We start from the raw sequence: 57,671 nt of genomic DNA, 5'->3' as shown, positions 1-57,671 counted from the left end.
CACTTCCCGGAATTCCACAGGCAAATTCAAACCCAGCCAAATCATGATCCAGCGCAACATATGTCGTATCGATCAGCTTTGCTCCTGCTTCAACAACTAATTCATCCTCAACTACCGAAACTTGCTTCATTTCTTCCAACATAATAACCATTCCACGAATTCCGCCATCACGTACGATCAAGTTACTGGCGTTCCCTAAAACAAGCCAAGGAAAATCATTTTTTTTGCAATAAGCAACTAATAGAGCCACTTCTTCTTTTGACTTTGGAAAAGCCAATACATCGACTGGTCCACCTGTTTTAGTAAAGGTAAAATTCATCAAAGGTTCATCAAATAACAGTTTTATATCTTTTAATTCAGTCATCATTTCATTTTTATTCATCGAAAGTCGTTCCTTTCTTTCAAACATCCTATTTATTCTAGCATGCCTAAGAAAAACTTTCTAGTCTGATTCTATAAAATATGCTGCTGATGTTGACGAATCATTTTAGCGCATAACTCATGACTTGTGAAAATATCCTCTTGTCGTAAAGCTTCTATTTCTTGATTTTCCATTGCGGCAATAAATGTCGTTACCATTTGTTGAAAGCCTCTTTTTTCCAAGGTCGGCGTCCAATCCCCAAAACTTTTTTGCTCTACTCTTTGATCAGACTTGATCGTTAAATCGGTCAAATTCTCTAAAATATAGGTTCCTTCATCACTCATCACTTGATAGGTTTCTGTATTGGCTCCCGCAAAAAGATTCATCGAAGCAATCGCTGTTGTTGTTTCTGTTTCGACTTGAAGAACCGCTCTTTTTAAGAACCCTTTTTCCTCGATTACTTTCGTCTGAACTTGTCGAATCGGATCATCTAATAGGTAAACTAGCGTGTCTGCCACATGTAAAAATAGATCATAGATCACAAAATCAGTTGTTTCTTGAGCAGCGATACGATTTTTTTGGATAAAGAGCATATTTTTGTTTTTAACAGCTTTTAATTCATTTACCAGAGGTGCAAAACGACGATTGAAACCAACCATCAAAAGGACGTTTTTTTCTGCTGCCAACGTTTGGATTTCTTGAACTTCCGTTAAATTTTCACTCAGCGGTTTATCTACAAAGACATGGATTCCTGCTTCTAATAGCTGTTTGACCACTTGGCCGTGTACTTTTGTGGCAACATGAACAAAACAAGCATCGATTTTTCTTTCGATCAATTCTTCTATAGAAACTGTGGTTTCAGTAAATCCATATTTTTCACTAACTTCTTTTCGTGTTTGTTCATTTCTAGTAGATAAAATAAAGGTCGCTTGATCTCTTAATTCAGCATAAACAGGCAAATAGGCTTTTTGTGCGATGTTTCCTAACCCGATCACTCCGATTTTCATCTTATTTCCCCACAATCATTAGTTGATAGAACTATCATACTATATTTTACCTGTTCAACACCACTTATCACTAGAATAAAAGTTTTAAACTCTCATTAATAATCTCCTTTATGTTAAACTAAGACTATAAAATATTCACTCTAGAAAGGTGCTGTAACAATGAAATGTATCTCATGGAACGTCAATGGCTTAAGAGCAGTTGTAAAGAAAAATTTTATGGATGTCTTCAATGAATTAGATGCGGACTTTTTCTGCCTGCAGGAAACGAAGTTACAAGAAGGACAAATCGATCTTGATCTACCTGGTTATTATCAATACTGGAATTATGCTGAAAAGAAAGGCTATTCCGGAACAGCGATTTTTGCGAAGCAAGAAGCCCTGAGCGTCCGTTATGGTATGGGACTTGAAGAACACGATCAGGAAGGTCGTTTGATCACATTAGAGTATCCAGAATTTTTTATGATCACTTGCTATACGCCCAATTCTCAAAATGAATTGAAACGTCTGGATTATCGCATGACCTGGGAAGATGCTTTTCGTGCCTATTTGAATGACTTAGGCAAAGAAAAACCGGTGATATTATGCGGTGATTTAAATGTGGCTCATCAAAATATCGATCTAAAAAATTGGAAAACTAATCAAAAAAATGCTGGTTTTACACCTGAAGAACGTCAAAAATTCACTGAGCTTTTAGATAGTGGCTTTATCGATACTTACCGTTATTTCAACCCGGATCAAGAAGGTGTCTATTCTTGGTGGAGTTATCGTTTCAATGCGCGAAAAAATAATGCTGGCTGGAGAATCGACTACTTTGTTGTTTCTGACGGTTTGAAAGAGCAATTGATCGATGCAAAAATTTACACTGACATTACGGGAAGTGATCATTGTCCAGTAGAAGTCGATTTAGCTTTCTAGTAGACTTTAACGAATTTTATTTCATTTTTATTAATATTTTCCGATTTGCCTTACCATCCGTCAAATCTTTTGATATACTGCATGTATGAATTAATTTTGTTAAGCGAAAGGGATAATGACCATGAACTTTTATTCCATAGACTTTGAAACAGCCAGCTATGCAAAACATAGTGCCTGTTCAGTCGCTTTAGTAAAAGTAGAAAATAGTAAAATCGTTGATGAATATTATTCGTTGATCAAACCAGAAACAGATTTCTTTTGGAAAAATATTCAGATCCACGGCATCAAACCAGAAGATGTAGCCGATGCACCTAAATTTCCAGATGTTTGGCAGCAAATTCAGGCTTGTTTCAAACCAAATAGCTTAGTCGTTGCTCATAATGCCCCATTTGATTGTGGTGTTTTAGCTGGTTGTCTGGATTATTATGGGATCGCTCAGCCGAATTATTTATCTTTGTGTACAGTCAAAACAAGTCGCAAGCTATTTCCGGAAATGCCGAATCACAAGTTGAATACTGTTTGTGAGAATTTAGATATCCAACTAAACAATCATCATGATGCGCTTGAAGATAGTCGTGCCTGTGCTGAAATTTTACTTTATCAAGAAAAACATTTTGGCGTAGAACCTTTGAAAAAACTAGTAACGATCAAATAATCTGGCTTTCGCCGCTTCTTCCACTTGAATTTCAAGTTGTAGGAAGCGGTCTTTTTTTGGTATACTCTAGACTACTACAAAAAAAGGATGTTCTAGATGAAAAAGATTAGTTATGTATTGGCTGGCGCAGCTGTTCCTATTATTATTTTTGTACTCTATTTTTTCTTTGCCGCAACTCCTGCCAAAGAAAAGCTGATGGAAGCTGCTGAATCAAGTACGGTTGAAACAACCTATCCAACAACAAATGACGTCTCAACGAATGTACCAGATAAACTTATATACGCTCCGATGGGTGACAGCTTGAGTGCTGGCTGGATCGTTGAGAAAGAGGAAGAGAAATTTACTTCTGTCTTAGCGGATGAACTTTCGAAAGAGTTTGATATAGCCATTGATCAAAAAGGTATTTTCAAAGCAGGCGAAAAAGCCAGTGGTTTGGGGATATCCAGCATTGAAGAAATAAAAGAACAAAAACCAGATTTGGTAACGATCGAATATGGTACCAATGATATTTTAGCTCATAAAGATGATCAAAGCTTAATTCAATTTGAAGCAAATATTTCTCATATTGTTACAGAGTTGCAGGCTGAACGCATTTTTATCGTTTTAGTGACTACTTGGAATCGCGATCAAAAATTATCCCAGCGCTACGATGATGTTCTTTTTAAAGTTGGAGCAAAATATGAGGTGCCAGTTGCAAATATTCGTGGTCTATGGACTACACGAACAGATACGATTGATCCAAAAAAATACCCGAATATACTTGATAAGAAAGAAATCGAAAAAGATATGCATCCAAACACCAAAGGCCATGAAGAAATCGCTCAACGGATTTTCCAGACGATCGAACAGCCTTTTTCAGAGTACCTAAATGAAAAATATGGAATAAATAAATAAAAGTGAGGCCTGCATGATGCAAGCCTCACTTTTATTTATTTATTTTTCTAAAATCTCAATGATTTCTTCCATATTTTTTGATCCAAAAACAATTTCTTCATCATCAATGATCATTGCTGGTACACTCATGATTTTTTTCTCTGTTTTTAATTCTGGGAAAACACCAATATCGATCATTTCTGCTTCGACATTGTGATTCAGTGACGCAATTCGCTGACACGAGGCAACAACGTCTGGACAATAATGACAAGTTAAAGAGACAAAAATTTGAACTTTCTTCTTAGGCAACTCTTTTATTTTAGCGACAACTGGTGCTTCTACCGGCTGGCCTTCGCTTCCTACATTATAAACAGCTAATACGATCGAATTGACTTCATGGCCACTTGGAATACCGCTAAACTTGATACCAGTATATGTTCCTTGGTCGTCCAAAACAACAACACTTGGTAATTTATCAATACCGTATTGCTCTTCTAAATCAGTTTTCTCGCCTTGTTGGATCGTTTCTAAAAGAATTTTATCACTTAATGAAGCAAACTCAGTCAGGAATGAATTTAGTTCAAGTGATTTTTCTGCACTACTGTCCATGATCTGCAGTAATGTTACATTTTTCGTTAATTTACCGAAGATTCCGCCAAGCTGTTCTCTCATCGCATCAGGGAACCATGTATTGTTTCCACTGGTTTTTGCAGGTTTTTGCTCTTTAGGTTTTACTTCTTTCTTTTCAGCACGTTGTTTTTCCAAACGGGCTTCCAAGCGCGCGTTAACGATCGGCAAACCAGCTTTTGTTTTTTCCTCTGTCACATATTTTTGTGCACTTGTTGCTGCAATTGCACCATCTGCAACAGCTGTAACGATTTGGCGTAATTCTTTGATTCTAAGATCTCCAGCCGCGTAAACACCTGGTACGTTTGTTTCCATATTTTCATTGGTTGGCACATAGCCGCGATCTAACTCAACTTTACCTTCAAAGATTTCTGTACTTGGTTTGTTCCCAGCAAAGACAAACATACCAAACGTGCTGCCTTCTGGTGCTTCATAGGTTGTTTCCTCACCCGTTTCATTATTGAAAAAGACTGCTTTACGGACAAAATCGTCTCCTGTGATCTCTTTTACTTCAGTGTTATAGACGATCTTGATATCAGGATGTTGTTTTGCTGCTTCAGCTGTTAGCTTCGCACAAGTAAAATCAGGCTCACGAATGATCATCGTTACTGATTTCCCATAACGAGTTAGATAAACAGCTTCTTCAGCCGCAGCATAACCACCGCCTAAAACAAAAATGTCCAATCCTTGGAAAAATTCGCCATCACAGGTTGAGCAATAAGCGATTCCACGACCAGTAAATTCTACTTCTCCAGGAAAACCGATTTTACGTGCAGAAGCCCCTGTAGCAATGATCACTGCATAGGCTTGATAGGTTTTAGTTGCAGACTTTACTGTTTTAACTGTCTGACTTAAATCAACGTCAATGATTTCATCTGTTGTAAAGTCCACACCAAAGTCCAACGCTTGTAAACGCATATCTTCCATTAATTCAGGACCTGTTGTTGCTCTGATCGCCGGGTAGTTCACAATTTCAGATGTAGTAGTCACTTGCCCGCCGATTTTATCTTTTTCGATGATCAATGTATCAAGCATCGCCCGCCCAGCATAGATTCCAGCTGATAAAGCAGCCGATCCTCCACCAATAACGATCAAATCATAAATTTCTTGACTCATATATTTTCTCCTGTCTCCTTTTTTAAAAGAAGCCGAACCAGAAGTTTATACGCTTCTGTCTCAGCCTCTATGTTTTGCTATTAAAAAAAATTTAGATTTTACCAACTAAGTCTAAGCTTGGCGCGATCGTTTCTTCACCTGGTTTCCAGTTTGCTGGACAAACCTTATCTCCGTGTTCAGCAACAAATTGAGAAGCTTCCAGCTTACGAACTAATTCGTCTGCGTTACGGCCGATTCCCATGTCGTTGATTTCGTAAGATTTGATTTCGCCTTCTGGGCTGACGATAAATGTGCCACGGTACGCTTGACCTAACTCTTCATTTAAAACACCGAAGAAACGAGCGATTTTACCGTTTGGATCAGCTAGCATCGGGTATTTGATTTTGCCGATCGTATCTGTCGCATCTGCCCATGCTTTATGAACAAAATGGCTATCTTCTGACACAGAATAGACTTCACAGTTCAATTCTTTTAAGTGGTCATAGTGATCTTGCATATCGCCTAATTCTGTTGGACAAACAAATGAAAAGTCAGCTGGATAAAAGAAGAAAATGCTCCATTTGCCTAAAACATCTGCTGTACTAACTTTAATAAAGTCTCCATCTTGGTACGCGTCGCATTCAAAATCCAATAATTTTGTGTTGATTAAGTTCATTTATGTTTCCTCCTAATTTTTATGTACTGAAAGAAAGCTGGACTCTTCTAAAATAAAAAGACAAACTGACTTCAGCAAACTTTTTTTCCTACAATCTTAGCCTATCAGTTTGAAATAATTGTGTCAATAGAATTATTATCATTTAGTTATTTTATTTTTGATATTTCAGGCTTCTCTTTGAGAAAATACTGGCTTCATTCTCAATAAAGTCAAAAAGGAGTGCTAAAAAGGATTTCTATTTATTTTTACATAATGTAATGAAACGATTTTTTCGCATAAAATAAAAAAACAACAAAAGTAAAAATGAACGTTTTTTCATTTCTACTTCTGTTGCACTACTTCTCCCAAAAGAAGGATCGTAACTGTTGGATGACTTCCGTATTTTCGACCAACTCGCTATGCTTAGTTTTTTCTCCCTGAATCAATAATTCTTGATAGTCAGTTATGCTTTCTTGGTAAATCATTCTTCCTGAAAAAACACTTTGGACTGGAACAGTTCCATCCGTTGCATCATTTTCGATTTCTCCAGCAATGTTCAGCATTTTGATCGTCGAAGGAAGCTCATGTCGCTTTTGGACATAACTCGTTAATGACTGACTAACTTGCTTTACTTCACTAAAATTAGTGACTGCATCATTCTCTTTACTAGAAGTACCATTATATGGTGTTCCAAGAGTTATCAGTTTATTCAATTCGGGATCATCTGCTAAACGAAAGTTTTCCAAATAAGAAGTGATCACTAGTCCGCCATTAGAATGTCCCAAATAATTATAGGTCTTAAAGGTATATTTCTTTTGTATAGCTTCCAGTGCTTGTTGATACCATTTTCCCTGAATAGCTAATGTGTCGTCGCTACTATCGTCAAAAGCAACCACAATGATCGGATGCTCAGATGATGGTGAAAGCTTTCCGCTGAAAGAAGCTGTTCCGTCAGTCGCTACGGTTACCTTTAAAACCTCTGACTGCTCATTTACTTTTAACGCTTTGATCAATCCATCAAAGCGATCCACTGTTCCGTTTGTCCCAGGAACCATGATCGTCGGTGTTTGAATGGCCGTTGGCTGATTATTCTCAAGTGATTTATCAGCAAATACTATCAGACTTTTTTGTCCTAAAAAAATGAACAGCAACATGAGCGCTGCCATTGAAAAAAGTTGAATCATCCAGCTTTTAACTGTTCTTTCCTGTTTCATTGCGATACCTCCTGTTCAAAAAGAGCATATGCCTTGAAACTTAAATGAACATTAAAATACTTGAGTATAATTTCTTCTTATGCTAACAGAAATCTTTCATCCATCTTCTTATTTTTAGAGAACTGTTTTCCATGAACATCAATTGCTGCATGCCATTCTTTACATTGCTGATGGGAAATTTGTTCAGTCAAATGATTGAATTCTCTGCGCATTGCTTCATAATTTTTATAAGGACCGTAACCAAAGCGGGTAAACAAGCGCATAGCGTATTGATCTGCAATAAAGACATTTCTTTCAAAGATGTATAAGAGCATCGCATCAGCAGTTTCTCCTCCCACTCCTTTGATTGCTAAAAGTTCTTTTCTGAGAACCTCAGTTGGATAAGAGCGAAATTTTTCAAGATCAGCATCATGTGAAGCAAACCATTCGATCAGTGCTTTAATATAGCCACTTTTTTGTTTATAGAAACCCGCTGGGCGAATCAATTCTTGCAAGGTTTTTAGATCGATCGTCAGTAGAGACTCCACGGTAAGATGAGGTGTCAAATTGTCTAGCGCTTTATTCGCATTTTTTTCGGTTGTTTGCTGGATCAAAATCATCGATACCCAGTCAGCGATCCGATTCTCCTGTTCCCACCAATATTGATACCCATAATGAGCGACTAAATTATTTAATATTTTTATTTTTTGTTCATCATTTGTCATCTTTCTCTCCTCTTATTGTTTGATTGTAGATGTAGAAAAACTCAGACCAAATATGTCTATTTTGATCTGAGTAGGTTTATTATTCAGTTAGTTCTTTGTTTTTAGTGATCATGATTACACCATCACCTAATGGTAATAGAGTTGAAGTCAAATCTGGATAAGTCATCACAGTATCTAAAAATTGATTTAGCTTCCTATGAATTGTCCGTTGGCTACGAGGAATCTCTTCGATCGGATCTAAGATCGTTCCAGCCTGAAACACGTCATCAACCATTAAAACACCACCTACACGTAATAATCGCAGGCATTCAGGTAAAAACTCAATATACTTTGATTTTGCACTATCCATAAAAATAAAATCATATGGACCTGTTAATGTAGGCAAAATCTCAGCAGCTTGTCCTTCAAGTAGGGTCACTTTCTCTTCTAAACCTAAGCGTTTATAAGTAGCTTTTGCTTTTCTGATCATCACATCAAATCGATCGATCGTCGTGACATGCCCTTCTTCCCCGACATATTGTGCCATCAAACTAGAAGAAAAACCGATTGCAGTCCCGATTTCCAAAATATTTTTAGGCTTCATTTGATCTAAGAAAAATTGTAAAAAAACCACTGTTTCATGAGGAATGACTGGGATGCCAGCTTCGTGAGCTTCTTCCTCGATCACACCTAATTCACCTTCGATTTTCTTTTGTTTATCTCGCATAAAATCGACAAGTTCCTTTTTGACAACTGGTCGATGCATCATTTCATTTCGCATATATTCCGCTCCTTTTCGCTTCTTTATTATACGAAGAGATAGCTATGATGTCAAAAAAGAATGTGGAACAAAAACAAAAATCAGTTTTGTTCCACACTCTTTAAATTTGGGTAAACAGCTGACAAAAGTGGCCGATAAACAACGTCTACTTGGCTTATAAAATAGATCCTTTTTATGTTGTCCTATTTAGTATAACAATGAGACTAAATCAGCTTTTTCGATATTGCCGAAATATTTCTTCACGTCGATTTTCTCGACAGCTTCTTCGATCGCTGCTTTTTCGTATTTTGTACCAGTTAAAATTTCTTCGACATCTTTGATTTCACCTAAGCCAAAAAAGTCTCCAAAAATTTTGATTTCTTTGATTTCACCATCTTCTACATTCATTTGAGCATCGATTGCACCAATTGGGAAGCGATGGCGGCGTTCTAAATTGAACGCAGGAGATTTGCCGTAATTCCAATCCCAATTACGATAATATTCATCAGATATTTTATTGATTTTTTCCCAGTCATCATCAGTCAATTCATATGTTTTTACTTGATCGACAGAATCTACACCAAAGATTTTCAATAGAATGTCTTCACGAAATTCTTCTGTCGTCATTCCTTGTTTTTCTTCGGGTAAGAATGGTTTGATATTCGTTACACGTGAACGTACAGACTTGATTCCCTTTGATTCAATTTTATCTTTACGAACTTTTAAAGCATTGACTACTTCGTCGATATCGCTATCAAACATCAAGGTTCCATGGGCAAACATTCTGCCGGCAGTTGCGTACATCGCATTACCTGAGAATTTCATGCCGTCGATCACTAAATCATTACGACCTTTCAACTCAGCACCAGAAACCCCTAATTCATGAAGCGCTTGAATGATCGGTTGTGTGACTTTAGCGAAATCACGGAAGGAATTGCCATCATCCGGCATGATAAAGCTGAAATTCAGATTGCCGTGATCATGATACACCGCACCGCCACCACTTAAACGACGAACAACATGGATCCCTTTTTCATCCACATATTCTTTATTGATTTCTTCGATCGTATTTTGGTTACGACCAATGATGATCGATGGATCATTGATATAAAATAATAATATCGGTTCATCCAATGGCTTTTCTTTTAGAAGATATGTCTCGATTGCTAAGTTTACTCTTGGGTCATTATTTTCATTTGGTACAAAAATCACACTTGCTCACTCCTTAAATAGTAATCACTAAATTTTTCTCTGCTAAACAAACTTCTACTTGATCTCCAGCTGCTTTTTGCGCTTGCTCTTTTAGTTCTTCTAACGAACCATGTTGAGGTAAATGAGTCAAAACAAGCATTTTAACATGCGCAGCTTTAGCGATTTCTCCTGATTCTTTGGACGTAAAATGGGCATGATGATGTTCATTTCCTTCAAATAAGTACGTATCTGCTAAAAAGACATCCGCATCCTCAGCAAAATCAATAAAGCTTTCTAAATAACCTGAGTCTCCCGTATAAACAAAAACCTTACCTGTTTTTTCTTCTACAAATCGCATGGCGTAGCAAGGAACTGGATGGATCGTTTTCATAAAGGTAATCAAAAATGGACCTATTTTTAATTCTTCTGCTTCAAAATAAGGCACCGCTTTTGACACATTCGGCATATTCAATGCTTCAAAATGAATTTGATCATCTGTATGTCCATAAATCGGCAAAACAGGCGTCGGCTCCATCACTGGATATAATTGGCGATAATACTGCAATACACCCAAATCAGCGATATGATCATGATGATAATGAGACAAGATCACAGCATCAAGTGCCAACGGATCGATATGCTCCTCTAAATTTACAAGCGTCGTACTTCCTGCATCCAATAAAAGCTGAAACCCATCCGATTCCAGCAAATACGAACTTGTTCCTTCGCCTTTATATGGATATGCGCCTAAACAGCCTAAAACGGTAATGTTCAACTCCATCAACCTCCTTCATTCTTCTCTTCCTTATGGTAACATAAAAAAAGAAAATAGCGCGAACGAATTAACTGAGAAAACAGAAAAAGAGCATGCCTATTGAAAGACAGCTCTACTTTGTATCAATCGATAACTTCTGGTGCTCCTTTTTCATCACGGGCTGCATCATAAAAACTTGCGATTGCTACATCGTGATAAGGAATCACCCATAACAAACCGATGCCAAGTACCAATGCTCCAATAATAAACCAGCCGATAAATGACAGCTGTAAAAGTAAATATTGGCCAAAACGTCCTTTCATCAAATACAGAGCATACTTAAGTGAATCGCTAACTGATAACTCAGGATCATCGATTTTCACCCAAACAGCAAACTGGAACACACCGCTAACAAACACACTGACTAAAATCATCAGTAAACCAAAAATGATCAATAATAAAGCTAAGGAAATATCTCCTGTCATTTCAGTTTGAAATTGATTGACTGTCACTGTATTGAACATCAAACCAAAATAGATCGTCGCACCATACGAAATGAGAATGGGCAATAACACAAGTAGATTCAACAAAAGTTCGATAATAGTCTGAGTAAAATTGATCAATAACATCGGCAAATAGAATTTCCCTTGGAAAATCGTTGTTAGCATATTTGCCTGCACACGTTTGCCTCTAAGGACTTGCAGTGCGCAAAAATACGTACCATACGTAATCGCAAAAAATAGAAAGTTATTCAGTAAGAAAGACATCACATTATTTCCCCCACTATCTTGTGGGAAATTAGCGATTCCTCCTACGACTGAACCGATAATAAAGCGGATAAAAACTGCTAAAAATGTAATCCAAGCCATCGTTCCCCATTGATTTTTCAAGGAAATCCGTGCTTGCTCTCTGTGCATCGCATTTGTAATTTGACTTTTCATAAACAAAAACCTTTCTTAATTAATACTCACGGATCTTCGCGACTGTTTCTTGATCTAATCGCTTGATCACTTCTGTTACTAGCTTAACTGTATTCAAATAATCATCTTCATGGATCATTGATGTATGTGAATGTAAGTAGCGAACTGGCACTGTAATTGCCAATGAAGGAACACCATTTCGAGTCAAATGCATTCTGCCAGCATCCGTTCCGCCGCCTGTGATAACTGTATATTGAAAAGGAATATCATTTTCCTCCGCTACCTGGATCACAAAATCACGCAGTTTTTTATGTGGGATCATCGATGCGTCAAAAATTAAAATCTGTGGCCCTTTACCTAAGTCAGAATCAGCTTCCTTCGGTGTCATGCCCGGTGTATCTCCTGCTGTTCCTGTATCAAGTGCGAATGCGATATCTGGATCAACTAAATGGGTACTGGTTTGAGCGCCACGCAGACCGACTTCTTCTTGTACATCACTTCCAGCAAAGATAACATTAGGATGTCCTTGCTCAGCTAAATTTTCCAACACTTTCAGCGATACAGCTGTCCCAATACGATTATCCCAAGCTTTAGCCAGCATAAATTTTGTATCATTCATTCGACGATACTCAATGTACGGTGTGATCATATCCCCAGGTTTGATACCCCATTCAGCAACTTGTTCTGAACTTGATGCACCGATATCGATAAACATATCCGCTACTTCATATGGCTGTTTTCGCGCTTCTTGCGTTAATACATGCGGTGGTTTCGATCCGATCACTCCATGAAACACTTTGCCTTCTGCGGTTTTGATCTGTACTTGTTGTGCTAGCATGACTTGTCCCCACCAGCCGCCAAGCGTTTGAAATTTGATAAAGCCTTTATCCGTGATTTGAGTCACCATAAAACCAACTTCATCCAAGTGACCTGAGAAAAAGACTTTGGGTCCTTCTTTATCGCCACTACGTTTAGCAATAATGCTGCCTAATCCATCATATATGATTTTATCTGCAAAAGGCTCCGCATATTTTTTGAATAGGTCTCTGACCTCTCCTTCATTTCCGGGTACACCTTTGGCATTCGTAAGCTCAATCAGCATTTGTTCTTCTTTTTGATCCACAGTATAAAACTCCCTTCCTGAATAGTTCCTCTAATATTATACCATTCATTTTTGAATATAAATAAAAAAAGACTATATGTTTTCACTTTAAAAGATTTATTTTCAGAATAGTTTGATAGGCTACAATGATAAAAATTTATTATTTAGCTCTGTTCAATAAGCAAGAAAAATTCTAGACCGTTTTATTTGGCATCTGCATGAAGATACGGATGAAGTATTTATAGTTTTAGCTGGACAAATGACTATTGAGTTTCGAGATGGAAAAGTTGAATTATCGCAAGGACAAATGTTTGTTATGCCAAAAGGAGTTGAACACCGCCCTTTCTCAGAAAAGGAATGTCAAATTTTGCTGATTGAGCCAAAAAGTGTGGTCAATACTGTTTGGATTTAACTTACTTTTGCTTACATCGAAAAGAACGAAGGATGAAACAGAGCAATAGCTGCTTTATTTCATCCTTCGTTCTTTTAATTTTGAAGTCTATCTTTTATTTCTATAAATCAGCTGGGTCTTGCTCCTGCCATTCCTTTGAATAAAAGGTTGGATTCAGCTGATAATTTGGTGTCGTTACTTTCTTGTCCTCAAGAAACGGTCGAATCCGCTGATCGGCTGCCAACCAGCCGCGCCAGCCTAAATGAATCGTATCCGCCATGAAATATTGTGTATCACATTCCTTTGAAAAATCGGCAATATTCGTAAATCCCTGACTTTCCAGCTGATATTTCACTTTCTTAGAAAAGCCCTGCAGCATTTCCTGAGACAAACCAGTAAAGTCTGTCCAGCGTTTGTTGACTGGCGGAATAATGAATAACACCTCTGCATTGTCTTGCGACAGTTGACTCAAGGCCAATTGTAAATCTGAATATTCTGGTGAGGAAAGATAGTTCCAATTCTTTTGAGAATTTTCTAAATGATTTAATTTTTTCTTCACACGCTTTGTATAAAAAGGATTAGAAATTTCAAACGGGTTATTATTTGTCGCTTTTTGCCCGATCGTAATCGCTAAATCATCAAGTGCCTGTTCATCATAGACATTGGGCAAACGTTTCTCTGCTTTTTCGATAGCTTGTTTTTTGCTGACCATCCCAATTTTACTAAACAATTCATCTTCTCTTGAGAACATATTCAGCATCAATTCAATATATTTTTTATCAGAAGAATCCGGCAGCTTTCCTGTTCGAATGTCATTCAATGCGCTTGTTAATCGCTTATCATCTCTTACTTTTGGGAAATCTAATAAACGCTCCGCAAAATATTTATCATCCTCTGTGACTGTCTTTAAATCACTAACCCACTGATACGTCTGCAGTTCTGAATAATAGGCATTGAAATAGTCATTCGTTACTCCTTGCTCAACGAACCATTGAGGAGAAAGGATGAAGACGACTTTTTTATGCGAAAGATTTTTCCCCATGGACTGCATCATCATAGCTTGTGTCAATGACTGTGTACCTGGCGCTCCCAATAAAAACGGCCGATAATTCCGGTCATATTTTTCTGCTAGTACAGAAGGATGAAACGGACTGATCCGACTCAACTCAGAAGAACCGAAAAATGGAACGTACTCCTTTGAACCAATCGCTTTATTTTTGATTGCATCTCCTTTTAAGACATTCGTCGCCATAGACGTAGACGCATCAGATAAAACATGTTTACTATCTACATCTATTTTGAACGGTGCAAAGAAAAATACAGCCAATAAAACCGCGGAAATCAGGATTGGCCCAATGATTCCCCAAAGCTTTTTTTTCATTGTCATTACTGTAATGCTTTCACTTGTTCAATGACTTTATTAGGTGTGTTCCACAATTCGCGGTCAAATTCTGAAACAGGGACTTGTACACCTAATTGTCCTTCGATTTCGACTAACAATTGAACCGTCGCTAATGAATCCATCAGTCCTTCATCGAATAAATTTACCTCTTTATCTTCTTTTACCTCATCCGTACCTGTGATTTCTTCTAAAATATCTAAAACTGTTTCTTCTACATTCATGATCCATTCTCCTTTAACTCATATTTTATTTGAAAAATAACGTATCTAAGAATCCTGAAAAAATCAGGAAACTGAAACATACTGCATTAAATGTTAAAAATACTGCCAATGCGTGCGTAAACTTATTGGACGGGATACTGTCTTTGTGTTTTTTCTTAAAACGCAGCCAAGCATCCGTCACACAAATCAATGTCGCATGATATATACCATAAGCTAAATAATACCAAGTCAGGCCGTGCCAAACACCCATCAGTAAAAACAAAGCGAAGTATCCGACATTAGAAGCAACGATCCGACTCTTAAACACTTTCTTCTTTATTAAGGTGAACATCAAGCGCATATAAATATAATCACGGAACCAAAAAGACAAGGTCATATGCCAACGATTCCAAAATTCTTTGATATTCCAACTCAAGAAAGGTTTATTAAAATTGACTGGCGTATCGTAGCCCATCAAATAACTTGTCCCAACTGCAAACAGACTATAACCAGCAAAATCAAAAAATAGATACATACTATAGATATACATATACGCAACCAATGCCCAGGAGAAGCCGCCATTTTTTTCAGCTATCTTAGCTGCGACAGGCATCAAAACCTGACCAAAATAATACCCAATAATAAATTTGTATAAAAAGCCTAGAAAAAAATTATGGATTCCTTTTCCTAAAAAATCAATATATTTTTCAGGTGCTGGCGGATTTTCGACATCTTTCTCAAAACGGCGATACCTGTCAATAGGGCCGGAAGATATCGTTGGGAAGAACAAAAGGAATTGGATGTATCGAAACACATTGTACTCCTTGATCGAACCATCCCGCATTTCCATGATGATTTGAACAGATTTAAATGTTAGATAAGAAATACCTAAAAAGCCTAATAACGAAGCATGACCTGATACAAATGGCACCACTTTAACAAGTACTAATGGAAATATAGCTAGAAAAACAGCCAAATAGAAAGCCCATGCGGCGTTTTGTTTTTGTCGATAGTGGAAATAGAACCAAACCAAAATCGTTTGCCAAATCACATAACCGATCAAAGCAACGCCTTGCTTCCAATCTTCTCCGCCAAAGCTCATATACAAGAAAAATAGTGTAACCAGTACTTGATACCAGGACCAACGCTTGCCTTTGATCAATAAGGTCAAAATCATCGGTAACAGGGCAACTAGCAAATAAATAAAATAGAGCGGATTCGCGTAAGGAATCATATGTGGAAAGCCCATCATGTTGCATTCACCTCATTCATCAATCCCTTACGATCGATCTTTCCGTTTGAAGTCAGCGGCAACTGCTCCACATAAACAAATTTTTGCGGAATCATATAGTCCATAACCGTTTGTCCTAATTCTTCTTTGATTGCTTTTGTCAATTTGAATTCTTTTTCAAATTCATTTGGATGAGCAACAACAAACGCAACTAACTGCTGAACTTTATGTTCATGATACTTTGGTACGACTGCGGCTTGTTTGACATAGGAAACGTTGGCCAGATGATGGTCGATATCTTCAAGCTCAATGCGGTAACCATGCATTTTTATCTGAAAATCGATTCGTCCGTCATAGATCAGCATGCCTTCTTGCAGCTTTCCAGCGTCACCTGTGCGATATGCAGGTTGGCCTTTATACTCAAAAAAGGCAGCTTCCGTTTTTTCTTTGTTGTTCATATACCCCTTAGAAACACTGGGACCCGCAATAATGATTTCTCCTACTTCACCTTGTGGCAGTTCAGTATTTTCATTCATAATATATACGTGTGTATCTTCTTTTACATATCCGATTGGTATTCGATCATATTTTTCTAGCAGCTCTGATGTAATTTTAACTCCCGAAATTGCCACAGTTGCTTCCGTTGGGCCATAAGTGTTAAAAATCTGAGCATCTGGAAAACGCTCCAGTAATTTTTGCGCCGTTGCTTTCGGTAACTCTTCTCCGCAGAATAAGAAAATTTTCAGACTCTTTACATTTTTTTGTTCAAAATTTGGTTCCATCAAACAAATATCCATGAATGATGGTGTCGAAACCCAAACCTCTATCTCCAAAGTCGGAAGGACTTTGAACAGCTGTTTAAAATCAGTGATGACTTCTTTCTTCATTGGCGTCAAAGAACCTCCTGAAACTAAGGCAGGATATAGATCCATCACTGACAAATCAAAGGAATATGGCGCTTGCGATAAAAAGCGCATCCCTTCAGTTATGCCAAAATCAGTCAACTCCCAATTCACAAAGCTCAATAAATTCGTGTGACTGATTTGAACGCCTTTAGGAACGCCAGTCGTTCCAGAGGTAAAAATAATATAATAGGTTTGTGAGCCCTCAACTGGTCGGAGCATGTCTGCTGAAGTAGAAATCGTATGCTCTTCCTTCACTTTTTCTAAAGAAATAATTTCAGCTTGCGTTGCAATGTCCGGCCATTCAGCTATGGAAAAAATCAGTGCAGGATCCGCAACATCTAAAATCATCTCTATCCTTTCAGCTGGGGTATGGGCTTCGATCGGGATATAGGCATGACCGGCTTTAGAGGCACCAAGAAAGCAGGCTAACATATCGTATTCTAATTCGCCATAAACAACCACAGGACGAGAGCGTTCTATGTTTTGCTGTAAATATCCAGCAACAGTATCGGAGTCTCTTTTTAATTCTCCGTAAGTATGCGTTTGATCGGCTTCAATATACACAGGTCGATTTGGCTCATTCAGCCCCCAACGATCGACTGCTTCTATAATATCAGTAATCATGTTGAAGTCTCTCCTTTCTAAAACTCATTATAAATAAATGATCCACCGTCAATATTTTTATAATGATACAAATAAATCAGTATCAGTAATATGCCAAAATAGAAAATCGTTTTTCCAATAAATTTGCTCCAGTATTGCACATTGGTCTTAGTTAAAAATTCTTTCAATTTTATAGCCCTCCTAAACAGTCGCCTATCACCTTTTTTGTAAGGTAATTGTAATAAAGTAAAATGAAAAAAGAAATCCAATTCGCTAACAAATAGCTGTTTTTCACTAACAGTTTTGTCACTTCCATAAAAAAAGGGTGGACAAAAGTCATAAGCTTTGCTCCACCCTTGATTAAGTATTTGGAAACGTTAGAAATTTATTTTTTTTAAGAATTATTATTTTTTTAAGAAATCATTAAGGATAGTAAAATTTTCGTTGTTACGTTAGACACATTTACCTATTATATACTTGAACGCTTAGAAAATGAAGCAGAGTTTTATTTTATTATCCTTTTTTAACCTTCTTTTATATTCAATTATTTAATCTTTCTCAAGTACGATTCGAATATAAATCGCTGAAGTTAAAAAATAATACGCTAAATAAATTAAAATCAGCAAACCGCAAGATAAATAAGCCAACCAATAACCTGAACTTGTAATTATCATACTAAAGACATAAATTGCGAAGCTTGCATGTAAAACACCAATGATCATTGGTGGGAAAAAGATAATACTATTTTGTTGATAGACAAGTTTTCGGATCTCTTTTTCAGAAACGCCGATTTTTTTTAATAGCTCGTAACGTTCCTTTTCTCTTTCAGCTTCTGAAAACTGATGCAGCATCAAAATACTGCCTGTGATGATCAACGCTAAAATTCCTAAAAACATAGCTACATAAATAAATAGGCCCATTTCTCTTCTCTTATATCTCAAATCTGAAAAGCGACTTGTATAATTTAATTGCCAATACTCTTGTTCATCTAAATCAGATGGACTTTGTCCTTCTTTTTTTTCTGGATTCCGGCTTGTTTTTGATGTATACCCTTCAACTTTCTGACCTTTCCACTGGTAACGATAATAAACAGGTGAGATCCATTTGGGCTTTATTTCTTCGGCTATTTTATCTGAAAGAGCCTCTTCATCCTTTGAATCGACATTTATCGCGTACAATGAATAGCTGATGCCTGTATTTATTTTGTTAAATTGTTCATCGGAAACGATCACCGTTGGAAAACTATAACGAAGCAAATCTTGACCTAAATAATCCGGTCGAACATCGGCAATCTGAAATCTGGTATTTTCGGAAAAAATAAAGTCAGAATCATACCGAATGACACCAGCCAATGTATTTTGAATACTATCTAAAACTACAAGGTCAGTCGGGTGTTTCAATTCGATATTCTTTAAATAATGATTGTATTTTTGAAATTCTCGATAATTAGAAAGAGCCATTATATTGATTGGCGTTAAATTACTTTGGCTGGCATCTTGACCAATTTTAAGACTATAGCGGCTGCCTGTTAGCTTATAATTTAATTCTACTAGCGATTTTACTGAAGTGTCTGACTGATTTTCAATCGTTGTCATTACTTTATCAAGATCATCCTCCGCCACGATATAATCATTTGGCGCAACAATGTTCACTGAATTCATTCCAATCGTATAAATAGAGGCCGCCCCTCCGATCATACCCAGAGCAATAGCAATAAAAATCGTGACGGCAAAAAGTGTGCTACCCACTCTTGTCATGTGAAGCTTTGTGTTGCCGACTGCAACCATATTTAGATTTCGATAATAAGCAGAGCGATTTTTTGTAAATAAATAGACAACTAGATGCATCGTGTATTTAAAAAATAGAAAAGTACCAATACAGCAAATAGCTAAAATAACTAGAGGTGCAAGAAAAAAGCCGCCAAACCCCAGGGATGTTTTCATCAAAAATGAGATAAACTGCACAATATTATAGGACAAAAAATAACCAAAAAGAATCAACAATGCACCAAAAACTCCCAAACCGGCTTTAAATCTGGATAAGCGATTTGATGCAGCTTCCCGTTTCTTTTCAGGGGTTAGCAAGTTTGTCACCTGATAAAGATAAATCAGCCAAGTGCTTCGGATCGACACTGCTAATAGCATAAAAACAAAGACAACACTTGTTTGTACCATCGAAGGGACTGAGATAAAAAACAAACTTTCCACTTGTAAAAACATAGCTTTCGCAAGAATCATCGAAAACAACTTTGAGAAAATCACACCTAAAAATAAGCCTGTGATCAAGGAAATAGCCCCTAAAAATAATGTTTCAATGAAAAACAGCAAGGATATCTGCGTCTTCTTCATTCCAACCAATTGATACAGTCCGATCTCTTTTCGACGTTTTAATAAAAAGAAGTGATTCGCTGCAAACATAAAGCCCAGAATCATGATTACGATCAAGACACCGCCTAGATTCATTGCACCATCAATATGGATTTCCTGACCCAGCCGATTCGTCAACGATCGATTGTAGGTAAGTGCGCTAAAACAATAATAAACAACTACCGCAAATGTCATACTGACAAAATAAACCAGATAATTCAAAAATTGACCCTTAAAATTTTTCCAGGATAGGTTAAAAATCATTCGCACGACCACCTCCGCCAATCGTAGCCTGCATATCGATCACTCGATTGAAAAATTCCTTTCTTGATCCTTGGCGTACGACTTCTGAAAAAATCACCCCATCTTTGATAAATAAAATACGATTACAGTAACTTGCCGTATAAGGATCATGAGTCACCATCATGATCGTTGCATCATCTTCAACATTCATATTCGTCATATATTGAAGCAACTCTGCAGCCGACTTAGAATCTAGTGCGCCGGTAGGTTCATCCGCAAAAATCAATTTTGGTTCTGTGATCAGTGCTCTGGCTGCAGCAACCCGTTGCTTTTGACCTACCGAAATCGTATTAGGGTATTCATTCAGCAACTGTTCGATTCCCAACACAGTAGCCACATGAATCAAACGCTGCTCCATCTTTTCAAGCGGTATTCGATCGATCGCTAACGGTAATAAAATATTATCCTTAACATTTAAGGTATCAAGCAAATTGAAATCCTGAAAAATAAATCCTAATTCTTTGCGGCGAAAATCGCTGACTTGATTATTTCGCATTTTTAAAATATCCTGACCATCGATCCGAACTGTACCAGTCGTCGGTAAAGCAATAGTCGAAATCGCATTCAACAATGTTGACTTTCCTGCTCCGCTGGGTCCCATGATCCCAACAAATTCGCCTTGTTCCACAGAAAAAGAAATATTGTTTAGGACCTGAACTTTATTATTTCGATAGCCATAAGATTTACTTAGATGATTCACTTCTAAAATTTTTTTCATCTGATTCGCTCCAGTTTATTCATTGTCCTTATTCTACCAATTTTTTGGACTGGTGAACATCGATTCCTCTTACAATTAAGTAATGATAATAAAATGTTTAAGAAGTATTTATTTTTCCAGACAAAAAAGTTGTGACACTTTCCACAAACCTTTTAGGCAATTGTTTTCATGCTTTTTCCATTCTCACCAAACACTATATATAGTTGTTCGTTTGATAAAAAATAAAAAATGGACACTATATATAGTTGAAACTTTCGTCGAATTGTTTTATGATAAGAAAGGAATAAATCTATGAGGAGATGGGTTATAAATGATAGAGATTAAGCAAGCTAAAAATGACGTGGGTGCTACTGATTTGACTTTGCATACGATGAAAATCATCAAAAGAGATGGACGTCTAGTTGATTTTAATGACCAGAAGATTTATGATGCTTTGATCAAAGCTGAACAAAAAATTCGAGGTTCATTGGACCCGCTTGCTCATGAGCGCATTCAAGAGATCGTGGAGCGCATCGATCAGGAAATTGCAGAACGATTTGTAGATAATGTCAAAATCTATGAAATTCAAAATATCGTAGAGCACATTTTACTTGCTAAAAACGAATACGAACTTGCAGAAGAATACATCAATTACCGTACACGACGTGATTTTGAACGTAGCAAATCAACAGATATCAATTTCACGATCGGCAAATTGATCAACAAGGATCAAGCGGTCGTTAATGAAAACGCAAATAAAGACAGCGATGTGTTCAATACACAACGTGATTTAACTGCAGGTATCGTTGGGAAATCGATTGGATTGAAAATGCTCCCTCCACATGTGGCAAATGCCCACCAAAAAGGAGATATCCACTATCATGATTTAGATTATCATCCATATACGCCAATGACAAACTGTTGTTTGATCGACTTTAAAGGCATGTTGAACAATGGATTTAAAATTGGGAATGCAGAGGTTGAATCGCCTAAATCGATCCAAACAGCGACTGCTCAAATTTCTCAAATCATCGCCAATGTAGCCTCAAGTCAATATGGCGGCTGTTCTGCTGACCGAGTAGATGAGCTGCTTGCACCTTTTGCAGAATTAAACTACGAAAAACATTTGGCAGATGCAAAAGAATGGATCGACGGCGCAGATCGTCAAGAAGAATTTGCTAAAGCTAAAACTAAAAAAGATATCTATGATGCGATGCAAAGTTTAGAATACGAAATCAATACATTGTTCACTTCAAACGGACAAACCCCTTTTACTTCTTTAGGTTTTGGTCTAGGTGTCAACTGGTTTGAACGTGAAATTCAAAAAGCGATTTTACAAATCAGAATCAATGGCTTAGGTAGTGAAAAACGAACAGCGATTTTTCCTAAACTGATCTTCACATTGAAACGCGGTGTTAATTTGAATGAAACAGATCCAAACTATGACGTAAAACAGTTAGCACTTGAGTGCGCAACAAAACGGATGTACCCAGATGTTTTAAGCTATGATAAAATCGTAGATTTAACTGGCAGCTTCAAAGTTCCAATGGGCTGTCGCTCATTCCTACAAGGTTGGAAAGACGAGCATGGCGAAGAAATCAATGTCGGCCGGATGAATCTTGGTGTCGTGACATTGAATCTACCAAGAATCGCCATGGAAGCGAATGGAAATCTAGATAAATTCTGGTCACTTTTAGAAGAACGCTTGGGCACGATGAAAGATGCATTGGTTTATCGAGTTGAACGCTGTAAAGAAGCAATTCCTGCAAACGCACCGATCTTGTATATGTATGGTGCTTTCGGTAAACGTTTATCCAGAAAAGAATCAGTAAATGAATTATTTAAAAATAAGCGTGCCACAATCTCATTAGGCTATATTGGCTTATACGAAGTTGCTGCTGCCTTTTATGGCGGAGATTGGGAAAAGAATCCTGAAGCAAAAGACTTTACCCTTGCGATCTTAAAAGATTTAAAAGCCCATGCCGATCAATGGGGCAATGATTATGGTTATCACTTCAGTGTTTACTCAACACCTAGCGAAAGCTTAACAGACCGCTTCTGCCGTTTAGATACTGAAAAATTTGGTGTTGTAGAAAATATCACTGACAAAGAATATTATACAAACAGCTTCCATTACGATGTTCGTAAAAATCCAACACCGTTTGAAAAATTAGATTTTGAAAAAGATTATCCACAATATTGTTCTGGTGGGTTCATTCATTATTGTGAGTATCCAGTTTTACAGCAAAACCCTAAGGCTCTAGAATCAGTTTGGGATTATGCTTATGACCGCGTTGGTTACCTTGGCACAAACACACCGATCGATCATTGCTACGAATGTGGATTTGAAGGTGATTTCAACCCAACTGAACGTGGCTTTGAATGTCCTCAATGCGGCAATCATGATCCAAAATCTTGTGATGTTGTAAAACGGACTTGCGGTTATTTAGGAAACCCCCAAGCAAGACCGATGGTGCATGGTCGCCATAAAGAAATCTCTTCACGAGTGAAGCATATGAAATAAACCGTTCAGCTAAACAACTGGAAGAATAGTTTCATTTTTTCAGTTGTTTAGTTGTTTATTGTATTTTTTATTCATACTAGTCGTTTAGATGAACGACTATAGAAATGTTTTTCATTTTTATTTGAAAGAAGGAACTATAATGAGAAATCCTAAACCTCAAGAGTGGCTGGCAGATGAGCTTAGCCAAAACTATATTGCTGATTACAAGGCATTCAACTTTGTTGATGGTGAAGGTGTTCGAAATAGCTTATACGTCAGTGGCTGTTTATTCGCTTGTGAAGGATGCTTTAATCAAGCGGTGCAAAATTTCCGGTACGGGAAGCCTTTTACAAAAGAGTTAGAGGATAAAATTATTGAAGATCTCTCCCATGATTACGTGCAGGGGTTGACTTTGTTGGGTGGGGAGCCTTTTTTAAATACACAGGTTTGTTTGAGTGTCGTTGACCGTGTTCATCAAGAATTTGGTTCAACAAAAGATATTTGGTCCTGGTCTGGTTATACTTTTGAAGAATTGCTGTTGGAGTCTTCTGATAAGCTAGAATTGTTGAATAAAATCGATATTTTAGTGGATGGACGCTTTGAACTGGCTAAAAAGAATTTGAACCTACAATTCAGAGGAAGCAGCAATCAGCGGATCATCGATGTGAAAAAATCATTCGCTTGCGGTCAAGCTGTCATATGGGATAAATGCCATGATGGAGAACAAGCATATGAGCAAATCAAAAAGTCTGAATTGATCTGATTCATCCTTGCTCTAAACAAAATAGACTGAAATAAAAGCAATTATTTTCGAGGTAGTTGCTTTTGTCCCGCTATTTATTCTGAATTAGAGCCCGAAACAAAACCGATTTTTCGTTTTGTTCTGGGCTCTTTTGTTTATTCTTTAAAAAACGTTAGAATCTCTGCTCTCATTTTGCTATGATCGACAATCGGTTTTGGGTAGTCTTTCCCAATAAAAATATTGAGTGATTCTTGTACTTCTTTTGGCATTTTACTTGGTTCATGAATAAACTTATTCGGAACTTTACTTAATTCAGGAAGATACTGACGAATGAAATCACCTTTAGCATCAAATTTTTCACTCTGAGTCGTTGGATTGAAAATTCTGAAATATGGAACAGCATCCGTCCCTGTCGAAGCAGCCCATTGCCAACCTCCGATGTTGCTTGCTGCATCATAATCGATCAATTGTTTTTGGAAATATTGTTCGCCTAAACGCCAATCGATCAATAAATCTTTCGTTAAAAATGACGCTACGATCATCCTCAAACGATTGTGCATCCAGCCAGTTTGATTCAATTGACGCATAGCTGCATCTACGATGGGGTAACCTGTTTCACCTTTTCGCCAACTCTCAAATAGCTGCTTATTGTATTGCCATTGGAGCTGGCGATACTGTTCTTTGATTTCTTGGTTCTTTTGATCGGGATGTTCAAAATAAACCATATTATAAAAATCTCTCCAGCAAAGTTCCGAAATAAAGGCTTGGCGCCCATCTGATTCCGGCTCAGCAATAACAGCCTGCCAAACTTTTCGGATAGATATTTCACCAGTTCTTAAAAATCGTGAAAGCTTACTCGTCTGATCTTTAAATGGATAATCTCTATTTTTGTGATACGCGTGCAATTCATCTTTTATAAATGTTTTTAAGACCTTTTCAGCTTCTATTTCACCACAATCATAAGTAAATGGTAAATCTATTTTTTCTACTATTTCATTAAATCTACTTTCACCTTCAAAAAATAAGGAATGGGCTGCTTTTGAAAACGCCCGATCGATCGTCGATAACCTTTCATAGGCTTTTTTAGGTTGATTTTGCCAGTTTCGATAATAAGGTGTAAAGACTTTATAGTTTTCACCGTTGGGCTTCTTGATTTCATCAACACCATGTAAATGGCTGTCTTGGTAAGCATGAACATTGATCTTTTTCTTTTTAAAAAAAGCAGTTATTTTTTGATCTCTTTTCCTACCATAACCTCGTTCATCTTTATTAAAATAAATGCTATCCCATTCTTGAAAGCTATTCTTCAATTCTGAAAAATTTTCTTCTGGATCACCATATGAAAAATGGAGCGGAATCCCCCTTGCTTTAAGCTGTTCATAGAATATTTTTACACTATAGAAGAATGTATCATGATTATAACTATTTTGGATAAACTGAGTTGGATTCAATTGGAATATACAAATAAGTTCATCATCCACAGCCGCTTGCTCCAGCATCTCACTAAAAGCTGTATTGTCATCTAATCGAAGATCTTTTCTAAACCACATGATCATTTTACTCATCTATTTCCCCTACCTTTATTCTCGAGTGTAGCATAAAAAGAAGAGTAAAACGAAAGCTTCGCTCTATTCTTCTTTCTTTTCCCATAAAGGCAGCACAATATTTTCATACGCCATGGGATCAAGATTAGTCAGCGTTATTCCTAATAATCGGATTCCTTGCTCCAGTCCGAGGATTTCTTCCCAAATTAAATTGGCTTGGTAAAACAGCTCTTCTTTCGTTGAGATATACTCCGGCAAAGTTTGGCGTCTTGTGACTGTCGTATAATCAGAATATCGAACTTTTAAAACGACTGTTTTTCCATGCTTTTGAACATGCTCCAATGAAGCCTCTACTCGTTCCGCCAATTGTCTTAGCTGAGCTGTAACCTGGGCTTGGGTGGTCAGCGGAGTACCGTAAGTATGCTCTTTCCCGACCGACTTACGATCTCTAGTGACATTGACAGGTGAATCATGGATGCCGCGAACCTTTCGATAAAGAGAATAACCCATTTTCCCAAACTTACTGATCAGTTCCATCTCATCTTTTTCATATAGATCAGCCCCGGTAAAAATACCTAGTTCATGCATTTTCGGTACAGTTTTTTTCCCGACACCGTGAAATTTTTCAATCGGTAACGCCTTTAGAAATGTTTCCGCATCGTCCGGCAGAACAACAGTGAGACCTTTGGGCTTTTGAAAATCAGAAGCTAATTTTGCTAGAAATTTATTGTAGCTGACTCCGGCAGAACAAGTTAAATGCAGCTCGTTCCAAATATCAAATTGAATCATCTTAGCAATTTTAATAGCTGATTTGCTGTTGATTTTATTCACCGTTACATCCAGATAGGCCTCATCGATCGAAACTGGTTCGATCACATCAGTATATCTACGAAAAATTGCTCGAATCTGCTGAGAAATTTCTGAATATTTTTGATGATTCCCCGCTTTAAAAATCGCCTGCGGACATAGTTCAAAGGCCTTTTGGGCACTCATTGCTGAATGAATCCCAAATTTTCGCGCTTCATAATTAGCAGTTGTCACTACACCTTTGCCACCAGTGTCACTAGGATGACGGGCAATCACCAACGGATGACCGACTAGCTCAGGATGATCGCGTTCTTCAACAGAAGCAAAAAAAGCGTCCATATCGATGTGAATAATTTTACGTGACGTATCCTTACGTAAAGGAAAGCGTAATTCACTGATCATCGTCTTTGTCCTCCTTAGATCAAACTCATTTCAACAGTCGTCAAATAAACTTAAGATAGATTCCACGTTCGCTGTCAGAACGCAGCTTAGCCACTTTTACTTTCGCTTCATCCGATACGGTCGAGACTGGAAGCAACTGCCCGTCTATTATCAGAACCGGGTCTACGATACGTGTTTTCTTTTTTTGATAAATGTCGTAGTTCTCTTCACTTGTACAAACAACACACGAAACTGGAGCTTCAAGCCGGGACAGCAATATCTGTATACTTTCGGAATTTATCAACTTGATTTTTTCGATGAACGCTGTATCTGTCACCATCAAATCTGCCATTGTCAACGCCTGATCGGCTAAACCTTGACGAATGATTTGAGCCATCCATTCATAGCTGCAGATATTTCGAGGGTCATAGAAAAAGTCAATAACAACCTTACGATACTGGTCGATAAACCAAACCGCCCAGTCAACGGATTTCAGTGCGATCTTTCCTTCGATAATTTGAATGTCTTCGATAAACGATTGTATTTCATAAAGAGGAACCTCAAAATAACGATGGACCTCTCTCAACGTATAATCAAGCCGATCACAACATAATAATGGTGCTTCTTGTTCTAATAAAGTCCATTTCTGATCATCAAATAACAGCTGTTCATAGTCATATCCATAGGTAGAAAGCAGCTTGGGGATGGCAGAATGTTCAATCAGATCAGCTTTGATTTTTTCATGGTAATCATCTGCTTCATTTTCCAATGCTAGGTCGATCACGTGAGAAAATGCCGTATGGGAAATATCGTGAAGCAAGCCGGCTATTTGTTCTTCCAACGTACCTCCCAGCTTTCTGATCAATAGCATCACGCCAAGAGAATGTTCGTAACGTGTTTCATCCCATGCTGGATTTTGTAAATAGGCTGGACCAGCCATATGTACATCTTTTAATCGCTGAACCTCATCGGATAAAATCAGCTGTTCCAGTACTTCTTCTATTTCAAAATGTCCATATAAAGCATCTCCGATTATCATGAATTAACCCCTGTCTCCATTTTCATTTATGTCTTCATTATATACGAACGTCTGTTCATTTACAACCAAAATTGATTTCATAAATAGTTGGTTAAAAAGACAGAGCATCCTTTTCAGAATGCCCTGTCTTTTTAATCTATATTGCTTCTTTTCCTCGTTCACCTGTTCTGATTCGAATCGCTTCTTCTATTGGAGAGACAAAAATTTTTCCATCTCCAACTTCTCCAGTTTGACAAATACTCAAAATCAACTGGATGATGTCCTCTACTTTTTCATCAAAGACAACAAAACTAACAACTACTTTAGGTAAAAGTGTTGTGATGATCTCTTGTCCTCGGACATACTCTTTTAATCCTTTTTGATTACCACATCCCAATACTTGTGTGACAGTCATTCCTGTTGTATCCAATTTTTGATCTAAAGCGAGTTTCAATTCTTCTAACTTTTCTTGCTGAATGATAGCTTCTACTTTTTTCATTGTTTTCCTCCTACGAATCTAGTCCCATAAAGGTCGGATAGGCAGTTTCATCATGCTCGATCCGGTCTAATCCTAATGCTTCTTCACTTGCTGAAACACGGATCGGCATGAACAGCTGGATTCCCTTGATGATCAAGAAGCTGGCTGCTCCTGCAAAAATCAATGTAAAAACAATACTGGCAACTTGCGCGAGAAATAATTCTGTTCCGCCATACAATAAGCCTGTTTTTCCACCAATTGCTGGATCAGCAAAAATACCTGTCATGATCCCGCCAAATACACCGCCAACACCATGACAGCCAAACGCATCTAAGGCATCATCGTACCCAATTTTATGTTTGACAAATGAAATGAAGAAATAACAAAATGGACTGACTAACGCTCCCAGGATAAAAGAACTCCAAAGAGATACAAAACCGGCTCCAGGCGTGATCGCAACTAATCCTACAACAGCTCCCGTACAAGCACCTACAACTGTGGGTTTACCAATTTTCCATTTCTCTAAAAGCATCCATGATAACATGCCGCTCGCAGCCGCCGTATTGGTCGTCAACATCGCATGGATCGCTAAGCTGTCAGCAGCTAACGCCGAGCCTGCATTAAAACCAAACCAGCCAAACCAGAGCAGACCTGCTCCCAAGACGACAAACGGAATATTATGCGGCCGGTATTCTGTTTGATGATATTCACGGCGTTGCCCTAAAACCATAGCTAAAACTAAACCGGAAATGCCAGAACTGATATGCACAACATTTCCGCCAGCAAAATCGATCGAACCAATTTTATCTAAAAAACCGCCGCCCCACACCATATGAGCCATCGGATAATAAACAACCAGCGACCAAATCCCGATAAATAAAAAGATCGCGGAAAAGCGCATTCGGCCAACCACAGCTCCTGTAATGATCGCCGTTGTAATCAATGCAAACATCATCTGAAAGCCAGCGAACAACGCTTCTGGAATTTTTTCCCCTTCAGTCAACGATACATGATTAAAAAATAGCTTGTCTAAATTCCCGATAAACTCATTTGAGCCGCTAAAAGATAAAGAATAGCCGATCATCACCCATAATACTGAGGCTAAACCCATTACACAGATGACCATCATCATGGTATTTAAAATATTTTTCCGCCGTTCCAAACCTCCGTAAAAAAAAGCCAATGCAGGTGTCATCAAAAATACCATACCCGAACAAATCAAAATAAACGCAATATTTCCTGCTTCCATCAAAAACCCCTCCATTATAAAAAGTAAGCCAACCTTCATTTAGCTTTGTCGGTTATTTTAGCATCCTTCCTTTCATTTTCCTAATGAAAATAACTTGAAAACGAAAAATAATTTGATTTTTCTGACAATTCACGTGATGAAAAATGACATCTATACCAATAGAGCGATTTCATTATAAAAAAGGACTGAAACAGTTATCGTTTCAATCCTTTTTTATGTGCCGAGACAATCTATTTCTCTGATTAATTAATGATACCGATATCTTGTTTTAAACTAGCGTTTCCTGAAGTTCCTTCTATATAGTATTCACCAATGATATTCTTATCTGCTAATGCTGCTGGTTTATCTACAGTCATTGCTGTCGAACTAGTTAGGTTTTCAGGGATTCCTAGATAAAGAGCTTGGTCATAAGGTAAGTTGATCAATTTGTATTCACCGATGCTAGCTGGTGTTTTTACAGTACTCAAAACATTTCCTTTAGCATCATAAATAGTTAGATCGATCGATTGTAGTCTTTCTAATAGATCTTTTTTTCCATTTTTATTCTTATCATTAAATGCATATCCTGATAAGGTTGCATATTTTTTTATGCCAAAGAAAAACTGATTTGTACGTTTGAATTTCATACCTGTTAAATCATAACTATTCCCGAAATGATCTACTTTGACAAAGCGCATCGCAGGAATCTTTTTAAGTAACGTTTCAATTGCTCGTAACTGATTGGTCGTTTTCGTGATCACAGCAGCATTATCTTCTCCAATGATTTCATTGTAGTTGATTTTATCTACTTCATCTGCTATTTTCGGTAAGATCGATGCTAACAGATGGATATACTCATTATCTGAATTTGTATCGATATCACCCGCCGCAATCAATTCCGGATCATTCAAAATGGCCTCAAGATCGCCGCCCTGTATAATAGCCAGCAATGCATTGATCTTCGTGAGATTGTTAACCATTGATGATAAAGTCAGATCAAATGGTGAACGGATAATAATATATAGATCGGAAGTGACGTCCGGCATATTTATGATCTGACCATTTTTTGTTGTTCTAAAATAAATCGCATCTGAGAGGTCAAGATTGCCTCCTAGAGCACCCGAAAGCAATTTGGATACATCCAAACCATCAAGTTCTTTATTCTTGATAACTTCAGAAAAACGACGAACATTCAAAATGATCATTGTCTTGCCATCCATAATCGCTTCTTCCGGGTCCATTAATCCATTCCAGTTTTTATCTTCAAAAGGTAAAATTTCCAAATTCGTCACGCGCTTTTGCGGAAGATCGATTGTATATAACAACTTCAAGCGATTTGTTACATCAATTTTTGCAATTCCGCTGATTGGAAGACCAGCATCATCCAACGCACTTTGCGTAAAATCAACTGTACGATACGCTTTATCAAAATCATAACGAATATAATACTCTCCTCGTTTTAATTTCGTAAAGCTAAACACACCGACTGCATTCGTGCTAGTCGTACTAATAACCTGTTGGTCTTGTTGTGCATCAGCTAATGAACGATACAAACGAACTTCTTGTTTTGGAACTGTGATCTCAAAATTTTTCAGCTCCATCACTCCGTTTTCATTGATGTCTTGATAAACGGAACCTGTAATTGTATTGACTGGTAAATCGAGTTGAGCCGCTTCTGTTGTTTCCCCAAAAACAACAATACTCAAAACCATTAGAACTAACGCAACTATTCTTTTCTTATCCATGATTTTTCTCCTTTTTTACACTCGGCACATTTATCAAATTTTTTTATTCCTTAAAGAAAGAATACAAAACTTAATACTTACATTTTACAACAAAAGAACTAGATATTTATATCATATTTTTTTGAAAAACGATAAATATAAGAGAAAAAAACAGCCCAAAATTAAATAGTAAGTTTTGGGCTTTTTTTAAATTTAAAAAAGAAAAGAAAAATAATAACGGTACATTATTCTAAAAAAAATCAATTGATATGATATTCTTTATAAACTTCTTGTTTTTTTAAGTTTCTTTGTTTAGCGACTTCTTTGATTGCTTCTTTTGAGGATAGTCCTTCATCCATCAAAAAAGCTATGTGTTCTTTGATAGATAGGTTCAACTCTTCTTGAATATCTGTTTCTCCAGTAAAACCCTCCACTAAGAGACAGCACTCACCTTTTAATGTGTGCTCAGCTAAGTAATCTCTTAGTTCAGCCAACGTTCCTCTTAGATATTCTTCATGGAGCTTCGTCAGTTCCCGGCAGATCACAGCCTTCCGTTCTTCTCCAAAAACTTCTGCAACATGCTTCACTGTGGTTGCGATTCGGTGAGGAGATTCATAAAAAATCTGCGTTGGTCGATTTTGCTTCAACTGCTCCAGGCTCTCGATCTGTTCTTTTTTCTTTCGTGGTAAAAAACCATAAAAAGTGAATGGCTGTGGGGATAACCCAGAGGCGATCAAAGCTGTAATTCCAGCAGTTGGACCAGGAAGTGCAATGACTTTGATATCATTTTCAATACAAGCAGTCACTAATTCATGACCCGGATCACTGATGGACGGCATCCCTGCATCACTGACTTGTGCGATCGTTTCCCCTGACACTAACCGTTCGATAAACTGCGGAATCCGTTCTTTATAATTGTGTTCATGAAAACTGACCTGAGGGGTAGAAATCTCAAAATGATTCAACAATTTCTGTGTATTTCTGGTATCCTCACTTGCAATGATCGTCGCTTCTTTCAAAATCTTGATACAGCGAACACTCATATCTTCCAGATTTCCAATTGGAGTCGGCACTAAGTATAGCTGTCCTAGATTAGCTGAATCAAAACTTTTTTGCTTTTGCATACGTTCTCCTTTTACACAAAAAAGGTGGGATAAATACTTTATTCCCAGCCTCTTTGAGGACTAAAAGTGCAAAACAAATGTAGATTAGCTACTGTTTTACACTTTCCATGTCTAATTTTTATTTGTATCGTTCACCATAAATCACATCTAAACAAAAAGCACACTCTTCATCATTTTCGCGACGAGAACCATATAAAATATTACATACATGAAACCCTTCTTCATAAAGCTTTTCTAAATTCATACGAGATTTAGATAGCTCTTGTTTTGCTGGGTCTGTAAGATCATCAGGATTTTCTGAAAGCTTCGTGACTTCTTGTAAATGCTCACGCAATCGCTGGTTCTCTATCTCAAGCGTTGTATTTTTTTCGACTAACTCATGAAGTGCTTCTTTGATTTCGGATAATTGTCCTAAAGTTCCCTGCAAATCCGTTTCAAGAGAACTCAGTCCATCGTATAAAGAACGCTTATCCATTCTGATCACCTTTTTCAGCTTGTGCTTTTTCTGTTGCTTCTTTGATTTCTTCATAGTCGTATTCGACGGCCGTTTCACGTCCGACTAAACGAACTTTGATGATTCGACTTAAAAGATTCAAGCCGACTACTCGGCCTTTGCCATCTGGTGTCATGACATCTTTTCCATAGTCAGGTAATTCTTTTTTCGCTGCTTCATATTCATCATTTTCGTATTTCAAGCAGCACATCAAGCGCCCGCATAAACCAGAAATTTTTACAGGATTCAACGATAGTCCTTGATCTTTGGCCATCTTGATCGATACTGGCATAAAGTCACCTAAAAAAGTTGAACAGCATAATTGTCTGCCGCAGGGACCGATTCCACCTAAAATTTTTGCTTCATCTCTGACACCGATTTGGCGTAATTCGATCCTTGTACGAAAAATCGCAGCTAGATCTTTGACCAATTCACGAAAATCGATTCGTCCATCTGCGGTAAAATAGAAAATCATTTTGCTGCGGTCAAAAGTATATTCGACACGAATCAATTTCATCTCCAAATCATGCGCACGAATCTTCTCTTTTGCCACACTTAATGCAGCTTGTGCATCATCCACATTTTTTTGTTCTTTTTCTAGATCTGTTTCTGATGCTTTATTTAAAATGGGCTTCAATTCTTCCGGCAAATCTTCCGGATCGACTGTTTTTTTAGGTATCGCAACTGTGGCCAGCTGTTTAGACTGCTGTGACTCCACAAGAACTTTATCATTGTAAAAATACTCTGATTTTCCAGGAGCAAAATAATAGATGTGACCAGCTTCACGGAAACGAACTCCTACTACTTCTACCATTTTCTTCCTCCTATTTATGTTTTAGGGTGAATCATTCGGATCACTAATTGCTCGCAAACACTTTGCCAGCTGACATTTGCTTCCCATTTTTGGCGTGCTTTTAAAATCAGCTCGATTCGTTGCGCCTGTTGTTCGATCACACGTTTGAGCTGTTCTTGAGAGACACTGTCAGTGAGCTGTTTACGGTAAAAAGCAAGTAGTACATCAAAACTCAATGCTTGCTGTTCTTTTTCTTTAAAGACTTTGATCATCTTTTTTTGAACATATACAAAGGCCTGCAGATCATCTTTGATCAAATAATCAAACCATTGCTGCATAACTTCCCTAGCTTCATTAAACCATTCATCCTTGGATAATTCAACTGCTTTGTCAAAACTATTTGTTAGTTCTGCTAAAATAGCTGCACTATTTTTACTGATGCCAGTTTCTGTCAGAGCATGAATCAATTTTTCTTTTACAAGTGGCTGAAAATGCAGTACCTGACAACGCGACTGAATGGTTGGTAAAATTTTTGCTAATGAATTTGTTTCCAAAATCGCCAAGATTTTTCCTTCCGGCTCTTCCAAAAATTTCAACAAACTATTCGCTGCTCCAATGCTCATTTTATCTGCCTGCTCGATCAAGAAAACCTTTTGCGCTGTTTCCACACCACTTTTACTGAACTCTGCTTTTAATGCTCTGATCTGATCGACCTTGATCGTTTGACCATCTGGGGCTACGCGCAACACATCAGGATGTTCATTGTCATTGATCCTCAAACAGTTGTTGCACTGGTTACAAGGAGTATTATCTATCAAATTGGTACAAAAAACATGCTTCGCCATCCACAACCCGAAATCTTTTTTACCAGTTCCTGTATCCCCTTCAAAAAGATAAGCATGGGCAAGACGACCATGCTCAAAGCTTTTTTGAAGTTGTTGGTAAAGCAACGGCTGCTGCTCACTTAAGTATTGTGCTTCATTCATCTTAATATTGGTGGAATCCTTCTACTGGGAGTACAAAGACTGTTGCTCCTCCAACCTCGACCTCTACAGGATAAGGTACTTGACCATCCATCGTAATATCCAATGTCACTGGTGTTGACACATATTGTTTACGAGACTGGCAGGTTTGTTTGATCAACTCTAATGCTTCTTCTACACGTTCATCATCGATACCAACGATAAACGTGCTATTTCCAGCTTTCAAAAAGCCTCCGGTCGACGACAACTTCGTTGCACGAATATTTGCATCGATAAACTCATTGGCTAAACGGTTACTGTCTTTGTCTTGGACAATCGCTAAAATAATTTTCATAGTCAAACACCTTCCTAAATTCTAAAATATTCTGGGTAACGAGTTACAATTGCCTGGAATGTTGCTTCAACAACATTTTCTAAGCTCATTCTAGCATCGATCTTGGTGATTCTCTGCGGATTTTCTTCAACTAACTTCAAGTATTCGTGACGCACCCGTTGATGAAATTCCAATCCCTCAGAATCCAATCGATCGATCTGCTGTTGACGGTTATTCCTGATTCGGTTCAAGCCCGTATCAGAATCGACATCCAAATAAATCGTAAAATCAGGCACTGTTCCTTCGATCGCAAACTCATTGATCGAGGCAATGGCTTCAACGCCAATACGGCGGCCAGCTCCTTGATAAGCTAATGAACTGTCTACAAACCTGTCGCATAAAACGATCTTGCCAGCTTCAAGGGCAGGCAACACTTTTTCCATCAGATGTTGACGTCTAGCAGCAGCGTAAAGCAACGCTTCTGTTCGTTCATCCATCTCTTGATTCTTTGGATCTAAAATGATTTTGCGGATCTTCTCAGAAATAGGAATGCCGCCTGGTTCTCTTGTTTTGATGATACTTTTTTCTGCTGCCAAATCCAATCTTGGATATAGTTCATTCAAGACACTTGTTTTTCCAGCGCCATCTGGTCCTTCGATCGTTATAAAAATACCTTGCACTTTACTAATCCCCTAACTTACTTTGATTCCTTCTACCTATTATACTTTATCTATCACAATCAGTCTAATTGAATTGTCCGAGATGAATAGACTTTCATTTATTTACTTTCATGATACACTGATGCTATAAAGAAAAAGGAGTGAATCCATTGGAACATTTATTTTCTGAAGTAGATGCTTATTTTAGTGAAAAACTAGTAGGAAATGACCCACTTTTTGACAAACTTCTACAAAATAATGAAAAGTACGGATTACCGCCGCACGATGTTTCTCCCAGTCAAGGAAAATTTCTTTATCTTCTTGCAAAAATCAAAGGTGCTAAACGGATTTTAGAAATCGGTACACTTGGAGGATATAGTAGCTTATGGTTTGCTAAAGCTCTTGACTCCGATGGTCAACTCATCTCTCTTGAATTTGACAGTAAACACGCGGCTGTTGCCAAAGAAAATTTAACAGCGGCAAATGTTTCTGACCAAGTAACGATTCTAGTTGGCGCAGCTGCAGAAAGCCTAAAGCACATGGTACTGTCTGAAACAGCTCCGTTCGATTTGATCTTCATCGATGCGGATAAAGAAAATAACTCTGTCTACTTAGAATATGCACTGAAATTAGCTAAACCAGGAACAATTATTATCGGTGATAATGTCGTACGCGATGGTGCTGTTCTAGTCGCAAATAGCACAGACGGACGGGTACAGGGTGTACGGTCATTCGTCGATGATCTTGCTGCTCATCCTAAATTGAGCTCAATAGCTATAGAAACTGTAGGGGTTAAAGGATATGATGGTTTTACGATCAGTATTGTTGAATTTTGATAGTCTAATTTCAAGAAAAATGAGCACACATAATTTACACATTAAAATTAGGTCAAAATCAAACTTTTAATAAAAAACCTCCAGACTCAAATCACGCGGATTAGTATCTGGAGGTTCAGTTTTGATTTCTGTTATATTTTTCCTAAACTATTTTTATTAATCACAGTTTACTTTCTGTCTCTGGATTTTTTACTAAATTAGCGCCCCACATACCCGCAAAAGAAGTAATAACCATTCCAAGGACCATAGCTATAAAACTCCAAACAGAAGCTTTTGCCACCGTATTTGAAGCATCTTCTGCTTTTTCTCTCGCTTCTTTGATCGTTTCATCCAAATCATCTTTAGCTTTTTCAAGATTAGTTTGGGCTGTTTCAATTTGTTTTTGCGCTTCGTCAGAGGCTTTTTGCAATTCATTATAAATGTTCTCTGTTGCTTGATCAGCTTCTTCTTTTGAAAGTTCCGTATTTGCTGACACAGCATTCGCAATCGCTTCACGATCAACAGAATCACCTATATTTTTTGCTCTTTCTTTTAGAGAGTTCCCAGTATCTTTAAAGATTTTATCAGCATTTTCTGGATCTTTTACTAATTCTTTGCCCGCATCTGTAATTTCATTAGTTGCTTCTTTCATTTGATCTTGTAAATAGTTTGGTTGTAGTTCAGGAACATCAGTGTCGGACAATACTTTTTTTACTTGAGATTGAAGTTCATCTGTATTCACTGACTGAACATTCTCTGTAACTTTATCGAAAGATTTACTAATTGTATCTGCAGTTCCAGACGCTACTGTCTGTATACCACTTCCTGTTGCTGAGACGATATCTCCAAATAAAGATCCTACTGCCGAAAAAGCTCCAATTGCTGTATACGAAAGAATAGCTACTAAAACTAAAACACTCGTTGCCCAAGTTAGAAAACCATGGAGTAATCCTATTCTTCGCGCTGCTACTCCGGCAATAAAGCCACTACAAAATAAAGCTAAAATAAACGTTACAACTGTCCAAATTGTCAATCCAGTACCTACACCATCCAATGGATTATCAGAGGTTGGCTTAACTATACCAAAACCAATTGCTGAACCAATCAAACTTAATGTAATAAAGATTGCAAAGAATGAAACTAAACCAGCTAAGATTGCTCCCCAAGAAATATTTACGCCCGCGCCTTCATCAGGTGCCAAATAAGATACAAGTCCTCTTTTTCTTGTGTTCTTTTCCATAATTTCCATCCTTTCATAAAATATTCAAATCATTTGTACAATTATTACTATAAAGGCTAAAATTATTTGGTACAAATGATACGATTATCTATAAGAGAATACTCATAAAAAATAGAAAAGAGCTATATATATTTTTTTCGCTTGCATTCACCTTCCCACGATAAAATGTGTCATTTAAAAAAATTATGTATCAGATTTCAATCGCTTTACTGAATCGAAAAATTGAAATTCAACCTGAAATGGTGCGCAACAATCACAAATTCTTTCATCTAAACTTTACTAATGATCTTTATCTATTATCCAAATCCCATTTATTATTTTACTCTCAGTAAAAAAAGCCACAATAACTTGTGACACCTAACTAATTATGCTTTATGGATGTTAATAGCTTGTGTCCACGTTGATTCTCTTCAGTATCAAAAGTTACCGCTTGCCTTTCGTCTAGTGATTTAAATCCACTTGCTTGAATAGCTGAAAAGTAAGCAGACACATCTTGACTATCTTCTCCTGTGATAAAACCAAAATCTTTGTCTGCATATTTTCGAACTGCTAGTTTCACACCAAAAACAATTGTTTTTAGTGCTCACATATTTAAGAAAAACTGACACGCTTTTTTGTGTCAGCTTTATTGTTGTTCAAATTATGATAATAACTTGGACTAGCCTAATATCTTGTTTGTTGTTGCTTGATTTTATTCAAACAATATTTTTGAAAAGTAGAGATTTAGCCAGGTTCCCTAATAATTAAAAGAAGAGGTTGGGTATAGAAGTCACTTATGTTCAAGCAATTGGAGTAATAACCGAATCATATGCTTTTTGTATTGCTCAGTTATTGCAAAATTGCCAAAGAACCTGCCTTTTGGTCACCGTTTATCACATGTTAAAGAGAGCGGAACAAAACTAACAATCAATTTTGTTTCGCTCTCTAAATCAGAATAAATGGCAAGAAAATAGTAGTTCCTTCTTATTTCTCGGCGCTAAATACGTTGGTCTCAGCCTCTCTTCTTTTTTACAATTCTCGTCTTCCTTCGACTGCTTTTAATAGGGTCACTTCATCTGCATACTCAATATCACTGCCCACAGATAATCCATGTGCCAAACGAGTGACAGTAATTCCAGCAGGCTTGATCAAACGGGAAAGATACATGGCTGTAGCTTCTCCCTCTGTCGTCGCATTCGTTGCAATAATGACTTCTTTGACTTCATCATCATGTAAACGCTGGATCAATGGCGCAATGTTGATATCTTCTGGTCCAGTTCCTTCCATCGGTGATAAAACCCCATGTAAAACATGATACAATCCGTGATACTCACGCATTTTTTCCATCGCCATGACATCTTTGGGCTCTTCAACTACCAAAATAATACTGCGGTCACGCGTTTTATCCTGACAAATCTCACAAGGATCTTCTTCTGTGATATTTCCGCAAATACTACAAAAATGCAAATCACGCTTCACACTGATCAACGCCTTGGCAAACGCATTGACATCTTCTTCTTTCATATCGAGTGTATAAAAAGCTAAACGGACAGCCGTTTTTTGACCGATTCCGGGTAATTTCATGTAACTTTCAACTAGTTTGGCAATGGGTTCGGGATAATGCATATTACTTTATACTTCCTTTCATGTCAGGTGTTTATAGCATCTACAAAGTTAGGTGGTAACAAAAACGGTAATAACGTTTATTTTAAAATTAATAAGAATCAAGAATATCACTTTCATATTTAGGAAGCTATCTAAATAATCACTTATTGATTTATATTCTTTTATGTAGCTTTTTTCTACATTATTTTTCAGAACGTTTATTGTACCATCTTTTTACCACAATTTCTCAATTACTTTTTACTAATGACTTCCCTTTATTTTTTCATAATTTCCATTTTAACATATTCTGCTAAGTATGATTAGTCAATACTATTGTAATGAGAAATTTGATCTATATTTTCTGTTTATCTTAAATAATGATGAATTCAAATATAGTATCACACTTTACTAATGATAAAAGTATACCTAAATATAAATTTTACTTATCTCTATTCTATCGCGTCCACAATTTCATCTCTTGAACCACCTTCATCTATCCACGGATAAACAGCGCTCAAAGTCAATTTTTCTGGACGTTTATTCAAAGCTAAAACTTTTTCAGCCTTTATTTTTACCTTTTCTATCTCTTTATTTAAATCTTCTTTTGTAAAAAATACTGGAATTGCTAATTCGACTTCATCCAATTGACAAGTTAGTTTCACCACTTCCAATACAGGCTCAGATAGTTTTTTCTCTTCAAGTACTCCTTTTGTGTAATAATTAAAGAAATATCTGGTAGCATCATCAAAAGTAATCAGATCGTTCAATAACGCATCACAAATTCCTATAATATTAATTAGCACAAACCTCTCTATTTCATTTGTATATTTCACTTGAACATTTAATGTATCTTTGCTGACTTCCATATCTATTTACCTCCTTTATTTTCCTCTATAACTCCACTGTGGTTTAGTTTTCACATTAAATACTTTTCCTGACTTACTTTCAAAATAATGAACAGAGATTTTTTTTCCTGACTTGTCATATCCATTTTTATATATTTTTTTCCATTCCCCAGGTTCTATCTTACGTAACTGATCTAATAAAGGACCATTATTCATTTAAATGCCAACAATTTTTGTAGCTGTTCTTCTAGTTTTTGTTTTGTTGCACTATACATGCCGATCAACGCTGCATTCCCAATAACTGAAATGCTTTGGTTGCATCTGGTGTTTTGGACAAATGTAATTCTCTACGAATATTTTCCGCCTGACTCAATAATTGATCTGCTTTACGAATATTTTCTTCCAATTCTGATTGTTTCAAATCGCCACTATCCACTTGAGAAATATATTCTTCTGGAAATTTCTTAACGGCTTACTCAACAGCTTCTGATAATAATATGCCACCTTGTGTTAACGGATATAACACCATATTAAAATAAGCTTTAGCCGAATCATACGCTTTCCCCGTCAAGAAAGAACTTGTGACCACAAAGTCAGTGATCGCTTTTTGCAATTCTTGATAACCTTCTGTTTGTGCCTTACACATTGAATACACACTAGAAGCTTGACTTTGAGACGATGATACATACATATCAACACTCATTCGTGTCCTCCTCTGCTAATAATTTTCTCTTTTCATATTCGATATCCTCTAGTAGGCCTATTACTCTCTTCTTTTGATCATGGAGTTCTGTTTCATCTATTTCTAAATGTTCTAGTATTTGTTTTGTTTTTTTAGAATATTCATCCATCAACGATTGATAAAATGTACCTTGCTCGTTTTTATGAAATAGATAGCATAGATTATCTAAAAAATGACGTGCTTCATGAAAGTGTTGTTCATAGCTTTCTTTTATTTGCCTTACTTGCTTTTCCTCATTCGTAATCGTTCCTTCTATTTAAAATAACAACTATGTAGTATGTTCATTTCTGCAATTTTTCCATCCTTTACTTTAAATAATACATTTTATCCTGTTGGATCGATCAAAGTAATTAAACTCTAATTAAAAAGAGAAATCTTATTATCACTACGATGTGAATTAACAAAATTTCTCTTTTTGCATTTATTTTTATAATTAGCAGAAGTAATATCCCTAAAGTAAATACGCTATTGGCTATGAAAAAAATATCTCTTTGTTTTTCATTTAAATCAGCTAGCGTATTTCCTTTTCAAATTGAGGCAACTGTTTTTTGAAAAACGATAAATCTCTTTCTCTAAAATTATTTGAAGGTAGTTGATCAATGACAAGATTGAAGGTGAATTGTCATACTGGAAGAATTCAGTTATATTTCATGATCTATTTTAGATTATCCAAGACAGAAGTTCTTTCGGTTCATCGATCAATACATTTGGCTGTTCTTTCGCCAATTCTTCCTTCGCGTGACTGCCCCATGTCACCCCACAAGTTTCTACTTTTGCCGCTCTCCCCATTTGAAGATCAAATATTGCGTCTCCTACCATCAAAACTTTAGCTGGATCTAACTGATGCTTTTTCAGTAGATAATGAATGCCTTCTGGATCGGGTTTGTAATTAGAAACTTTGTCGGAACCCACCACTTCTTCAAAATAGGCATCAATCTCTAAGGATTCTAAATTTCTTTGCAGTACATCTGTTTTTTTGCTTGATAATACAAACATTACTATTTTACGAGCCTTCAATCCTACTAATAACTCTTTGATCCCTGGAAAAATAACGAGATATTGCTCTTCATATTCTTTATAATACGTTCGAAATAAACCGAGCAATTCGTCAAATTCAACCGATGAAAGTGCTCTGTTCGACATTTCTTTAAATGATTTTTCAATTGGGATGCCCATGTAATATTCAATCGTTTCTTTTTTAGGAATAGCTAGCGACATTTTTTTAAATGCTTCTTCTGTTGCTTTAAATCCGCATTCTTTTGAGTCTCCTAAGGTTCCATCAAAATCAAAAATCACATATTCAATCTTCATTTCCAAACACTCCTTTTATACATAAAATAAACATTATCTAGACAAAAAAACGCAGAACCATGCAGCTATGCGGTTGGCTCTACGCTTTTATTTCGTTTAAAATCCTGGTAACCCTTTAGTGTATTTACCCATTGTTGCTTCTGATTCCTTGTCAACTTTAGCTAAAGCATCATTGACTGCCATGATCACAAGATCTTGAAGCATATCGATATCTTCTGGATCTACAACGTCTTCTTTAATAGAAATGTCTTTCATTTTGCGGTCACCAGTGAACGTTGCTGTGACTAATTCATTGGTTGATGCACCAGTAAATTCTTTTTCGTTTAGTTCAGACTGTGCTTTTTCCATGTCCTTTTGCATTTTTTGGACTTGTTTCATCATTCCTTGCATATTGCCCATGCCTCGCATCATATTTATCGTCTCCTCTTAATCATTTATTACTTCAACGAGCTCTGAGCCGAAAATGGCAATCGCTTCGTCTACTACTTGATTGTTCACTTCTTGTGGTAATTCTTCTTCATCTGTTAGTAAATGAGTGCTTTCACTTGCCGCATCTTGTTCATTTGTTGCCTGTTCATTACCTAGATCTTTGTTTTGACTAATGAATGATTGTCGTAGTTTTGGCCAGCTTTCTTTCGTGATGCAAACCATCTCCGGTGCATAATTCGCTAAGCGGCTAAGATTATTATGAAGAGCTAATTGCAATTCTTCATCTTCCATCGCACGTCCGCAGACGATTTCATACTCAAAAGCAACTACTAGGCCTTTAGGTCCTGCGGCAACTGGTTCACTAGCTTTCAGCATTGCGCGTTGTGTCACCGACATCATCTGTAATAGATCGTCCCAGACATTTTTAACATTCATCAAATGATCTTTTGTTGCCTCATTCAAGACTTTATAAACCATTTCTGTTGGAATTCTCAAGGTACTCTTACTGCTTGTCGCGCGAGTTGTTTTAACAGGCTCAGCTTCTTTAGCCGCAACGCCATTTTTTTTCAAATCAATCAGTTCTTTTTGCAGCTGCTCGATTTGTTGTTGCAATGCGCTGATATCTTCTGTTGCTGCCTGTGGAGCAGTTTCGTTTGTCATCATGGCAGGCTTAACTGATTTTGCCAGTTTGACCGTTGCGACTTCTAAATAGATATTTGCATTATTTGTAAAGCGAATATCGTTTTGAGTTTCACTTAGAATTTGGATCATTTGGTAAATTTTTTCAGCATTCGTTTGTCCCGCCAGCTCTTTAAACTGATCCGTCAGATTTCCGACTTTTTCCGCCAAGAGCTTTGGTGCTTGCTGGAACATCAATAAATCACGGCAATATAATAGTAGATCTTCTAAAAAGCGTCTGGCTTCTTTTCCTGAACCCAGAATACTTTCTAACGTTTCCAACGCCTTTTCGACATCACCCGCCGTACAGCTTGAAATGTACTGATCCATCATTTCATACGTCAAACTACCTGTGACCTGCATCGCATCTGTCAGCGTGACCTTTTCGTCACTAAAAGAAATCGTCTGATCTAAAATACTCAATGCATCCCGCATCCCGCCTTCGGCTGCGCGACCGATCACGTACAAGGCTTGTTCTTCAAAAGCAACATTGATCTGTTTTAAAATGTACGCCATGTGATCGACAATATCTTGTGTTCCAATACGTTTAAAATCAAAACGTTGCGTTCTAGAGATGATCGTTAACGGAATCTTATGTGGTTCTGTCGTCGCTAAAATGAAAATAACATTTTGCGGTGGTTCTTCCAAGGTCTTTAAAAGTGCATTAAAGGCTCCAGTTGACAGCATATGGACTTCATCGATGATATAGACTTTATATTCTGCTTGTGTCGGCGCATATTTGGCCTTGTCACGAATATCACGAATTTCTTCAACCCCATTATTACTGGCTGCATCGATTTCAATAACATCATTCAAACGGCCTTCAGTGATTGCGATACATGTTTCACATTCATTACATGGTTCACCATCTACACTATGCTTACAGTTGATAGCTTTTGCAAAAATTTTCGCCGCACTAGTTTTTCCTGTTCCTCTGGGGCCGGTAAATAAATAGGCATGTGAGGTTTTCTTTTGCACAATGGCATTTTTTAATGTTTGAGTAATTGCTTTTTGTCCTACCACATCATCAAAGCGCTGTGAACGCCAGACACGATACAAAGCTTGATAAGCCATGATTTACCCCTCCCTCGAAATTTCACTAGTTACTATTATACGTGATTTTGACAGATAAGGCATTAAAAAAATGTTAAAGGTGAGATAGTTTTCCTCCGTCTTGCTCTAGAGCCTTTTGTTTCTACTCTTAAACCAATCTATCTGCCAAGACCATTTCCAAATAAGTAATTAACAAACACACGTTATTTTAAAGTCAAAAAAATAATCGTTCTCATGAATTCAAATACTGTACATCTTTAGGTAGTACTAATCTTTTCCTATCAATGAAACTTCTCAGATCCATAATATTTTTAAAGGACGGAATATCCTCTACGATCATATTGACTCCCTCATTTATATGAGACAGCGCATAATTCGAAATATACAAATCAAACGTATTGTCTTGTGTTTGGGGCGGCTGATCATAGTAGTGATATTCTTGAATCGTCATTGCGATTTTATCGCGAAAATTATCGTGTAAAATCGAGCCTAACAGCTTTGCATGATCTTTCCCCAGGTCACTAAGAACCAAAACAGAAACTTGATGACGTTTTGCATCAGACTGCTCTGTCAGCTGATCCCAGCGAATCGATATTTCATGCAGCATTTCGTTAAAATACATTGACTCCCAAGGAAATTTGGTCTTTTTCTCCAGGTCACTCAGTGCTTTTGTTACTACAGCGCCTAAAACCACATAAGTCTGTCTAATTATTTTGCTGGAATATAAAAAACGATCATACACCATATATTTTTTATAGGGAAACATTTTATGTTTTGCATAAATATGTTCAACTAAATTGACGATACTTGCTCTACTCACGGCTGAAATTTCAATCTTCAATGCCTCTTTGATCGTATCGACCAAATCATTCCCTTGATTGAGTATTTTTTCTTTTTCCTGTAAATTATCCCAACCAAAATCCCACCAAAAAATCGAATAACAAAAATCTTCATACCAATTCTCTGGTAAAACGATCTCTAAGGGCGTTAAGATTGCTTCGACATCCTTCTGATACTTTTTGATATCGATCATTTTTTTGACAAAACTATTGATGGGATCTCTTCTATTCTTAATCAAAAACCCCTGAGATTCACGGATGATCGTTACTGCAATCGAGTTGACCAAATGAACAAGCTGCCCATCATTCAATTCTAAATCAAATTTAGCAACTATTTTATCTGCGAGAGTAAATATTTTTGCTCGATCAAACGGGAAAGGCCAGTCTCTGGTTCCATAAACTTCTATGAAATAAGAGGTAAAAAAGTAACGAACTTTTCGTTCATCTTTCCCATAAACATAATATGGCGAACGACTCATGTTGATTTTTCGATCTTTCAATGCATATAATATCGAATTCGACAGACGGTACAAACTGGAATTACTTAAATAAAATTTTTCCTCCCAATAAGCTGCAGATTGGTTTGGTTGAAAGAAAATCGCTTCTAGTAATGTAAACGCATTAGATTCTTTGATGATTTCTATATAGATGTCATGTATGGAGTGATATGGAGATGTAATCAAACGAATACCATATTTTCTTGAAACTTCTAATGTAAAATAATCCGACCAACGATCCTCTATGTACTGACAATCCAGCATAACTGTTTTTTTGGAGCAATCAATTTTTTCAGCCAACTCTTCTGAGGTGACCCATCCATTTGGTTCATCTAATAAATTCAATAACAGAACTCTACGATGCATTGCTGGTGACAATAATCTTTCCATTTTCCCCCCTCTTTTCAATTTAATGTACATTTCTTCAAATTTTTCCAATGATAAGGAATATTTTGAAGAAATCCTTATATAGCAATAAGTATAGCATTATTTTGCTCTTTTTTGAATGGTTTGAAAGCGCAACTCAATTGGATTATTCAAAAGCAGCTTTTATTATATAAATGTAAAAACGAGGATTTAAAATTTATCGATAAATGGAAAATCTCACCACTTTTTTTGGAGGGATTAGACATGAAAAAAAACACAATAAAACAAACGATCATCGCTGGTTTCATCACTATTTTAGGTGTAGCCTTATTTATCGGCGGCTACATTTGGACAGATACTATCAGTAGAGCAAGCACTCCGGAACCTTCATCTAAGACAAAAAAAATCCACCTTATAAAAAATGTACCAACAGTCCAGGATATGAAGAAATTAGTCCCAACCCCTAAGAAAAAACAAATAAAAGAAAAAATAGTGGCAGTCAATGTTAAAAAAGATACGATTGCCCCCTTGATCGATGTCCCTGAAGCAACAGTCGAACAAGACGCGCAAATCAATATTTATGATGGTGTTAGCGCAACCGACAATCATGATGGTGATCTTACAACCAAAGTGTCAGCAGAAAATACGTTAGATACTTCAATTATCGGTGATCAAACCGTTCACTTTTCTGTTACAGATCAACATGGAAACACCGACCATGCTGATCGACTCTATCATATCGTTGCTAAAAACGAACCAATCGCTGTAACACCAGCTCCTGTTGAGGACACTGCGATCACCCCAACTCCTGAAGCACAAGCAACGTCAGCTGTTTCCACAGCAACATCCGAACCAGTGGCAGCTCCAGCTTATGCACCTATGACTTTGACCATGAATGGACAAACGATTCCTTATCAAAACGGCGGACAGGGCAGTGGTCAAAGTATCATTGACTCAAATCCCGGCGGTGTTGCATCAACTTGGGGCGGATCAGCTGTTCAATCAGGAGATGACGGGCAAAACACCCACTTCATCGGACACAATCCTGGAATCTTTTCTAATGTATTTTCTTTAGGAGTAGGCAGCCAAATCGTTGTTACCGATGCGAATGGCACACCAACAACTTATACGGTACAAACCTTATTGCAGCTTGATGATTATGGCAACGAAGTTGGTACTGGAACAAGCTACTGGGATTTCACCGTTGGAACTGGTGGTGGCGAACGAATCACGCTACAAAGCTGTATCAATGATGATGTGAATTTGTTTGTCATTGCTTATAAATAAGAAAGAGCATCTATGGGTATTACCTCGTAGATGCTCTTTCGATTAATTCAGTGGCAACTGTGATCTTTCTTGCCACCGGTGCTGCTTCTTCTATGATGGAAAAAATAGTTTCTACTGCCAGTTCACCCATCCATTCAGTATAGATTTTCACTGTAGTCAATGCTGGACTCACATATTTTGCTACACTGATGTCATTGAAACCAATCAGTGAAATATCTTCCGGTACTCGATAGCCCAATTCCTGAATCGCTTTTAAAGCACCTACTGCTAGCGCATCACTTGAAGCGAAAAATGCAGAAGGATACTCTTTTGGATGCTGTTTTAGGTACTCTTTCATCACTTGATAACCACTGTTGACGGTAAATTGTGCTTTCAAGATATACGCTTCATTCAACAATTGTTTAGGTGCTAACATTTCTTTAAAGATCGTCAGTCGTTTATCCTCTAAAGGAGTCAAACAACCTTTTGTTCGTTCTTCGCCAGATAAAATACCGATTTCTTGATGTCCCTGCTGAATCAAATAATTCAAAACGGTTGATACACTTTGCTGAAAATCGACGACAAGTGAGTTATAGCCCCAATCCAACGCATCAAAATCAACAAATAGCAAGTTGTTGTTTAGTTCAAATAAGGCATCTGCCTGTTCTTGATCAAACTTACCCAACGCTAAAATACCATCAACCGCTTCATCATTCAGCTCTTCCATTGAACACTTGATCAACTCTATCCCCAGTTCCTCTGCTTTTTTTTCGATGCCTAAACGAATCGAAAGGTAATAGATATCTTCCAACTCTTCAGCCTCGTCGTACCACTGAACAAATAGAAGCTTAGCCTTCGCTTTTTTACCCGCTTTTTTATGCTTGGTGTAATTTAATTTTTCTGCCGCTTCAAAGATTTTCTGTTTGGTTTCAAGGCCTACTGAAAGCATCGGATCATAATTTAACACTCTAGACACTGTCGCTGGTGAAACGTTCGCTAACTGTGCGATATCTTTGATCGTTGCCATGTTCTCACCTGCTTTCCTACAACGTCTCAATGAATTGTTTAAAAGCAGCCTGCCCCTCTGGTGTACGCTTATACACACCCGCATCTGCTAAAACACGAGCAAAAATTTGTCCGACTTCTTTTTGAATGATTTCTTTCGTATTCTGATCATCGAACGTATATTTTGTTTTCATTTGGTCTGCCCATTCTGTATGATACTCAGCGATTTTGTTGTCTTTTCCAAGAACATATCGCTCTACTTCATGTAGTTCTTCATTCAAACGCGGAGGTAAAACTGCCAGTCCCATTACTTCGATCAAACCGATATTTTCTTTTTTGATATGCTGCACATCTTTATGAGGGTGAAAAATACCATCTGGATGCTTAGCTGATACATTGTTATCACGTAAAACCAAGTCCAATTCAAACAAGGGACCTTTACGTCTAGCAATTGGTGTGATCGTATGGTGAGGGGTGCCATCCTCTGAAAAAGCTTGAATCGATACACGTTCATCAGAATAATGACGCCATTTTTCTAAAATATAGGCTGCTGCTTCGATCAACTCTTCCACGTTTGGACTTTGTAAACGAATCACAGACATTGGCCATTTCACGATACCAGCATTCATCAATGGAAATTCTTTTAGTTCAAAATAGTATTCGATATCTGCTTTTTCCATCGGGAACACGTGACGACCGGCTTGATAATGATCATGACTTAAAATCGAACCACCAACGATCGGCAAATCGGCATTCGAGCCAACAAAATAGTGTGGCAACACTTCTGTGATTTTTAGCAAACGACGAAAAGTGTCTTTTGAAATCACCATTGGTCGATGTTCTTCGGATAATATGATCGAATGCTCATTATAATATGCGTATGGAGAATATTGAAATCCCCAGCTCTCTCCGTCAAGGTTCATCCGAATAATGCGATGATTCGTTCTTGCCGGATGATCGATACGTCCTTTATAGCCTTCATTTTCCATACACAATAAGCATTTAGGATAATCAACTTTTGCTGCTTGGCGTTCTGCGGCAATTTGTTTTGGATCTTTTTCTGGTCGAGACAAATTGATCGTGATTTCAAGATCGCCATATTCTGTTTTGGCTGGAAAAAGAATATTCTTAGCGATCGCGCGTGTTTTGATGTAGTCATTTTCCTTACTCAATTTATAAAAATAATCAGTTGCTGCTGCAGGATCTTTTTCGTAATGCTGAGCAAAAAGGGCATTGACGACAGATGGCGGCGGTGTCAGAAAATCCATTAGTTGTGCTTCAAAGATCTCCCGTGCAGAAGCTTCGTCTTCTACGGCTCCATTTTTTACTGCTTCGCTTACTAATTCATCCAGTAATTCTAATGAGCTTTTACTAACCACTTGAGGAGCAACAGTCTCTATAGACTCTGCTCCGATCATTCCGAGAATTCGATTTTGTAAATATAATCGATCAAGTTCCATCCAACCGCCTGCCTGGATCGCAAGTGTTACAAAGTCGGTAATCGTTTGACTCATCGACATCATTGTTCCTCCTAGTCTTCGTATCCCTTTGGATGACTGACATGCCAGTCCCAAGCTGTTTTGATGATTTCTTTGATCTCTGTTACTTGCGGCTGCCAGCCTAAAATTTCTTTTGCTTTTTCACTTGAAGCAACCAATTTACTAGGATCTCCAGCTCGGCGCGGTAAAATTTTTGCCGGAATTTCTTTTCCAGTCACTTCACGGGCTGCTTCCAGCATTTCCTTCACTGAATAGCCATTATTGCTGCCAAGATTGAAGATATTGCTTTCATTACCGTTTCGTAGATATTCTAACGCAGCGATATGAGCAGCAATCAAGTCTTCGATATACACATAGTCACGGATACACGTCCCATCCGCCGTATCATAATCATCACCATAAATTCCTAAGTATTCTCTTTGGCCTAATGCCGCTTGTAAAATGATCGGCACTAAATGGGTCTCGGGATCATGATCTTCTCCGATCGATGCATCAGCTTTTGCCCCAGCTACATTAAAATAGCGTAACGCAACATAGCGCATTCCGTATGCTTGATCGCACCATTTCATCATTTTTTCCATCATTAGTTTGCTTTCACCATACGGATTTTCAGGATTCGTAGGCATTGTTTCTACGATTGGCATTGTTTTAGGTTCACCGTAAGTTGCAGCGGTTGAAGAAAAGACGATTTGTTTTACGCCAAACTCCGCCATCACTTCTAAGACCACCTGCGTTCCATAGACATTATTGTTGAAATACATCAACGGTTTTTCAACCGATTCACCAACAAGGGAGCTTGCTGCAAAATGAATGACGCCGTCAATCGACTCTTTTCTAAAAATATCCTGCATAAATGCTTTATCTCGAATATCTCCTTGGTAGAAAACAGCCTGTTCGTGAACCGCCTGTTTGTGACCTGTTTGAAGATTATCAACGACTATAACTTCGTAATTTTTATTAATCAACTGATCCACCGCATGGGAACCAATATAACCGGCACCGCCTAATACTAAAATTGACATGGTATTGCCTCCTTGGATTTTCTTATCCTCTTCATTTTAACATAGCTCCTATTTTACTGCTTTTTTGCGCCATCAGCAATGTTTGCTACGTAAAAATCTGCCGAATAGCCCACTTTGTCTAAATAGATTTGCCCCACTTTTTGAGTAAAAGCTTCTACCATTTCTTTCTGTACCAAAGCGATACTGCATCCGCCAAAACCTGCTCCAGTCATTCTTGCACCGAGTACACCGGGTTGCTTTTGAGCAGCAAAAACTAGTGTATCCAGTTCTACTCCAGTTACTTCATAATCCTCTCTTAAAGAAGCATGGGAAGCGTTCAGCAATTGACCAAAAGCAGTTAAATCATTTTGGACCAACGCATTCTTTGCTTTGATCGTTCGCTGATTCTCTGTAACTGCATGTTTCGCCCGCCGAATCAGACGTTCATCCGAAATCAGCTGTTTGTTTGCTTCAAAAGTCTCTTCTGATAGCTCACCTAATGAGTCTATGGGTAACTTTGTCTGTAAAAGCTGCAATGCCTTCTCACATTCTGCACGTCGTTCATTATATTTTGAATCAGCTAGCTCTCTGCGCTTGTTGGTGTTCATGATCACAATGACATAATCACCAAAAGCCGCTGGAACCATTTCATATTCAAGTGTGTTGGTATCTAATAAAATAGCTTGATCTTTTTGTCCCATACCGATCGCAAATTGATCCATGATCCCAGAATTAACGCCGATAAATTGGTTTTCCACTTTTTGGCCCGTTTTGACTAAATCCAGCATCGGTACCTTCAACTGAAATAAATCGTTTATAATCACACCTGTCAAAAGCTCTATGGAAGCAGAAGAAGAAAGTCCGGCTCCATTTGGGATCGTTCCATAAAATAAAAGATCCATTCCCTGATCGATTTGCCAGCCTGTATCGATCAAATACTTGATCATTCCTTTCGGATAATTCGCCCAATCATGTGCTTTATCATAGCTCAGGTCATCCAGTGACACTTCAATGATCCCCAATTCAGAAAAATTTTCCGAATAAAAACGGATCAGCCGATCTTCACGTTTTCCAGCCAAACCATATGTCCCGATCGTGATCGCGGCAGGAAAAACGTGGCCTCCATTATAATCCGTATGTTCACCGATCAAATTGATTCGTCCAGGAGCAAAATAATTCCCTTGGGCTGCTTTTCCAAACGTGGATCGAAATAATTGCTCAAATTCTTTTTTCATGCCTATTCTCCTTTTAATTTATTTAGTAAATTTATTATAAAATATTTACTAAATTTTATCAATAGTTTTATTTAGCTTGAATTTTTCAAGGTATTGGATTTTTTTTATCTTTTAGTTCATAATAGAAGTGTCTAAATGAATAGAAAGGAGAACTACTATTATGAAAAAATTTATTTCCGGTATGCTTGTAGGAACAGCTGCAACTTGTGCTGCAGTTATCGGCTTAGCTGCAACGATCAAAAAAACGGTAATCGATCCAATTGAAGAAAAAGAAGATATGATCGAGGAAAACCGTAAGAAAGCAATGCGCAAACGTATTTCACGTTAGTAATGAAGAATAAGAAACTCAGTACGACGTCTTTCGTCAGCTACTGAGTTTCTTTTTTATGGACAGACAATCCTAATTAATCAATATAGTAAAGAATCACTACCATCCTTTACTTAAATTGACAGACCGATCAATCCGCTTTAAGATAGATATTATACTAAAAGAGAGACAGGAGATTTTAGAATGAACAGCTATTTTAGTTGGGGCTATACTCAGAAAATAATTACTTTACTAACAGAAAGGAGAGGATAAAAAAACAACTAACGGAGGATTTACGATGTTAAAAAAACGAACAGCAACTAAAAGTGATTATGTTTTAATTTTAGAAATTTGGGAACGATCTGTAAAAGCGACTCACCATTTTTTATCAGAGGAAGATGTTGATTTTTATAAAAAAATCATTCCAGAGAGCTTGGCTAGTGTCGATTTGTCTTTATGGACCGATGAAGAACGTGTAGTTGGTTTTAGCGGAATCGATGAGGACGAGTTAGTGATGTTATTTCTAGATCCAGCTTTTATTGGAAAGGGATATGGTAGCAAAATACTCACTTATTTGATCAACAATGATGGGATAAAAAGAATAGACGTCAACACTCAAAATAAACAGGCAAAAGCGTTCTACTTACATCATGGATTCACTATTGAATCTGAAGATGAACGAGATGGCTTTGGTAAACCCTATCCTATTACCCATCTAATCAAAAAATAGAAGTTGATACTCTAATGAGAGTCTTTAGGATCACAAAAGTGACTGAGACAAAACTCTGCGAGTCAAATCCCAGTCACCTGTAATCCGGATAAACGGTGAGAGCAGAAGCAATCCCTTCGGAAATAAGAAAGAATTCACAAAAATTTGCAAAACAATTTTCGTGAATTCTTTCTTATTTCTCGGGATTAAACACTTCTGTCTCAACCTCTTTTAGTATTGCTCTTTTTTAGGATAAACTTCTTGAGAAATGCGCCATTGCTCCTTTGACCTCATCCAGCTTCTCAGGTTTGACCAAAGGCAGTACTTTTTCCTGTAATGCATGGAAATCCTCTAAAGTCATTTTTTTCGTTTGTTGATCAGCAAAGCTTTGTACAAGAATCGCTTTGGCTTCTTCTTGTTTTTCTGATAATGTATTTTCTAAGAAAAATGCTAAAAATTTCTGTTGTCCGTTATGCATAAAAAACGCTCTCCTTTTTTATTGAACAAATAAATTGTCTGATTACTGTATCATTTAAAAATCGTTTCGGCAATTCTATCCGCTTCCCTCAAATTCCAAGGATCCGTGCCTGGTCTTGACGTCGCCGCAGTCAGCCAATGAAACCCTTCTGTTGGAACCCCATAGCAGAACAAGCCATCAACGACCTTTTTATCCGCTCCGATCATCTGACTGTTTCTTTTCTCTACTAAAAGAGCGCCAGTAGGATAACTATCCCCAGAAGCTAAGGTCAAATGATGAATCGTTCCTAACCCATCTTTTAGAAGTTGCTGTACTAAAGGATTTAAACTCAGCTGATTTTCAGTATGTGGTAAACGAGCTTCGATCAGAAAATGAGCCGCATATTCATTTTCAGGATCGTCTTTAGAATACGTGATAAATTTTCCGTTTCGCATTTCTATTTGCATTTCTCCTGGTAAAATAATCACGATCCCTGCTTCAATCAACGCTTCCAACTCTGCAATGCGCTCAAGTGGCGGACCGATAGACAAAAACGCATTCAACGGTGTAAACCAATCCCAAAGCCATTCTTTAGTTTCATCTGCTGTAAAAAGGTCATGATCCAGCATAAAGCGCACTTCATCCCGCAAATCCTTCAGACTATCTAAAGCTGCTGCAAATGGCCCGAAGACATTTCCTTTTTTAGCTGCTTCAACATCCCATAATAAATAATCGCGTAAAAATTTTTTGAAAGACTCCATCTTTTTGATTGCTTGTTTTGGTTGTTCAAGAAAAGACCAATCCCACCACTCTTCTTCCTTGATCCCGAATTTCTGAAGAACAGTTTCATCTCCTTTGGTTCGAACAAAGTCATCTGTAAACTTACTTATATCGATGGTTGGGTATTGTTCTTTGAGCAGTGTCGAATAATAGGCAAATTCAACTTCTTTTTTCAACAAAAAGAAAAATTGCTCTGCAGATAAGTTCTGTTTGCGCTTAAATCGATTCAAGCTTTTCTCTTTTAGGAAACGAGGCCGATACTCCTCTCCATAGCCTTTTTGATTCAATCCTCTAGCATGATATGGAATGCCTCGTCTTGCTCCTGCAATGATTTTCGGTTCTCTTCCAGAAGGATGGTAAATTAATTTTCCCGATTTTTCGCTGTAAGTTCCACCTCGGTCACCTGTCAATAAGGTAAGGTAGTCAAAAAAAGCCAAGCCTAATCCTCGAACCAAAAGTGGCTTTTGCTTTTTGACTGCTTCTAAATGAGCATCTGCGGCATTTTTAGGAGAGGAATAATACAAGCGATGCTCGCTAGCATAAGCAGCTAAATCTTTCATTTCTCCCGTCAGATCATTTTCTTGATGCCCCAATGCCAAAACCACCTTATCTGCAGTCGTCTCAACTGCTCTGGTATATACTTGGAAAAGCTCACCATCGCTTCGAACTGCCCGGACAGTATCTTTGAAAAATTTTACAGAGGTTTGTTCAGTCATTCGTGTTTGAACATACTCATAAAACCATTGTTGATATAAGCCGTACAAAGCTCGGGAGCAATGATCATTTGGTCCCAGTTTTTCACATTCTTCGATGAAAAAAACAGTATTCTCGCTATTTATTTTTCTGATAAACGTTGGCGCTTCTTGTTTTATCCACTCAAATAAATTGGGGCCTTTTGCTACCGGACCCGCTGTGCTTAAGGTTTCATCTGTAAATAACGTAACATGTGAAGCAACTGAATTCATCAATAATGACGTTGATTGATCTGTACGCCACACTTTTCCTCCTGGACCGTAAGGATCAAACATCGTGATTTGAACCACTTGCTCATCTCTGGACCATTCGATGATTCGTTCCAAAGCCGAAAGCCCGCGCGGTCCCCCGCCAACGATTGCGATTTTCATCTTATCCCTCCCTTCACTGAACAACGATTATTTCTTAGTTTAATGTATTTTCTACGCTATCTTTCAACACAACAGCATTATTACGCACTTGATCCTTCGCACCATAAATGAACGTTACTGTGGGATGAGTCTTTACAATGTCTAATAGCTCTCGAAAAGCTGTTTGAGTTGCTCCAGTTTGTAACTCTGCTTGATATTTTTCTTTAAATTCTGGAAATTTGCTTGATTCGTGATTGAACCATTGTCTTAGCTCTTTACTAGGTGCGACTTCCTTTAACCATAAATCCAGATGCTCTTTTTCCTTTGACATTCCTCGTGGCCATAATCGATCGACCAATACTCGAAAACCGTCTTCTTTTTCAGCAGCTTCATAAGCTCGCTTCAATTGAATCATTTCAATCACCTCATTCTTATTTTATCTTAATTGCTAAAAAAAGAAATGATTATGCTGTTCACTAAAAAGAAAAAACACAGAGAAACAAACGCCGTTCTGAATAGAGTCACCGTTTATTTCTGCTGTGTTTTGATTCATTACATATTTTTCTTCTTCGTTTTACCAGTCCAGCCTTCATAGCCGCCCTTTAAAATATAGACATCGCTAAAGCCATTTTTACGTAATTGGTTCGCTGTACGAATGCTCAATGATTTTTTCTGATCATAAAGATAAACTGGTTGGTCTTTACGAATCGAATTCAATGTCGTTTTGATCGTTGTATAAGGCATATTACGCGCACCAAGAATATGACCTGCATCAAAAGAATCTTTTTCGCGGACATCAATGATCTGTGCTTTTCTCATGCCTTCTTTAAATTCTGCTTCTGTGATCGTTTTGGCAGAACGTTTCGCCATAATTCGCAGATATAATTCATTTAACCCCATTGCTAGTAAAATCGTTGCTAAAACAATATTAATAATCCATAAAACGTTCATTCCAAAATCCCTTTCTTACTGTTTCTCCATAAATTGTAATGCTAAAGAAGCTGCTCCGATAACACCGGCTTCATTCCCTAATTGGGCTAATTTGACCTGTGTGCTGTTGCGAACCTCAGGAAAAGTAAACTCTTCAAAATAAGCTTGGACGCGGCTACGTAAAAATTCTCCTGCTGCAGAAACACCGCCACCGATAACCACACTAGATGGATTCAAGGTATTCCCGACATTTCCAACCGCTAGCCCTAGGAAGTAACAAACACGATCAACGACCATCAAGCCAAAAGGATCATCCGCCTGTGCATAGTCAAAGACATCTTTACTAGAGACATCTTGTCCATCGTCGATTGCTTGTTTCAACTTAGAATCACCTGCATATTCTTCCGACATATGACGGGCGACACGCACAACTCCTGTTGCACTTGAAACAGTTTCTAGACAGCCGCGTTTCCCGCAAGTACATTCAAAACCACCAGGATCTACGGTAACATGTCCGATTTCACCAGCACAGCCGTTCACCCCATGCAATAAGTTACCTTCTGCGATGATTCCGCCGCCGACGCCAGTCCCAAGCGTGATAAACACAACATCAGGATTATTTTCACCAGCGCCTTTCCAACGTTCGCCTAAAGCAGCTACATTGGCATCATTATCTAAAACAAAAGGGATTCCTGTTGCTTCTTCGATTTGAGTTTTGACCATTTGCTTTTTGGTCCAGTTAAGATTATAGGCGCCTACAACTGTTCCTTTTTCAATATCGACACTGCCGGGCGTTCCCATGCCGATGCCGACAAAATCTTCATGTTTCATTCCATAAAGCGACAGACGATGATTGATCGATTCAATAATATCCGGCACGATATGACTGCCTTCTTCTTGAATATTTGTTTCGATACTCCATTTTTGCTGAATCTCACCGTCTACAGTCAAAATCGCAAACTTAATCGTTGTCCCGCCTAAATCAATCCCTATCAGTTTCTTCTCCATTTACTCGGTTCCTTTCTCAGTTGCTCTGCTTTCTTCAATTCGATATTCTCTTTGCAAGACACTTCTTGCGTGAAGATAGGTGTCTCTGTCGATCAAGCGACTTTCGTAAATATTTTTCAATTCGATCATCATCAACTCGATATCATAGATCCTCGCACCTACATAAATGTAAATCCCGAATTGTTTAAATAACTGCTGCACATCGTATAACGTTTCCATTTTACCTGCACTTCCTTATAAAAACTGGAGCAGATCGATCACTGCACAGCTGT

Annotated in this window: 61 protein-coding genes and 1 pseudogene (1 of these 62 running past the window's edge); 10 read left to right on the top strand and 52 right to left on the bottom strand. The window is 37.6% G+C overall.

The window, feature by feature from the left end; all coding sequences use genetic code 11:
• A protein-coding gene (gene murB / locus CC204_RS18515) for a UDP-N-acetylmuramate dehydrogenase (protein WP_088271516.1) crosses the window boundary here: on the bottom strand, nt 1–382 show its start. It extends 521 nt beyond the left edge of the window; the window shows 382 of its 903 coding nt (coding positions 1–382); it begins with the start codon at nt 380–382; its stop codon lies off the left edge, out of view.
• Between the two features lie 71 nt (nt 383–453).
• Complete coding sequence (locus tag CC204_RS18510; RefSeq protein ID WP_088271515.1) at nt 454–1,368, bottom strand: Gfo/Idh/MocA family protein; 915 nt, start codon at nt 1,366–1,368, stop codon at nt 454–456.
• A 159-nt stretch (nt 1,369–1,527) separates the two neighbouring features.
• Here CC204_RS18510 and CC204_RS18505 point away from each other — a divergent pair, with 159 nt between their 5' ends.
• The 3 genes from CC204_RS18505 (at nt 1,528) to CC204_RS18495 (ending at nt 3,832) form a co-directional block, all read left to right on the top strand.
• Nucleotides 1,528–2,283 carry an exodeoxyribonuclease III gene (locus tag CC204_RS18505; RefSeq protein WP_088271514.1) on the top strand — a complete coding sequence of 252 codons (756 nt, stop codon included), beginning with the start codon at nt 1,528–1,530 and terminating at the stop codon, nt 2,281–2,283.
• A gap of 121 nt (nt 2,284–2,404) precedes the next feature.
• On the top strand, nt 2,405–2,938 hold the full coding sequence (locus CC204_RS18500) for a 3'-5' exonuclease (protein WP_088271513.1): 534 nt from the start codon (nt 2,405–2,407) through the stop codon (nt 2,936–2,938).
• Nucleotides 2,939–3,034: 96 nt separating this feature from the next.
• Entirely contained in the window at nt 3,035–3,832 is a 798-nt protein-coding gene (locus CC204_RS18495) for an SGNH/GDSL hydrolase family protein (protein ID WP_088271512.1), read from the top strand.
• 39 nt (nt 3,833–3,871) lie between these two features.
• Here CC204_RS18495 and CC204_RS18490 read toward each other — a convergent pair whose 3' ends face one another.
• From CC204_RS18490 to CC204_RS18450, 9 genes are all read right to left on the bottom strand, one after another.
• Nucleotides 3,872–5,554, bottom strand: a complete 1,683-nt coding sequence (locus CC204_RS18490; RefSeq protein WP_088271511.1) for an FAD-dependent oxidoreductase — start codon at nt 5,552–5,554, stop codon at nt 3,872–3,874.
• Nucleotides 5,555–5,645: 91 nt separating this feature from the next.
• Nucleotides 5,646–6,209, bottom strand: a complete 564-nt coding sequence (gene ahpC, locus CC204_RS18485; protein WP_087639415.1) for an alkyl hydroperoxide reductase subunit C — start codon at nt 6,207–6,209, stop codon at nt 5,646–5,648.
• A 335-nt stretch (nt 6,210–6,544) separates the two neighbouring features.
• The gene (locus CC204_RS18480) at nt 6,545–7,402 is read right to left on the bottom strand and encodes an alpha/beta hydrolase (RefSeq protein ID WP_088271510.1); all 858 of its coding nucleotides are present in this window, start codon (nt 7,400–7,402) and stop codon (nt 6,545–6,547) included.
• A gap of 77 nt (nt 7,403–7,479) precedes the next feature.
• Nucleotides 7,480–8,106, bottom strand: coding sequence for an endonuclease III domain-containing protein (locus CC204_RS18475; protein ID WP_088271509.1), 627 nt, complete (start codon nt 8,104–8,106; stop codon nt 7,480–7,482).
• A 79-nt stretch (nt 8,107–8,185) separates the two neighbouring features.
• Nucleotides 8,186–8,866, bottom strand: a complete 681-nt coding sequence (locus tag CC204_RS18470) for an O-methyltransferase (protein ID WP_088271508.1) — start codon at nt 8,864–8,866, stop codon at nt 8,186–8,188.
• 186 nt (nt 8,867–9,052) lie between these two features.
• On the bottom strand, nt 9,053–10,057 hold the full coding sequence (locus tag CC204_RS18465; RefSeq protein ID WP_088271507.1) for a lipoate--protein ligase: 1,005 nt from the start codon (nt 10,055–10,057) through the stop codon (nt 9,053–9,055).
• A gap of 13 nt (nt 10,058–10,070) precedes the next feature.
• Entirely contained in the window at nt 10,071–10,811 is a 741-nt protein-coding gene (locus tag CC204_RS18460; protein ID WP_088271762.1) for an MBL fold metallo-hydrolase, read from the bottom strand.
• 122 nt (nt 10,812–10,933) lie between these two features.
• On the bottom strand, nt 10,934–11,731 hold the full coding sequence (locus tag CC204_RS18455) for a DUF975 family protein (RefSeq protein ID WP_088271506.1): 798 nt from the start codon (nt 11,729–11,731) through the stop codon (nt 10,934–10,936).
• A gap of 19 nt (nt 11,732–11,750) precedes the next feature.
• Nucleotides 11,751–12,833: a M42 family metallopeptidase gene (locus CC204_RS18450; RefSeq protein ID WP_162288366.1), complete on the bottom strand. Its 1,083-nt coding sequence runs from the start codon at nt 12,831–12,833 to the stop codon at nt 11,751–11,753.
• 169 nt (nt 12,834–13,002) lie between these two features.
• Between CC204_RS18450 and CC204_RS21845 the strand changes: the two genes are divergently transcribed.
• Nucleotides 13,003–13,224, top strand: coding sequence for a cupin domain-containing protein (locus tag CC204_RS21845; protein WP_088271505.1), 222 nt, complete (start codon nt 13,003–13,005; stop codon nt 13,222–13,224).
• Between the two features lie 100 nt (nt 13,225–13,324).
• On the opposite strand, the gene dltD is transcribed toward CC204_RS21845, so the two are convergent.
• The 7 genes from dltD to CC204_RS18410 form a co-directional block, all read right to left on the bottom strand.
• Nucleotides 13,325–14,590, bottom strand: a complete 1,266-nt coding sequence (gene dltD / locus CC204_RS18440) for a D-alanyl-lipoteichoic acid biosynthesis protein DltD (RefSeq protein WP_188634459.1) — start codon at nt 14,588–14,590, stop codon at nt 13,325–13,327.
• Complete coding sequence (dltC, locus tag CC204_RS18435; RefSeq protein WP_087639402.1) at nt 14,590–14,826, bottom strand: D-alanine--poly(phosphoribitol) ligase subunit DltC; 237 nt, start codon at nt 14,824–14,826, stop codon at nt 14,590–14,592. Before dltC ends, dltD begins: the two co-directional genes overlap by 1 nt.
• A gap of 25 nt (nt 14,827–14,851) precedes the next feature.
• On the bottom strand, nt 14,852–16,057 hold the full coding sequence (dltB, locus tag CC204_RS18430) for a D-alanyl-lipoteichoic acid biosynthesis protein DltB (protein WP_162288365.1): 1,206 nt from the start codon (nt 16,055–16,057) through the stop codon (nt 14,852–14,854).
• Entirely contained in the window at nt 16,054–17,565 is a 1,512-nt protein-coding gene (gene dltA / locus CC204_RS18425) for a D-alanine--poly(phosphoribitol) ligase subunit DltA (protein ID WP_088271504.1), read from the bottom strand. The genes dltB and dltA overlap by 4 nt, the downstream gene beginning before the upstream one ends.
• Before the next feature lie 17 nt (nt 17,566–17,582).
• Nucleotides 17,583–17,732 carry a teichoic acid D-Ala incorporation-associated protein DltX gene (locus tag CC204_RS18420; protein WP_088271503.1) on the bottom strand — a complete coding sequence of 50 codons (150 nt, stop codon included), beginning with the start codon at nt 17,730–17,732 and terminating at the stop codon, nt 17,583–17,585.
• 360 nt (nt 17,733–18,092) lie between these two features.
• Nucleotides 18,093–20,174, bottom strand: coding sequence for an ABC transporter permease (locus CC204_RS18415; RefSeq protein WP_088271502.1), 2,082 nt, complete (start codon nt 20,172–20,174; stop codon nt 18,093–18,095).
• Complete coding sequence (locus tag CC204_RS18410; protein ID WP_088271501.1) at nt 20,164–20,931, bottom strand: ABC transporter ATP-binding protein; 768 nt, start codon at nt 20,929–20,931, stop codon at nt 20,164–20,166. The genes CC204_RS18415 and CC204_RS18410 overlap by 11 nt, the downstream gene beginning before the upstream one ends.
• A 310-nt stretch (nt 20,932–21,241) precedes the next feature.
• Between CC204_RS18410 and nrdD the strand changes: the two genes are divergently transcribed.
• Together nrdD and nrdG are read left to right on the top strand one after the other, a co-directional pair.
• Nucleotides 21,242–23,434 (top strand): anaerobic ribonucleoside-triphosphate reductase, encoded by a 2,193-nt coding sequence (gene nrdD, locus CC204_RS18405; RefSeq protein ID WP_088271500.1) that lies wholly within the window; start codon nt 21,242–21,244, stop codon nt 23,432–23,434.
• A gap of 139 nt (nt 23,435–23,573) precedes the next feature.
• The gene (gene nrdG, locus CC204_RS18400) at nt 23,574–24,176 is read left to right on the top strand and encodes an anaerobic ribonucleoside-triphosphate reductase activating protein (protein WP_088271499.1); all 603 of its coding nucleotides are present in this window, start codon (nt 23,574–23,576) and stop codon (nt 24,174–24,176) included.
• 134 nt (nt 24,177–24,310) lie between these two features.
• Here the strand turns inward: nrdG and CC204_RS18395 are convergent, their stop codons facing one another.
• The 12 genes from CC204_RS18395 to tmk form a co-directional block, all read right to left on the bottom strand.
• On the bottom strand, nt 24,311–25,720 hold the full coding sequence (locus CC204_RS18395) for a cryptochrome/photolyase family protein (protein ID WP_088271498.1): 1,410 nt from the start codon (nt 25,718–25,720) through the stop codon (nt 24,311–24,313).
• 63 nt (nt 25,721–25,783) lie between these two features.
• The gene (dinB, locus tag CC204_RS18390) at nt 25,784–26,908 is read right to left on the bottom strand and encodes a DNA polymerase IV (RefSeq protein WP_088271497.1); all 1,125 of its coding nucleotides are present in this window, start codon (nt 26,906–26,908) and stop codon (nt 25,784–25,786) included.
• Nucleotides 26,909–26,948: 40 nt separating this feature from the next.
• Nucleotides 26,949–27,926, bottom strand: a complete 978-nt coding sequence (locus CC204_RS18385) for an HD domain-containing protein (protein ID WP_088271496.1) — start codon at nt 27,924–27,926, stop codon at nt 26,949–26,951.
• Nucleotides 27,927–28,062: 136 nt separating this feature from the next.
• Nucleotides 28,063–28,404, bottom strand: a complete 342-nt coding sequence (locus CC204_RS18380) for a P-II family nitrogen regulator (protein WP_088271495.1) — start codon at nt 28,402–28,404, stop codon at nt 28,063–28,065.
• Between the two features lie 10 nt (nt 28,405–28,414).
• Nucleotides 28,415–29,632 (bottom strand): ammonium transporter, encoded by a 1,218-nt coding sequence (locus CC204_RS18375; protein WP_088271494.1) that lies wholly within the window; start codon nt 29,630–29,632, stop codon nt 28,415–28,417.
• A 242-nt stretch (nt 29,633–29,874) separates the two neighbouring features.
• On the bottom strand, nt 29,875–31,356 hold the full coding sequence (locus CC204_RS18370; protein WP_088271493.1) for an SdrD B-like domain-containing protein: 1,482 nt from the start codon (nt 31,354–31,356) through the stop codon (nt 29,875–29,877).
• A 239-nt stretch (nt 31,357–31,595) separates the two neighbouring features.
• Complete coding sequence (gene rsmI / locus CC204_RS18365) at nt 31,596–32,459, bottom strand: 16S rRNA (cytidine(1402)-2'-O)-methyltransferase (protein WP_088271492.1); 864 nt, start codon at nt 32,457–32,459, stop codon at nt 31,596–31,598.
• 118 nt (nt 32,460–32,577) lie between these two features.
• A complete protein-coding gene (locus CC204_RS18360; protein WP_088271491.1) occupies nt 32,578–32,934 on the bottom strand; it encodes a DNA replication initiation control protein YabA in 357 nt (118 codons plus the stop codon).
• Complete coding sequence (locus CC204_RS18355) at nt 32,927–33,766, bottom strand: PSP1 domain-containing protein (RefSeq protein ID WP_088271490.1); 840 nt, start codon at nt 33,764–33,766, stop codon at nt 32,927–32,929. The genes CC204_RS18360 and CC204_RS18355 overlap by 8 nt, the downstream gene beginning before the upstream one ends.
• A 14-nt stretch (nt 33,767–33,780) precedes the next feature.
• Entirely contained in the window at nt 33,781–34,731 is a 951-nt protein-coding gene (gene holB, locus CC204_RS18350; protein ID WP_088271489.1) for a DNA polymerase III subunit delta', read from the bottom strand.
• A 1-nt stretch (nt 34,732) separates the two neighbouring features.
• Nucleotides 34,733–35,062: a cyclic-di-AMP receptor gene (locus CC204_RS18345; protein WP_069662228.1), complete on the bottom strand. Its 330-nt coding sequence runs from the start codon at nt 35,060–35,062 to the stop codon at nt 34,733–34,735.
• Between the two features lie 14 nt (nt 35,063–35,076).
• Nucleotides 35,077–35,721 (bottom strand): dTMP kinase, encoded by a 645-nt coding sequence (gene tmk, locus CC204_RS18340; RefSeq protein WP_088271488.1) that lies wholly within the window; start codon nt 35,719–35,721, stop codon nt 35,077–35,079.
• Nucleotides 35,722–35,870: 149 nt separating this feature from the next.
• On the opposite strand from tmk, the gene CC204_RS18335 reads away from it, so the two are divergent.
• Nucleotides 35,871–36,536, top strand: a complete 666-nt coding sequence (locus tag CC204_RS18335; protein ID WP_088271487.1) for an O-methyltransferase — start codon at nt 35,871–35,873, stop codon at nt 36,534–36,536.
• 160 nt (nt 36,537–36,696) lie between these two features.
• On the opposite strand, the gene CC204_RS18330 is transcribed toward CC204_RS18335, so the two are convergent.
• The 12 genes and pseudogenes from CC204_RS18330 to CC204_RS18280 all read right to left on the bottom strand — a co-directional run bounded on the left by CC204_RS18330 (nt 36,697) and on the right by CC204_RS18280 (nt 46,123).
• Complete coding sequence (locus CC204_RS18330) at nt 36,697–37,755, bottom strand: hypothetical protein (RefSeq protein ID WP_088271486.1); 1,059 nt, start codon at nt 37,753–37,755, stop codon at nt 36,697–36,699.
• Between the two features lie 365 nt (nt 37,756–38,120).
• Nucleotides 38,121–38,314 (bottom strand): annotated as a pseudogene (locus CC204_RS18325) (cold-shock protein).
• 449 nt (nt 38,315–38,763) lie between these two features.
• On the bottom strand, nt 38,764–39,360 hold the full coding sequence (gene recR, locus CC204_RS18320; protein WP_087639393.1) for a recombination mediator RecR: 597 nt from the start codon (nt 39,358–39,360) through the stop codon (nt 38,764–38,766).
• Nucleotides 39,361–39,788: 428 nt separating this feature from the next.
• Nucleotides 39,789–40,205: a DUF3969 family protein gene (locus CC204_RS18315; RefSeq protein ID WP_088271484.1), complete on the bottom strand. Its 417-nt coding sequence runs from the start codon at nt 40,203–40,205 to the stop codon at nt 39,789–39,791.
• A gap of 15 nt (nt 40,206–40,220) precedes the next feature.
• Nucleotides 40,221–40,400, bottom strand: coding sequence for a hypothetical protein (locus tag CC204_RS18310; protein ID WP_088271483.1), 180 nt, complete (start codon nt 40,398–40,400; stop codon nt 40,221–40,223).
• 64 nt (nt 40,401–40,464) lie between these two features.
• A complete protein-coding gene (locus CC204_RS21240; RefSeq protein ID WP_157894323.1) occupies nt 40,465–40,605 on the bottom strand; it encodes a hypothetical protein in 141 nt (46 codons plus the stop codon).
• Nucleotides 40,606–40,656: 51 nt separating this feature from the next.
• The gene (locus tag CC204_RS18305; RefSeq protein WP_088271482.1) at nt 40,657–40,887 is read right to left on the bottom strand and encodes a hypothetical protein; all 231 of its coding nucleotides are present in this window, start codon (nt 40,885–40,887) and stop codon (nt 40,657–40,659) included.
• Entirely contained in the window at nt 40,877–41,140 is a 264-nt protein-coding gene (locus CC204_RS18300; protein ID WP_229677489.1) for a DUF3958 family protein, read from the bottom strand. The genes CC204_RS18305 and CC204_RS18300 overlap by 11 nt, the downstream gene beginning before the upstream one ends.
• Before the next feature lie 446 nt (nt 41,141–41,586).
• Nucleotides 41,587–42,237, bottom strand: a complete 651-nt coding sequence (locus CC204_RS18295) for an HAD family hydrolase (RefSeq protein WP_088271480.1) — start codon at nt 42,235–42,237, stop codon at nt 41,587–41,589.
• A 96-nt stretch (nt 42,238–42,333) separates the two neighbouring features.
• The gene (locus CC204_RS18290) at nt 42,334–42,648 is read right to left on the bottom strand and encodes a YbaB/EbfC family nucleoid-associated protein (RefSeq protein WP_088271479.1); all 315 of its coding nucleotides are present in this window, start codon (nt 42,646–42,648) and stop codon (nt 42,334–42,336) included.
• 15 nt (nt 42,649–42,663) lie between these two features.
• The gene (gene dnaX / locus CC204_RS18285) at nt 42,664–44,418 is read right to left on the bottom strand and encodes a DNA polymerase III subunit gamma/tau (protein WP_088271478.1); all 1,755 of its coding nucleotides are present in this window, start codon (nt 44,416–44,418) and stop codon (nt 42,664–42,666) included.
• A gap of 211 nt (nt 44,419–44,629) precedes the next feature.
• On the bottom strand, nt 44,630–46,123 hold the full coding sequence (locus CC204_RS18280; RefSeq protein WP_088271477.1) for a helix-turn-helix domain-containing protein: 1,494 nt from the start codon (nt 46,121–46,123) through the stop codon (nt 44,630–44,632).
• A 240-nt stretch (nt 46,124–46,363) separates the two neighbouring features.
• Between CC204_RS18280 and CC204_RS18275 the strand changes: the two genes are divergently transcribed.
• On the top strand, nt 46,364–47,386 hold the full coding sequence (locus CC204_RS18275; RefSeq protein ID WP_088271476.1) for an immunoglobulin-like domain-containing protein: 1,023 nt from the start codon (nt 46,364–46,366) through the stop codon (nt 47,384–47,386).
• Between the two features lie 19 nt (nt 47,387–47,405).
• Here the strand turns inward: CC204_RS18275 and CC204_RS18270 are convergent, their stop codons facing one another.
• Genes CC204_RS18270 through CC204_RS18255 form a run of 4 tightly spaced genes read right to left on the bottom strand, consistent with a single transcriptional unit; the run spans nt 47,406 to nt 52,105 of the window.
• Nucleotides 47,406–48,392: a LacI family DNA-binding transcriptional regulator gene (locus CC204_RS18270; RefSeq protein ID WP_088271475.1), complete on the bottom strand. Its 987-nt coding sequence runs from the start codon at nt 48,390–48,392 to the stop codon at nt 47,406–47,408.
• 16 nt (nt 48,393–48,408) lie between these two features.
• Complete coding sequence (gene galT, locus CC204_RS18265; protein ID WP_088271474.1) at nt 48,409–49,890, bottom strand: UDP-glucose--hexose-1-phosphate uridylyltransferase; 1,482 nt, start codon at nt 49,888–49,890, stop codon at nt 48,409–48,411.
• Between the two features lie 11 nt (nt 49,891–49,901).
• Nucleotides 49,902–50,891, bottom strand: a complete 990-nt coding sequence (gene galE, locus CC204_RS18260; RefSeq protein ID WP_088271473.1) for a UDP-glucose 4-epimerase GalE — start codon at nt 50,889–50,891, stop codon at nt 49,902–49,904.
• Between the two features lie 53 nt (nt 50,892–50,944).
• Nucleotides 50,945–52,105: a galactokinase gene (locus CC204_RS18255; RefSeq protein WP_088271472.1), complete on the bottom strand. Its 1,161-nt coding sequence runs from the start codon at nt 52,103–52,105 to the stop codon at nt 50,945–50,947.
• 160 nt (nt 52,106–52,265) lie between these two features.
• Here CC204_RS18255 and CC204_RS18250 point away from each other — a divergent pair, with 160 nt between their 5' ends.
• Both CC204_RS18250 and CC204_RS18245 read left to right on the top strand, forming a co-directional pair.
• Complete coding sequence (locus tag CC204_RS18250; protein WP_088271471.1) at nt 52,266–52,433, top strand: DUF3042 family protein; 168 nt, start codon at nt 52,266–52,268, stop codon at nt 52,431–52,433.
• A 277-nt stretch (nt 52,434–52,710) separates the two neighbouring features.
• Nucleotides 52,711–53,142: a GNAT family N-acetyltransferase gene (locus CC204_RS18245; RefSeq protein ID WP_088271470.1), complete on the top strand. Its 432-nt coding sequence runs from the start codon at nt 52,711–52,713 to the stop codon at nt 53,140–53,142.
• A 226-nt stretch (nt 53,143–53,368) separates the two neighbouring features.
• Here the strand turns inward: CC204_RS18245 and CC204_RS18235 are convergent, their stop codons facing one another.
• From CC204_RS18235 to CC204_RS18210, 6 genes are all read right to left on the bottom strand, one after another.
• A complete protein-coding gene (locus CC204_RS18235) occupies nt 53,369–53,599 on the bottom strand; it encodes a hypothetical protein (RefSeq protein WP_088271469.1) in 231 nt (76 codons plus the stop codon).
• Between the two features lie 50 nt (nt 53,600–53,649).
• Complete coding sequence (locus CC204_RS18230; protein WP_088271468.1) at nt 53,650–55,482, bottom strand: FAD/NAD(P)-binding protein; 1,833 nt, start codon at nt 55,480–55,482, stop codon at nt 53,650–53,652.
• 34 nt (nt 55,483–55,516) lie between these two features.
• Entirely contained in the window at nt 55,517–55,876 is a 360-nt protein-coding gene (locus CC204_RS18225; protein ID WP_088271467.1) for a DUF488 domain-containing protein, read from the bottom strand.
• Nucleotides 55,877–56,013: 137 nt separating this feature from the next.
• A complete protein-coding gene (locus CC204_RS18220; protein ID WP_087639353.1) occupies nt 56,014–56,412 on the bottom strand; it encodes a rhodanese-like domain-containing protein in 399 nt (132 codons plus the stop codon).
• A 15-nt stretch (nt 56,413–56,427) separates the two neighbouring features.
• Complete coding sequence (locus CC204_RS18215; RefSeq protein WP_088271466.1) at nt 56,428–57,399, bottom strand: ROK family glucokinase; 972 nt, start codon at nt 57,397–57,399, stop codon at nt 56,428–56,430.
• Nucleotides 57,400–57,618 carry a YqgQ family protein gene (locus CC204_RS18210; RefSeq protein ID WP_088271465.1) on the bottom strand — a complete coding sequence of 73 codons (219 nt, stop codon included), beginning with the start codon at nt 57,616–57,618 and terminating at the stop codon, nt 57,400–57,402. It abuts the gene before it with no gap.
• Nucleotides 57,619–57,671 lie beyond the last annotated feature (53 nt).

This window comes from Enterococcus wangshanyuanii (genome assembly GCF_002197645.1).
Classification (GTDB): Bacteria; Bacillota; Bacilli; order Lactobacillales; family Enterococcaceae; genus Enterococcus_L; species Enterococcus_L wangshanyuanii.
Note: the sequence above shows the minus strand (reverse complement) of the source record. Positions and strands in the feature narration are given on the sequence as shown.

Coding starts and splice junctions, on each gene's coding strand:
- CC204_RS18510 (WP_088271515.1), bottom strand. CDS start 1,368: ATGAAAATCGGAGTGATCGGGTTAGGAAACATCGCACAAAAAGCCTAT.
- CC204_RS18470 (WP_088271508.1), bottom strand. CDS start 8,866: ATGCGAAATGAAATGATGCATCGACCAGTTGTCAAAAAGGAACTTGTC.
- CC204_RS18255 (WP_088271472.1), bottom strand. CDS start 52,105: ATGAAAAAAGAATTTGAGCAATTATTTCGATCCACGTTTGGAAAAGCA.
- CC204_RS18495 (WP_088271512.1), top strand. CDS start 3,035: ATGAAAAAGATTAGTTATGTATTGGCTGGCGCAGCTGTTCCTATTATT.
- CC204_RS18370 (WP_088271493.1), bottom strand. CDS start 31,356: ATGGATAAGAAAAGAATAGTTGCGTTAGTTCTAATGGTTTTGAGTATT.
- holB (WP_088271489.1), bottom strand. CDS start 34,731: ATGAATGAAGCACAATACTTAAGTGAGCAGCAGCCGTTGCTTTACCAA.
- nrdG (WP_088271499.1), top strand. CDS start 23,574: ATGAGAAATCCTAAACCTCAAGAGTGGCTGGCAGATGAGCTTAGCCAA.
- CC204_RS18490 (WP_088271511.1), bottom strand. CDS start 5,554: ATGAGTCAAGAAATTTATGATTTGATCGTTATTGGTGGAGGATCGGCT.
- CC204_RS18315 (WP_088271484.1), bottom strand. CDS start 40,205: ATGGAAGTCAGCAAAGATACATTAAATGTTCAAGTGAAATATACAAAT.
- CC204_RS18385 (WP_088271496.1), bottom strand. CDS start 27,926: ATGATAATCGGAGATGCTTTATATGGACATTTTGAAATAGAAGAAGTA.
- CC204_RS18355 (WP_088271490.1), bottom strand. CDS start 33,766: ATGGTAGAAGTAGTAGGAGTTCGTTTCCGTGAAGCTGGTCACATCTAT.
- CC204_RS18215 (WP_088271466.1), bottom strand. CDS start 57,399: ATGGAGAAGAAACTGATAGGGATTGATTTAGGCGGGACAACGATTAAG.
- CC204_RS18380 (WP_088271495.1), bottom strand. CDS start 28,404: ATGAAAAAAGTAGAAGCTATCATTCAGCAAGAAAAGTTAGAAGAATTG.
- CC204_RS18275 (WP_088271476.1), top strand. CDS start 46,364: ATGAAAAAAAACACAATAAAACAAACGATCATCGCTGGTTTCATCACT.
- CC204_RS18330 (WP_088271486.1), bottom strand. CDS start 37,755: ATGGAAAAGAACACAAGAAAAAGAGGACTTGTATCTTATTTGGCACCT.
- recR (WP_087639393.1), bottom strand. CDS start 39,360: ATGCATTATCCCGAACCCATTGCCAAACTAGTTGAAAGTTACATGAAA.
- CC204_RS18210 (WP_088271465.1), bottom strand. CDS start 57,618: ATGGAAACGTTATACGATGTGCAGCAGTTATTTAAACAATTCGGGATT.
- dltD (WP_188634459.1), bottom strand. CDS start 14,590: ATGACAATGAAAAAAAAGCTTTGGGGAATCATTGGGCCAATCCTGATT.
- CC204_RS18415 (WP_088271502.1), bottom strand. CDS start 20,174: ATGATTTTTAACCTATCCTGGAAAAATTTTAAGGGTCAATTTTTGAAT.
- CC204_RS18245 (WP_088271470.1), top strand. CDS start 52,711: ATGTTAAAAAAACGAACAGCAACTAAAAGTGATTATGTTTTAATTTTA.
- CC204_RS18290 (WP_088271479.1), bottom strand. CDS start 42,648: ATGATGCGAGGCATGGGCAATATGCAAGGAATGATGAAACAAGTCCAA.
- CC204_RS18230 (WP_088271468.1), bottom strand. CDS start 55,482: ATGAAAATCGCAATCGTTGGCGGGGGACCGCGCGGGCTTTCGGCTTTG.
- CC204_RS18455 (WP_088271506.1), bottom strand. CDS start 11,731: ATGAAAAGTCAAATTACAAATGCGATGCACAGAGAGCAAGCACGGATT.
- CC204_RS18280 (WP_088271477.1), bottom strand. CDS start 46,123: ATGGAAAGATTATTGTCACCAGCAATGCATCGTAGAGTTCTGTTATTG.
- rsmI (WP_088271492.1), bottom strand. CDS start 32,459: ATGCAAAAGCAAAAAAGTTTTGATTCAGCTAATCTAGGACAGCTATAC.
- CC204_RS18310 (WP_088271483.1), bottom strand. CDS start 40,400: ATGAATAATGGTCCTTTATTAGATCAGTTACGTAAGATAGAACCTGGG.
- ahpC (WP_087639415.1), bottom strand. CDS start 6,209: ATGAACTTAATCAACACAAAATTATTGGATTTTGAATGCGACGCGTAC.
- nrdD (WP_088271500.1), top strand. CDS start 21,242: ATGATAGAGATTAAGCAAGCTAAAAATGACGTGGGTGCTACTGATTTG.
- CC204_RS18295 (WP_088271480.1), bottom strand. CDS start 42,237: ATGAAGATTGAATATGTGATTTTTGATTTTGATGGAACCTTAGGAGAC.
- CC204_RS18375 (WP_088271494.1), bottom strand. CDS start 29,632: ATGGAAGCAGGAAATATTGCGTTTATTTTGATTTGTTCGGGTATGGTA.
- CC204_RS18345 (WP_069662228.1), bottom strand. CDS start 35,062: ATGAAAATTATTTTAGCGATTGTCCAAGACAAAGACAGTAACCGTTTA.
- CC204_RS18270 (WP_088271475.1), bottom strand. CDS start 48,392: ATGGCAACGATCAAAGATATCGCACAGTTAGCGAACGTTTCACCAGCG.
- galT (WP_088271474.1), bottom strand. CDS start 49,890: ATGTCGATGAGTCAAACGATTACCGACTTTGTAACACTTGCGATCCAG.
- dltB (WP_162288365.1), bottom strand. CDS start 16,057: ATGATGGGCTTTCCACATATGATTCCTTACGCGAATCCGCTCTATTTT.
- dinB (WP_088271497.1), bottom strand. CDS start 26,908: ATGATCAGTGAATTACGCTTTCCTTTACGTAAGGATACGTCACGTAAA.
- CC204_RS18305 (WP_088271482.1), bottom strand. CDS start 40,887: ATGAGTGTTGATATGTATGTATCATCGTCTCAAAGTCAAGCTTCTAGT.
- CC204_RS18395 (WP_088271498.1), bottom strand. CDS start 25,720: ATGAGTAAAATGATCATGTGGTTTAGAAAAGATCTTCGATTAGATGAC.
- dnaX (WP_088271478.1), bottom strand. CDS start 44,418: ATGGCTTATCAAGCTTTGTATCGTGTCTGGCGTTCACAGCGCTTTGAT.
- CC204_RS18500 (WP_088271513.1), top strand. CDS start 2,405: ATGAACTTTTATTCCATAGACTTTGAAACAGCCAGCTATGCAAAACAT.
- CC204_RS18410 (WP_088271501.1), bottom strand. CDS start 20,931: ATGAAAAAAATTTTAGAAGTGAATCATCTAAGTAAATCTTATGGCTAT.
- CC204_RS18235 (WP_088271469.1), bottom strand. CDS start 53,599: ATGCATAACGGACAACAGAAATTTTTAGCATTTTTCTTAGAAAATACA.
- CC204_RS18475 (WP_088271509.1), bottom strand. CDS start 8,106: ATGACAAATGATGAACAAAAAATAAAAATATTAAATAATTTAGTCGCT.
- dltA (WP_088271504.1), bottom strand. CDS start 17,565: ATGATTACTGATATTATAGAAGCAGTCGATCGTTGGGGGCTGAATGAG.
- CC204_RS18480 (WP_088271510.1), bottom strand. CDS start 7,402: ATGAAACAGGAAAGAACAGTTAAAAGCTGGATGATTCAACTTTTTTCA.
- CC204_RS18225 (WP_088271467.1), bottom strand. CDS start 55,876: ATGATTCAATTGAAGCGAGCTTATGAAGCTGCTGAAAAAGAAGACGGT.
- CC204_RS18220 (WP_087639353.1), bottom strand. CDS start 56,412: ATGAACGTTTTATGGATTATTAATATTGTTTTAGCAACGATTTTACTA.
- dltC (WP_087639402.1), bottom strand. CDS start 14,826: ATGAATGTAGAAGAAACAGTTTTAGATATTTTAGAAGAAATCACAGGT.
- galE (WP_088271473.1), bottom strand. CDS start 50,891: ATGTCAATTTTAGTATTAGGCGGTGCCGGTTATATTGGTTCCCATGCG.
- CC204_RS18250 (WP_088271471.1), top strand. CDS start 52,266: ATGAAAAAATTTATTTCCGGTATGCTTGTAGGAACAGCTGCAACTTGT.
- CC204_RS18505 (WP_088271514.1), top strand. CDS start 1,528: ATGAAATGTATCTCATGGAACGTCAATGGCTTAAGAGCAGTTGTAAAG.
- CC204_RS18360 (WP_088271491.1), bottom strand. CDS start 32,934: ATGGATAAGCGTTCTTTATACGATGGACTGAGTTCTCTTGAAACGGAT.